Here is a 53,271-nt window from a genome sequence, read left to right as displayed (position 1 = left end):
TGTTCGGCGCCATCGCGCTGCAGCTGCCGATCGGCTGGATCGGCGACAAGATGAACCGCGAGGTGCTGATCGTCTCGCTGGCCGGCTTCGCGGCGCTTGGCGCGCTGGTCTGGCCCTGGGCGCTGATGAATCCATGGACAACCTATGCGCTGCTCTTCGTCTGGGGCGGTGCCTTCGTCGGCATCTACACCATGATGCTGACCATCATCGGCAGCCGCTTCGGCGGCGGGGACCTGGTGGGCATCTATGCCGCCATGGGGCTGATGTGGGGGGCGGGCGCCCTGGCCGGGCCGGTTCTGGCCGGCGCGGCCATGCAGGCCACCACCCATGGCCTGCCGATCTTCGTGGCCCTCGCCTGCGCGGGCTTCATGGCGGTGGCGCTCGGCGTCTCCCGGAAGCCGGGCCGCGCCATCTCCTGAAGGTGGCGGCGGGGGCCATCGAAGCGGCGCCCGTCTTCGCCTATCTTCTCCCGATGCCACCCCGTCGCCCCGCCGCTGCCCAGGACCTGTTCGGCGCCGCCGAGCCGCCGCCCGAAGCGCCCGCCGCCTCGTCCGGCCATGCCGGCCCCCGGCCGCTCGCCGACCGGCTGCGGCCGCGCAGCCTCGCGGAGGTGGTGGGGCAGGATCACCTGCTGGGGCCGGAGGGCTCGCTGCGGCGGATGCTGGACCGGGGAGCGCTCGCCTCCCTGATCCTCTGGGGCCCGCCGGGAGTGGGGAAGACGACCATCGCCCGCCTGCTGGCGGAGGAGGCGGGGCTGCGCTTCACCGCCCTCTCGGCCGTGTTCAGCGGCGTGGCGGATCTCAAGCGCGCCTTCGACGAGTCGCGGATGCGGCGGGCGAACGGCCAGTCCACCCTTTTGTTCGTCGATGAGATCCATCGCTTCAACCGCGCGCAGCAGGACGGCTTCCTGCCGGTGGTGGAGGACGGCACGGTGGTGCTGGTGGGCGCGACCACGGAGAATCCCTCCTTCGCCCTGAACGGCGCGCTGCTGTCGCGCTGCCAGGTGATGGTGCTCAAGCGGCTGGACGATGCGGCGCTGGAACTGCTGCTGGCGCGTGCCGAGGAGGAGGGCGGAAAGCCGCTGCCGCTTGACGATGCCGCCCGCGCGACGCTGCGGGCCATGGCGGATGGCGATGGGCGCTACCTGCTGAACATGGCGGAGCAGTTGCAGGCGCTGCCGGCCAATACGAAGCGGCTGGATGTCGCCGGCCTGTCCTCGCTGCTCGCCAAGCGCGCGGCGCTCTACGACAAGGACCGGGAGGAGCATTACAACCTCATCAGCGCCTTGCATAAGTCGCTGCGCGGTTCGGACCCGGATGCGGCGCTGTATTGGTTCGCGCGCATGGTGAAGGGCGGCGAGGACCCGCGCTACATCGCGCGCCGCCTGGTGCGCTTCGCATCCGAGGATGTGGGCGCGGCCGATCCGGGATCGCTCACCCTCGCCCTCGCCGCCTGGGAAACCTATGAGCGGCTCGGCAGTCCCGAAGGCGAGCTAGCCCTGGCGCAGTTGGTGCTGCACCTGGCGGCGGCGCCGAAGTCGAACGCCGCCTACGCCGCCTGGAAGGCCGCGCAGGCCGCCGCCACCGAAACGGGAAGCCTGATGCCGCCGCCCAACATCCTCAACGCGCCGACGAAGCTGATGAAGAGCCTCGGCTATGGCCGCGACTATGCCTATGACCATGACAGGGAGGATGCCTTCTCCGGCGCCAACTACTTCCCCGAGGGAATGGAGCGCCTGCGCCTCTACCGCCCCACAGAACGTGGCGCGGAAGCGCGGGTGGCGCGGCACTTGGAGCGGCTGGAAGCGCTGCGCGAGGACATCCGCCGGGGCGAGCGGTGAACCCGCTTTCGGCGGTGCCTATCCTCTGCGTGGCGGCGGGCGGAGCGCTCGGCTCGGTCGCGCGGCACTGGATCGGGGTGATGGCGCTGCGCCACCTGGGGACGAATTTTCCCTGGGGTACGCTGACGGTGAATGTCATCGGCAGCGCGGTGATCGGGGTGATCGGTGGCGTGATCGCGGCCGGCACGGTGCTGGCGCCGGAGCTGCGGCTCTTCCTCGTCACCGGCGTTCTCGGCGGCTTGACCACTTTCTCCTCCTTCTCCCTCGACACAGGCGCGCTGTTCGAGCGCTCCCCGGCCCTGGCGGCGGCCTATCTGGCGGCCAGCATCACCGGCGGGCTCGCGGCCTTCGCCCTGGGCTGGTGGCTGGGCCATCGGGCCTGAGGACGCCCACTGGCCGGGCCGATCACTTTGGTCTGTCTGCCGGCGATGCGCGGCTGCTAGGCTTCTCTGCCGGCCGAACGCCGGCAGGGAGAAGAAGAATGCTGGGCCAAGGGGTCTTCGGAAGCCGCCAGGCGGCCTTCCCGGTGGAGGTCGCCGTCCACATCACGCAAGACGACGACGGAAGGCTGATTGGTGTCGTCGTGCCGCCGGGCGGCCATGGCGCGCTCTCCTCCGACGGTGAGCTGCCCGCCGGTCCGGGCCTGGTCCCGCGCCCGGCAGCCCTCGCGATCAATGACGGCATCCGAAAATCCCAGGCGCTACAAGCTCCGCTGATCATCGTGGATCCCTACGGGGTCTGGGACAGCAGCTGGGGAGAGTTGCGCGAGCACTAGCCCAGCCGGGCGGCCGCGCCTCAGCTCCGCGCCGGCTTCTTCCCGTGCGAGACCTCCGGCGTGCCGGGGAACAGCGGCATATGCCTGTGCGTCGCCACCCAGGTATCGCCCAAAGCTTTCCGCGCGAAGGTGACGGTGGCACTGCCCAGCCGCTCGAAACAGCCCCAGTCGATCAGCGCCGCGAGCCGGACCAACTCAGGCCGTCCGTCGATCATGTCGATCAGGCGTGGGCTTAGCAGGTCGTCCTGCTCAGCCGAGCGAGAACGGTGCTACATGGCTGGCAGAAGCGCAGGCTTTGCCGCCTATTTCGACCGAACCTTGCAATTCCAGCATCCCAGATCACGAGCTTTTCAGCCTGGAGTCAACGGGTAGCTGGTTGTTCAAGGCCAACTGCGAAACCCACAACCCGCACCGGACCAAGGAGCCCTCATCTAGAAGCGGACCAGCAACTTGCGGGCCGTGCAGATCCTGCTTGGCCATACAGAAATCGAGAGCACGGTGCGGTACCTGGGCGTTGATGCCGAGGATGCCCTGACACTGTCCGAGGCGACCGAGCTCTGACCGCTGGAGTATGGGCGAGCTCCCAGCAACTCGGGGCAGCCCCGACGTCCCAAGCCCCCTCACCCGGACCGCGGACCGGAAGCACCCCGCCTCGGACATGACGAGCAATCTCGCTAGATCCTGGAAGCGGACACCCTTGCTGCAAGGATTTTGCTCGGCAGATTTCTGCGATGGACGGAAGCCGGACCTCCAGATCGTGTCAGCCGCCTTTGATGAGACCCTTGATCCGGCTGGCTAGCGTGTCCATGGCGAATGGCTTTGTCAGCATGTGCATGCCGGGCTCCAGATGGCCGTGGCTGATGACGGCGTTCTCTGCGTAGCCCGTGATGAACAGCACCTTCAGACCAGGCCGCACCGCCCTTCCCGCCTCGGCCAACTGACGGCCGTTCATGCCGCCGGGCAGGCCAACATCGGTAACCATGAGGTCGATCCGTGCATTGGACTGCAATATTTTCAGCCCGGTCGGACCGGCCGCGGCCTCAATAGCTGTGTAGCCGAGTTCCTCCAGCACCTCGGTGACCAGCATCCGCACGGTTGGCTCGTCATCGACCACCAGCACAGTCTCGCCCCGCCCGGCCCGTGGCGCCTCGATCCCCTTGGCGATTTCCGTGGCTTCCGCGGCTTCCGCCTCGCCGAGGTGCCGGGGCAGGTACAGACACATGGTCGTGCCCTGGCCCAGTTCGGAATAGATGCGAACCTGGCCGCCCGACTGGCGAACAAACCCGTAAATCATCGAGAGGCCCAGACCTGTGCCCTGGCCGAGGGGCTTGGTAGTGAAGAAAGGGTCGAAGGCGCGTTCAATCACGTCGGGCGGCATGCCGGTGCCGGTATCGCTGACGCAGAGCGAGGCGTACTGGCCCGGAGGCAGGTCACGGACCCGCGCAGCCCGCTCATCGAGCCAGCGGTTGCCGGTTTCGATCGTCAGCTTTCCGCCATGGGGCATGGCGTCTCGGGCATTGATGCACAAGTTCAGCAACGCGTTCTCAAACTGGTTTGTGTCGACCAGAGTGGTCCAGAGCCCGCCTGCTGCCACCACCTCCACCACCACGGCCGGTCCCATGGTACGCCGGATCAGGTCCTCCAGGCCTGCGACCAGCCGGTTGATGTCGGTGGGCTTGGGATCGAGCGCTTGCAGACGCGAGAAGGCGAGGAGCCGGTGCGTCAGCGTTGCGGCCCGCTTCGACGCGCCCAGGGCCGCGACGATGTAGCGCTCCAGCTCGCCGGTCCTCCCCTGCGCCACCCGGGTCCGCAACAGTTCGAGACTACCGGTGATTCCGGCCAGCAGGTTGTTGAAATCATGCGCGATGCCGCCCGTGAGTTGGCCCACGGCCTCCATCTTCTGGGCTTGGCGCAGTGCCTCCTCGGCCTTCATCCGCTCCTGGACGGCCTCTTCGATCCGCGCCTCCAGCGTGAGGTTAAGCTCGCGTAGATCAGCGTTGGCCTTTTCGGCCGCCCTGCGCGCCTCCAGGAGCTCCTGCTCGTACCGCCTGCGGTCGGAGGCGTTGAACACCGTCACTCGGATGAACCGCACGCTCCCGGCGCCGTCGCGACGCTCGACCGCATTGACCAGCACGGGCAGGCGTGAGCCGTTGGCGCAGACGAGATCGAGTGCGACCTCGTTGAAGAAGCCCTGCATCCGCAGCAGGGGCGCGAAGTGGGTCTCGTAGTAGATCTTCCCCGCGATGTTCAGGAAGTCCTGGAAGCGACGCCCGACGAGTTGGTCGCGTCTATATCCCGTCCATGCAATGAAGGTCTGATTGGCCTTGATAATCCGGCCCGCAGGCTCAGCAGAGAGGTAGCCACAGGGGGCGTTATCGAAGAGGTCCTCGAGGTCCTCAACGTCCTGCGGCCTGGAATTGGAGATGTCTTCGTCCAAGGTGCGGATCTTAGAGGAAGGCTCTCATGGCGGCGATCGTCTCCTCGGGGGCGCTCAGGTTCGGGCAGTGCCCGGTGGCGCCGAGGAGCACGAACTCGCTGCCGGGAATGGCGCGGTGCACGTACTCTCCAACACAGGGCGGCGCGATCACGTCCTCCGAGCACTGGAGGATGAGTGAGCGGGCCTTCACCTCGGCCAGATCCGCGCGGTTGTCGGAGAGGAAGGTGGTCCGGGCGAAGCGCTTGGCGATCTCTGGATCCGTGCGGCAGAAGCTGTTCGTCAGCTCCTCGCCCAGCTCGGGGCGGTCCGGATTGCCCATGATGACCGGCGCCATGGCTTGGGACCAACCCATATGGTTGCTGTCCAGGAACTCCAGGAGTTCGTGGATCTGCCCCTCGCTGAAGCCGCCGACATAGTCTTCGTCGTCGATGTATCGGGGAGAGGGGCCAACCAGGACGAGCCTGTCGAAGAGTTCCGGCGCCCTCCTGGCCGCCAGCAACCCAATCATGGCACTCACGGAGTGGCCCACGAAGACGCCGTCCTGGATCTCTAGTTCCCGGCAGAGCTCGATTACATCCTCGGCGTACCCATCCAACGAGGAATACTTTTCCGGATCATAGGCCGAGAGATCGGACCCGCCTGCGCCCACATGGTCGAACAGCACGATCCGGTAGTGGTCGGCGAATGCTGGCGCGACGAAACGCCACATGTTCTGGTCACAGCCGAAGCCGTGGGCGAAGACCATCGCCTTTGGGCCGGAGCCGCTCACGTTGACGTTATGCCGTCGCGAAACCGACAACGCTGATCCTCCTGCCGCATACCTGCTCGCTGCCTCCCTACAGCAAGACGAATTGGCGCAACAGGCGCCCAGATGGAGGACCACATTGGCACCGAAAGGCCGGATTCGGGTCGGCTGCGGTGATGACCTCAAGAGCCACTCAGCGCCCATGTTGGACGACTGGCTGCGCTACCCAGCTTCCCTGGAGCGGATATCGCCTCGTTCGGCTCTGCTGACCGAGATGGGTGGACCACCGTCATTCCAGAGCTGCGCCATGAACGAATGACTGCTCAGGAGGAGCAAATACGCACACGCTCATGATTGGCAGTGCGGAGCAGGGTGGCAGGGGTTACGCTCGGCCTCTGATCGAGAGGTCGCCGAGAACACCCCATGGCCGAAGATTCCTGGCAGCTTACCGGGAGCGGGCCCGAGAGCTACGAACGCTATCAGGTGCCGAGCGTCTTCGGGCCGCTGGCGCGACTCCTCCTCCGGCATGTTCCGCCGCGCTCTGGACAGCGCATGCTGGACGTGGCCTGCGGCACGGGAATCGTCGCGCGGCTGGCCGCGTCGATCCTCGGACCGGAAGGTTCGGTGCTCGGCGTGGACTTGAACGCCGGGATGCTTGAGATCGCACGGCGGGAATCGCCCTCCGGCGGTGCTTTCCTGGAGTGGAGGCAGGCCGATGCGACTGCCCTGCCTTGCCAGGACGCCGAATTCGACATGGTGCTCTGCCAGCAGGGCCTCCAGTTCTTTTCGGACAAGGGGGCCACGTTGCGGGAGATGCACCGCGTGCTCCGGCCGAGCGGGCGCGTCGCGCTCTGCGTCTGGCGGGGCATCGAGCACAGTCCCTGCCACGTCGCGATTGCGGAGGCGCTACGCCGCCATGCCGGTCCCGATGCCGCACGGCGCTTCGGGGCGCCCTTCGCGTTCGGCGACGGGGATGCGCTCCATTGCGCCCTGGTCGAAGCAGGGTTCCAGGACGTGGAGGTCCGGGTGGAGGTGCTGGAGCGGCACCTCCTGCCGCCTGAGGAGTCCGTCCCTGGCCTGCTGGCGAGCACGCCGGTCGGGCCCGAGGTGGCCGCGCTCGGGGAGGCGGTGCGCCACGCTATCGTGGAGGAGGTCACGGAGGCGCTGGCATCCTATCGCGACGAGGGCGGGTTCACGGTCCCGCAACCCACTCACATCGTGCTGGCAACGCGGTAGTCGGGAGGCGCAGCTTCGCCCGGCGACGCCCGAGCGTGGTCCAGGTGTGCTGGAAATCCGCGGCAAAGGTGCCAGACGCGGAGAGCCTCTGCCTAAGCGGTTGAGAAAGCCCGAACGAAAACAATGACGCAGTTGGTGGACCCTGCTGCCCCATGCCGAAGAAGTCGGCGGGCGGGGACGAAATCCACGGCGCGGACATTGTCCGCCAGCTCGCGGAACCAGTCCCGCACCAGGGCGATGTCTCCGGCTGCACCGGCGCGGTGGCCCTCACGGGAACGGCGATTGTCTCTCTCGATCCGCGTCGCTTGAGGCTGCCTTGGTGCCCGGGCCCAAGCCCCGCCGGTCTGGCGGCGGTGCCCGGCGGATCTCGTGGAACACCGTCCGCTCGTGCCGTCCCCGCGCGGGGACATAGGTGAAGCGCGCGCCCACCGGAGCCATGCCCAGGGCTCGCATGACGGCGAAGGAGGCCTGGTTGTCCGGCTGCGCCCCGGCCTCCACCACCGCGACGCCGAGCCGCTCGAAGGCGACAGGCAGCAGGGCCGCCGCCGCCTCGCGGATATAGCCATGGCCCTGATGCGCCTCGGCGCACCACCAGCCCATGCTGGCCCGAGCGGCATCCTCAGGCGCCCGCAAGGCATGGACCCAGCCGACCAGGGCGCCATCCGCGGCCCGTTCCACAACGCAGATCAGGCCGACGGGGCGCCATTCGACAATGCGGGCGGCCATGCGCTCCTCCGTCCAGGGCATGGGCCAGGAGGCCAGCCGGGCGGAGATGGCGTCGCTCATCAGCGCAGCCAGCGGGGCGGCGTCCGGGGCCTCCGCGCGCCGGAGGACGAGACGCTGGGTGCGGATGGGCGGGAAGGAATCGTCGCTCATCGGGGGAGCTTGCGGGAAGCGGGCTGCCCCGCGAAGCCATGGGGTGCATGGCGCCCCCGGGCTGGTGCTACACCCTGCCCACCATGAGCATCGCACTTGAGACCGTGACACCCGACGAGGCTGATCTCCGCCTCGACCGTTGGTTCCGCCGCCGCCACCCGAACCTCACCCAGGGGGCGCTGCAGAAGATGCTGCGCACCGGTCAGGTACGGGTGGACGGCAAGCGGGCCGAGACGGGCACGCGCCTGACCCCCGGCCAGCAGATCCGCGTGCCCCCGATGCCGGAGGCCCGGCCCCCCGAGCCCGTGCGCCCCGCCGTCTCCGAGCAGGATGCCGCGATGCTGGAGCGGATGGTGATCTACCGGGATGATTCGGTGATCGCCCTGAACAAGCCGCATGGGCTGCCCGTGCAGGGCGGGCCGAACATCGCGCGCCACCTGGACGGCATGCTGGATGCCCTGCGCTTCGGGGCCGAGGACCGCCCTCGCCTGGTCCACCGGCTCGACAAGGACACCTCCGGCGTCCTGCTGCTGGCGCGCAGCGGCGCGGCCGCGGCGAAGCTGGCGGCGGCCTTCCGGGGGCGGGATGCGCACAAGACCTATTGGGCGCTGGTGGTCGGCCGGCCGCATCCGCTCGCCGGGCGGATCAACATGCCGCTCTCCAAGCAGGGCGGCCCGCGCGGCGAACGCACGGCCCCGGCCGAGGAGGGCGATGACGGCGCCCATGCCATCACCGACTTCCGCGTGGTGGACAATGCCCGCAAGCATGTCTCCTGGCTGGAGATGAACCCGCTGACCGGCCGCACCCACCAGCTTCGCGTCCATGCCGCCTCGGCGCTGAATTGCCCGATCCTGGGCGACGGGAAATACGGCGGGGCGACCGCGCATCTGGAGGGAATGTCGAACCTGCTCCACCTCCATGCGCGGGCGATCGAGCTGCCGCATCCCGAGGGCGGCACGCTTTCGGTCTCGGCTCCGCTGCCGACCCATATGAACGAGAGCTTCGCATTCCTCGGCTTCGACCGCCCGCGCACGCCGCCGGCGAAGCGGACCCGCTGACGCCTGTCTGCCTTCCCTGACCAGCCTTTCCCCGACGCGCTGACCGGAGTGACGCCATGACCCAGCCCCCGCATCCCGGACGCCTCCGCCGGTTGCGGCCCTGGCTGATCGGCCTGGGCGTGCTGGCGATCGGCCTGCCGCTGCTCGGCTATGCGGCGCTCTGGGTCGCGCTGCGGTCGGACGCCATCCGGCCGCGCATGGAAGCGGCGGTGCAGGCGGCGACGGGGCGGGCCTTCACCCTGTCCGGCCCGGTCGGCCTGCGCCCCTCCCTCGTCCCGACCATCACCCTGGAAGGGCCGGTCCTGGCCAATGCGCCGGGCGGCTCGCGGCCCGAGATGCTGCGCGCACGGCGGATCGAGGCGCAGGTGGCGCTGCTGCCGCTCCTCTCGCGCCAGGTGCAGCTGAAGCAGCTGACGCTTATCGAGCCCGACCTGCTGTTGGAGATGGACGCGCAGGGGCGCGGAAACTGGCAGCTTGGCCCGGCCGCGCGGCCGGCGGCGGTGGCGCCGGAGCCCTCCGCTTCCCCTACCGAGCCGTCGAAGCCGGTGGCGCTGGACGTGGAGATGGTCACGGTCCAGGGCGGCCGCGTCACTTGGCGCGCCCCGGGGCAGGAGGAGGTGGTGGAGCTTCCGCGCCTGACGCTCCGCGCTTCGGACAAGGGCATTCTGGCTGAAGGGCAGGCGGTGGCGCGTGGCCTCACCGCCACGGTGAACGGCGGCACCGGGCCTCTGGCGGCGCTACTGGAGGATCGTCCTGGCGAATGGCCATTCCGTGCGGGGCTTTCCGCCCCAGGGCTGAATGCCGAGGCCAGCGGCGCGCTCACCCTGCCCTTCCAGGGCAGCGACTGGCGGGCCCGGCTGGCTGCCACGGCGGATACGGCCGCCCGGCTGGCGCCGGTCCTGCCCGGCACCGCTCTGCCGGAGGCCGAGGGCCTTTCCCTGGTTGCGGAGCTGGATGGCACCACCGGCCTCCGCTCCCTCCACGCCTCCGTCAACGAGGCGACCGTCCCGGTGGCGGGCCGGCCCCTGAAGATCGGCGCGGCGCAGCTCACCGCCACCGCGCCGGATGCGCCGGTGACGCTGACCGGCACGCTGCGGATGGGCGACCTGCCCCTCACCCTCGCCGCCCAGGGCCCCACCCTGGCGGCGGCGCGCGGTGCGGGCGCCCTGCCCCTGGCCGTGACGCTGGAGGGCGAGGGGCTTGCCGCCTCCGCGCGCGGCACTCTTCCGCCGGGGCGGCAATTGGCGGGAACCGAATGGCAGGTCGCGCTACGGGCAGCCGATCTCCGGGGCCTCGGCGCAAAGGCGGGAACGGCAGGGCTGCCGGCCCTGCATGACACTGTGGCGGAGGGCATGCTCCGCGTGCTGCCAGAAGGGATCAACCTGCAAGACCTCCGGCTAACCTCCCGGGAAGCAGTTGGCCGGGCGACCATGGCTTGGCGCATCGGGGTCCCGCCGCGCGCCATCCTGCGAGCCGAAATGGAACACGTGGATGCGGATGCGCTGATGGTGGCGCCTGCCGCCGCGCCTGGGGTGCCTGCCCCGGCCCCCGCGCCGGCGGCACCGCCTGCCCAGGCGCCGGCGGCGCGGCCCGACGGGCGGGTGATCCCCGATACACCGATTGACCTGTCCGCCATCCGCGACGCCCCGCTTGCAGTCGACTTGGAGACGAGCATCGCCACGCTGCGGGCCCGCGGCGCGGATTGGAAAGGTGTGTCGCTGCGCGCCCTGCTGGACGGGAAGAAGCTGACGGTGGAGCGCTTCGCCGCCACCACCCCCGGCGGCCCCGTCTCAGGCGCCCTGGCCGCGGCCGCGGATGCAGCGGTGCCGCGCCTTTCCCTCACCCTTCGCAGCGGCGAGGGTGGGGTGGACCCGGCGCCGATTCTCGCGGCCTTCGGCGTGCAATCCCCGGTCTCCGGCCGCGGCGCGGTGGACCTGTCGCTTCGCGGCGAGGGAGCCGGGATGCGCGCCGTGGCGGCGAGCCTCGGCGGCCATCTGGGCCTGGCCATGACGGGCGGACAGATCGATCAGCGCCTGATCGCCGGGGCCACCAACGCGCTGCGCGGCGTGGTGCCCGAGAACGCAGTGGGCGGGGCGGCCGATATTCGCTGCCTGGCCCTGCGCTTCGATCTGGAGCGTGGGGTCGCGCAATCCCGCGCGCTGCTGGTGCAGACGGGCGTCGCGACCGTGCCGGGCGGCGGCGCGGCCAATCTCGGGGACGAGACCCTGGCCTTCCGCCTGCGCCCGGTGATCCGGGTGGGCGATGTTTCCCTGTCCACCCCACTCGGCATCACCGGCCGCTTCGGCAATCCGCGCGTCACCGTCGATCCCAATGCGGCGGGCGCAGCGGCAGCGGGGGTGCTGGGCGGGCTGGCCCAGCGTTCGGAGGACAAGGACACGGCCGCGATCGGCGCGCTGGTGGAGGGGCTGCTGGGCGGGCGCGGCGCAACGCCGACTGTGGATTGCGCGGGGCAGTTGGCCATCGCACGGGGCGCGGCGCCGGCGGTCGGCACGCCGCCGGCCGCGCCGGCCCCGCAGGCGGAACGCCCGCGGCAGCCGGCGGTGCAGGATCTGCTTCGCGGGCTGCTGGGGCGGTAGGCGGATCGTCATGGCGGCGGGGATGGGCCGGGCAGGAATCGAACCCGCAACCAAGCCGTTATGAGCGGCCAGCTCTAACCGTTGAGCTACCGGCCCGTCCCTGGGCTCTCTAGAGCGGATCGCGCCCGGGCGAAATCACCTAGGCGCGGGAATCCGCCCGAAGGCGGCACGGGCTCACCGCGCCATGAAGTCGCGGATCGCCGCCTCCGCCTTCGTCATGCTGGCCACCCCTTCCAGATGGCCGAGGCCGCCTTCCAGCTCCGCCACCGCCACTGGGCGGCCGGCTTTGCGGAGGGCCTCGGCGAGATCCTGGTTATAGACAATGGGGAAGACCCGGTCGCCGGGCGCGGGCACCACCAACCAGCGCGCCTGGCTGCGGGACAGCGCTGTCGCGGTATCCGGATATTCGTTCAGGAACAGCTGGTTGGCGCGGGTGAGATAGAGGAAGGCATTGGCGTCCGAACTGCGGGCGCGGGCAGTGGCGGCCTCGTCCAGGAAGCGTTCCACCGCAAAGGAATCGCTGATGCGGCGGGCGGGGTCCTGGCCGTCCACGGGGCGGCGCTTGAACTGGGCGAAGGCGCCGCGGTCCCGCGACTGGAGGGTGACGATCTTCAGCGCCTCGGCCAGCCCGCGCAGCGGCGGCTCCCGGCCCTGGCCGTAATAATCGCCGTTGCGCCAGTTGGGATCCATGCGGATCGGCGCCTCCCATATTTCCATCCAGCCGAGGAGGAAGGCATCGAACTCGCCGGTGCCGACGGCGGGCATCACCCGCTCCACCATCTCCGGATAGGCGCAGGCCCATTCGATAGCCTGGAGCGCGCCGCCGGATGGGCCGGCCACCAGGGCCAGCCGCTTCACGCCAAGGCTGTCGAGCAGGCGCTTCTGCACCTCGACGAAGTCGCGCATCGAGACGACCGGATAGGTCATGCCGAAGGGTCGGCCGGTGGATGGATCGAGGGTGGCCGGACCGGTGCTGGTGGTGAAGGCGTCGTTGAGGTTGAGGTTCACCAGCGTATCGGAGGACACGACAAAGTAGCGGTCGGTATCGATCGCCTTGCCCGGCCCGATGATGTTGTCCCAGTAGCCAGGGGGCCCATCGGCCGCGAACCGGCCGAAGGCGTGGCTGTTGCCCGAGAAGAAATGGGTGATCAGCACGGCATTGTCGCCGGCCTCGTTGAGCGTGCCTGCCGTTTGGTAGCCGATCCGCGCATTGGGGACGGTACCGCCCGTCCGGGTCTGGTAGGAGCCGGCCTCGAAGATCTGCTTGCGCACGATCAAGGGCCGTGGGGCCGGGGCGGCGGGCGCCGTTCCGCCCTGGGTTGCTCCCTGGACCGTTCCCGGGGCGGCGCCGGGTGCCGGCTGGGCCAGGATGGCGCGCGGGCTGAGAAGGGCCGATGCGGCAAGCGGCGCGGCCAACAGCGCGCGGCGGCGGAAACGGGGAGCGGTCACAGGCGGGTTGCCTCGCTTCGGGATTGTTTGCGTCCATGCTGAGGGGGCGCGGCACGGGCCGCAAGCGGGTGATTTGCGGGGGGCGGCCGGCGCTGCTAGAGGCGCTTGCAACCCTTCGTCGCATTCCGCGCCGACCTCAATTGAGATTCAGGACCGCCGCCGCATGACCCCGACCCTGATCCCGACCGGCAAGGCTCCACCCTACGACATCAATGTCGTGGTCGAGATCCCCCAGGGCAGCCAGGTGAAGTATGAGTTGGACAAGGAGAGCGGAGCGGTGGTGGTTGACCGCTTCCTCTTCACGCCAATGGCTTATCCGGCTGCCTATGGCTTCATCCCCGGCACCATCGCCGACGATGGCGATCCGACGGACGCGCTGGTGCTCACCCCCGCCCCTGTGGTGCCCGGCTGCGTGATCCGCTGCCGCCCGATCGGCGTGCTGCTGATGGAGGACGAGGCGGGGCAGGACGAGAAGCTCGTCTGCGTGCCCCACGACAAGATCCACCCCTTCTTCTCCGACATCCAGTCCTGCGACGACCTGCCGGCGATCACCCGCCTGTCGATCGAGCACTTCTTCGCCCGCTACAAGGACCTGGAGCCCGGCAAGTGGGTGAAGGTGACGGGCTGGGGCACGAAGGAGCAGGCGGCCGAACTGATCACCCAGGGTATCGCCGCGGCCGCCAAATAGGCGACGCCGGCGGAGGGGAGGCCCCATGGCCAAGGCTATCCACAGCATGATCCGCGTGCTGGACGAGGCGCGGTCGGTCGATTTCTACGGCCGCGCCTTCGGGCTTTCGGTTGCGAACCGCTTTCCCTTCGATGGCTTCACCCTCGTCTATCTCCGCAATGCGGAGGCGGATTTTGAGGTTGAGCTGACAATCAACCACGACCGCGCCGAGCCCTATGCCCTCGGCGATGGCTACGGTCATCTGGCGGTGGCCGTGGGTGACTTGGACGCCGAGCACGCCCGCTTCACGCGGGAGGGACTCTCGCCCCTGCCGATCAAGGATATGCGGCGGGATGGCGCGCTGCTGGCCCGCTTCTTCTTCGTGCAGGATCCGGACGGCTACCGGATCGAGGTGCTGCAGCGGCACGGCCGCTACCGCTGAGGCGCCTTCAGGCGCCCGCCGGCAGCTTCAGCCCCAGATTATCCGGCACCGGCCATTCCTCGCGCACCCGCCGCACCACCCTGAAGCCAGCCGCCATGTAGTTGGGCAGGGCGCGGGGGTGGTCCGCCGTGCAGGTATTCACCGTCAGCAGTGAACAGCGGTCGTTCCACGCCGTGTCGATGGCGTGGCGCAGGAAGGCGCGGCCCATGCCCTTCCCCACCGTATGAGGCATCAGCCCGAAATAGGAGAGGTTGGTGGTTCCGTCCCAGCGGCGCTCCAGCTCATGGAAGCCGGCCGGCTCGCCATCCAGGTACAGCACGTGGATGGAGACCGCCGGGTCCTCCAGGATCAGGGCGATCCGGTCGTCCGGCAGGGTTCGGCGCAGCCACCAGCAATAGTCGCGGCCCACCGTGTCATAGAGATAGCGGTAGAAGCTGACGGTACAGCGGGGCACCGGCACCACGGTGGCGCCGGGCGGCAACGCCGCCGGCGGATCGGCCGGCGGATCGTCCATGCGAAGGAAGGTAACCTCGACCTGCACCGGCGTTGTCGGCATCCCCAGGAGGCTGCGCGCTAGTTGTCGAGGAAGGACCGCAGCTTGCGGCTGCGCGTCGGGTGCTTGAGCTTGCGTAGCGCCTTCGCCTCGATCTGGCGGATGCGCTCGCGGGTCACGTTGAACTGCTGCCCGACCTCTTCCAGCGTGTGGTCCGTGTTCATGCCGATGCCGAAGCGCATGCGCAGCACGCGCTCCTCGCGCGGCGTGAGGGAGGACAGGACGCGGGTGGTTGCCTCGCGCAGATTGGACTGGATGGCGGCATCCAGCGGGATGATGGCCGCCTTGTCCTCGATGAAGTCGCCCAGATGGCTGTCCTCCTCGTCACCGATCGGCGTCTCGAGGGAGATCGGCTCCTTGGCGATCTTCAGGACCTTGCGGACCTTCTCCAGCGGCATGCCGAGCTTTTCCGCGAGCTCCTCCGGCTGCGGCTCGCGGCCGATCTCGTGCAGCATCTGCCGCGAGGTGCGGACGAGCTTGTTGATCGTCTCGATCATGTGCACGGGGATACGGATCGTGCGGGCCTGGTCCGCGATGGACCGTGTGATCGCCTGGCGGATCCACCAGGTGGCATAGGTGCTGAACTTGTAGCCACGGCGGTACTCGAACTTATCCACCGCCTTCATCAGGCCAATATTGCCCTCCTGGATCAGGTCCAGGAACTGCAGGCCGCGATTCGTGTATTTCTTGGCAATGGAGATCACGAGGCGGAGATTTGCCTCGATCATTTCTTTCTTCGCCTGAGTCATGTCCCGCTCGCCGCGGGACACGGTGGCATAGACGCGCTTGTACTCGCCAACGGGCAGGCCGGTCAGGGCCGCGACCTTGCCGATCTCGGCGCGGATATTCTCGGCATCCTCGCGGCTGTTCGCCACGAAGGCCTGCCAGCCCTTGCCCTTCAGCTTGCTGATGCGATCGAACCAGGCGGGGTCCATCTCGGCGCCCTGCCACTGCTCCAGGAAATCGGCGCGCTTGACCTTATGCGCCTCGGCCAGGCGCAGCACCTGCCCCTCGAGGCCCACCAGGCGCCGGTAGAGGCCCTTGATCTGGTCGACCAGCTCCTCGATCCGGTTGTTGTGCAGATGAACCTTCTGCACCAGCGCCACGATCTCCAGGCGCTGCTTTTCGTAGGACTTCTCGGACTTGCCGGCCAACTCGCCGCCGGAGGTGTAGGCCTCCATGCGCTTGTTCGACATCTTCTCGAGCCTGGCATAGCCAGCCTCGATCGCCTCGAAGGCGGCCAGGGCCTCAGGCTTCAGCTTCTCCTCAAGCGCGGAGAGGGACAGGCCGACGCCCTCGCCCTCCTCGCCTTCCTCGAACTCCTCGGCCTCCGGCGGCGGGCCGTCGGGCATGTCGGCGTTGTTGGTGGCTTCCAGGTCGATGACATCGCGCAGGAGGAGCTTGCCCTCGCGGACGGCCTCGTGCCAGCCGATGATGGCGCGGAAGGTGAGCGGGCTCTCGCAGAGCCCGCCGATCATCATGTCGCGGCCAGCCTCGATGCGCTTGGCGATCGCGATCTCGCCCTCACGCGAGAGCAGCTCCACGCTGCCCATCTCGCGGAGATACATGCGGACGGGATCATCGGTGCGGCCGAGGCTCTCCTCGTCGACATTGCCGCCGCCTTCCTCGTCCTCGGCCTTCTCGGCACCTTCCTCGGCATCGGCCTCGCCCTTAGCGGGGGCCTTCTTCTCGGCGTCCTCGTCGGCGCTTTCCTCGGCCTCGACGAGGTTGATGCCCATCTCGGAGAGAAGGGCCATGGTGTCCTCGATCTGTTCGGAGGACACCTGTTCCTGGGGAAGGGCGGCGTTCAGCTCATCATAGGTGATGTAGCCACGCTCCTTGCCCTTCGCGAGCATCTTCTTGACGGAGGCCAGCAGGCTGTCGAGCAGCGCCCCCTCCACCGCGTCGTCGCGGTGTTCCGCCGTCTCCGTGCCGTTCGCCACCTTCGCCGCCATGCTCTTCTCCCGCCACGGATGGACCTTGGAGGCCCGCGGGACCAAGGGTCCGCGACCGCCGCCGAAAGTCAATGAAGCCTCTACCCTATGGGTTGGCACCTTCGGCGCCGTCTTCCAGCCCCGTCTCGCCGCGGCGCAACGCGGAAAGGGCCTGGCTAAGCCGGATCACGCGCGCCTGGGCGCCGGCGTCGTTCGCCGCCACCAGATCGCGTCCCGCTGCCACCAGGTCCTCGACCAGCGCGCCCTCGCCCCGCAAGAAGCCGAAGAAATGCCACCAGCCGTCGAGGGTCTCGCCGGGCTGGGCATCGGAACTGGCTTCCCGCGGGAGGCCGGTCGCGCGCATGACCCAATCCCGGGCCTCGTCCAGACCGGTCGAGTGCAGGTGGGTCATGAGTTCGGCCGAATCAAGCAAGGCCGTTTCGCCTTCTGACACTTCCGTGAGGACCTGATCGGCATGCCAGGCGAGCAGCGCCGCCTGCAGGGCGGAGGGGTGGCCATGGGGAAGTTCCAGCAGGGCAAAGGCCTCCTCCACCTCATTCAGCAGCCAGGGATGGGCGAGCATGATGGCCAGGAGGCAGCGCGCCTGTTCCAGCCGGGTATTCCCGGCCTCCGGCGGAGCGCGAGGGGGCAGGCGCGGCGGGGGCTTGAAGCCTGGACGATTGCCGTTGCGGGGTCCGAAGCCACCTCCGGCCTGGCGCTGAGGGCGCGGCGGGCGCGTGGTCTCAAAGAAGCGGTTCAGCAGGGCGCTGCGGTATTCGGCGGCGAGAGACTTGTCCGGGATGCGGCCGGCGGCGGCGGCCAGATCGTTGCGGAAGGCCGCGCGCCCCTCGGGCGTGCCAAGGGGGCGGCCATCCGCCATCAGGTCATACAGGGCGACGGACAGGGGCTTCGCCGCGCCCAGCACGGCCTGAAAGGCGGTCGGGCCCTTTTTGCCGATCAGGTCGTCCGGGTCCTGGCCGGTAGGAAGGGTGGCGAAATGCAGGCTCCGTTCGGTGCCGACCAGGGGCAGCACCATCTCGGCCGTGCGGGCGGCGGCGCGGAGGCCGGCGGCATCGCCATCCAGGCAAAGGACTGGCTCTGGCGTCACGCGCCAGATCTCCTCCATCTGCTCCGGCGTCAGGGCGGTGCCGAGCGGGGCCACCGCGCCGTCGAACCCCGCCTGGTGCAGGGCGATGACGTCCATATAGCCCTCGGCCACGATCAGCCGGGACTTGCCGCGGAACACCGCCTCCCGCGCCATGTCCAGGCCATAGAGGGTGCGGCGCTTGGAGAAGACGTCGGTTTCCGGGCCGTTCAGGTATTTCGGCTGGCCGTCGCCTAGGATGCGGCCGCCGAAGGAGACGATGCGGCCGCGCCGGTCCCGGATCGGGAACATGACCCGGTTGTAGAAGAAGTCGTTGAAGCCTTCCCGCCCCTCGGCCGGCTTCACCAACCCGGCTTCGGCCAGCTGGCGGGGCTCGATACCCAGAGGATTCAGCTCGGCGGCCAGCGCCCCGCGGCCGGCACCGGACCAGCCGAGGCCGAAGCGGGCGATCGTCTCGTCGGTCAGGCCGCGGTTCTTCAGGTAGTCCAGCGCCTGCCGGCCCTCAGGGGATTGCAGGCGGCGCTGCATCGCCTCGGCGGCGGCCTGGAGCACGTCGTGCAGGTCCCGGGCCCGGGCCTCCCGCGCGACCTGGCGGGGGCTCTCCTTCGGCACCTCCAGTCCGGCCTCGCCCGCCAGGCGCTCCACGGCCTCGCGGAAGGGCAACCCCTCGGTCTGCATGGTGAAGCCGATGGCATCGCCATGCTGGCCACAACCGAAGCAGTGGTAGTGGTCGTCATAGACGTAGAAGGAGGGGGTCTTCTCGTTATGGAAGGGGCAGCAGCCCTTCCACTGGCGCCCGTTGCGCGTGAGCTTCACCTTCCGGCCGATCAGCGGCGGCAGGGGTGTGCGGGCACGCAGCTCGTCGAGGAAGTTGGGCGGGAGGGCCATGGACGCGCCAGTGTAGCGCGCCCGAGCCGTGTCGCGGAGAGCTTCCGCGCCCTCGCGTCAGTCCTGGTCGGCGAGGCAGGCCTCGATCTGCGCGGCTTCCATCCCGAGTTGCGCCTCGATCGCCGCCACGGTCATGCCGCCCGCGGCGAGGCGGCGGATCAGGGCACCATGGGTTTCGGAGATGTCGATGATGTGCCCGTCCGGGTCGCGTACGCGGAAGCCACGCTGTCCCCACGGCAATTCACGCAGTGGATGCGCGAAGCGGGCGCCGGCGGCGAGGAGGCGGACATGGATCGCCGCAAAGTCGGGCGTCTCGAAGGTGTTCTCCCAATTGTCGTGGCTGAGCCTGGCCGGCGGTGCCGCCGCCTCGCCGGAGATCGACCAGTAGGCGTCCGAGACGAGCCAGATCGAGATCCCTTCCTTGTAGGCGATAGCGATATCCGCCTCGTTCCGCCGCATCACGCGGCTGACCGAGAGGCCTAGCCCCTCCTCATAGAAGGCGCGGGAGCGCGACAGGTCCGAGACATAGGCAGCCGGGCCTTTGAAGCGTGGCGGCCTCATGAGATGTCTGTTGCCTGAGCTATTATTGCCTAGGCAATCATATGGACGATGCGATGACGGATCAAGCTTCTTTCCGCCTGCCGAGCGGCCTTCACGCGCATACCGGCTATTGGCTCGACCGCCTCCGAGGCCTCGTCCATGGCAGGTTCGAGGCGGCGCTGGCAGGGCATGACGTTTCCGTCGCCCAATGGTCGGTGCTGGTCTCGATCTTTCGGGAGGGCGCCACCACGCCGCGCGAGGTGGCGCAGCACATGGACACGGACCCGGGCGCGGTGACCCGGTTGCTGGACCGGTTGGAGGCCAAGGGGCTGCTCCGGCGCAGCCCCGCCCCTGGTGACCGCCGCAGCCTGCGCCTGGAGCTGACAGGGCGCGCCACTGCGCTGGTGCCGCAACTGACCGCACTGGCGGATGCCAATGACGCGGCCTTCTTCGGTGTTCTCGGCGAGGCGGACCAGGTCAGCTTCCGCCGACTGCTCGCGGCGCTGCTCCGTGCCCATGGGGTGGAGCCCTCGCCCAGTTGGGAAGCGGGAGGCCCGGGCTAGGGTGAGTGCCGGACGGATCAGCCCCCCAGCGCCGCCTTCACCATCGGCCCGGCCTTGGCCATGTCCAGCACCGCCGCGTGCTTCGCCTTCAGCACGGCCATGACCTTGCCCATCTCCTTGATGGACGTGGCCCCGGTCTCGGCCACGGCCTCCTTCACGGCGGCTTCCATGGCGGCATCACTCATCTGCTGGGGCAGGAAGGATTCGATCACGGCGATCTCGGCCTCCTCCTTGGCGGCCAACTCCTCGCGCTTGCCCTGGCGGTACATCTCCACGGATTCACGGCGGGACTTCACCATGCCGCGCAGCATGGAGGTGATCGCCTCCTCCGGAATCTGCTCCACACCGCTGGGACGGGAGGCGATGTCGGCATCCTTCAGCTTGGCCGCGATCATGCGAATGGTGGAGGTGCGGGCGGCGTCGCCGGCGCGCATGGAAGCCTTGAGTTCTTCGGTGAAGCGAGCGCGCAGGCTCATGACAGGTCTCCATGGATTCGGGGGCGGGGTTTAGAGCGGATCGGGGCACCATGCCATGCGGGCACCTGGGCCATGCGGGCACCTGGGAAGTAATTTCCCAAGAGGGATATTTGGTTCCCTCTTCCAATGGGAAATAATTTCCCACATATAGCGGACATGCGGACCGTCGAGCAGATTTTGACCCTGATGGGTGGCGCCAGCGCTGCGGCAGCGCATTGCGGCGTGGGCACCGAAGCCATTCGCAAGTGGCGCCAAGCCCGCGCCATCCCGCCCCGGCACTGGCCGGCGGTGCTGACCGCAACTGGCCTGTCCCTCGAAGACCTGCCCCGCGCCGATGCCGATCCGCTGACCCATTCCTCCCCGGAGCCCGACATGTCCCCTGCCCAGAATGCCGCCCCGGATGCCGATACCGTGCCCGAGGGGGCGACCGCCTGCCTCGTGCTGAGCAACGGGCAGGTGATCTGGGGCCGCGGCTTCGGCGCCGTGGGCAGGAAGGTGGGTGAGGTCTGCTTCAACACGGGCATGACCGGCTACCAGGAGACGCTGACCGATCCCTCCTATGCCGGGCAGATCATCACCTTTACATTCCCGCATATCGGCAATGTTGGTGCGAATGCCGAGGATATCGAGGCCACCACCGCCGCCGCGCGCGGGTTGGTGGTCAAGGCCGACCTGACAGAACCCTCTAACTACCGCGCCACCCGGCACCTGGACGACTGGCTCAAGAGCCATGGCATCCCCGGCATTTCCGGCGTGGACACCCGCGCCCTGACGGTCCTGATCCGTGATGCAGGCGCCCCCAACGGGGTGGTCTGCCACGCGCCGGACGGCCAGTTCGACCTTCCGGCCCTGCGCGCCGAAGCGGCCGGCTGGCCGGGGCTCGAAGGCATGGACCTCGCCAAGGAGGTCTCCTGCCGACAATCCTATAACTGGGACGAGGCGCTTTGGGCCTGGGGCCAGGGCTTCGTGAAGCAGACGGCGCCCAAGTACAAGGTCGTCGCCGTGGATTACGGCGCCAAGCGCAACATCCTGCGCTGCCTGGCCGATGCCGGTTGCGCAGTGACTGTCGTTCCCGCCACCGCCACCGCCGAGGAGATCCTGCGGCATGGGCCGGATGGCGTGTTCCTCTCCAACGGCCCGGGCGACCCGGCGGCGACCGGCGAATATGCGGTTCCGGCCATCCGGGGCGTGCTGGATGCGGGCAAGCCGGTCTTCGGCATCTGCCTCGGCCACCAGCTCCTGGCCCTGGCGCTCGGCGCCAGGACCTACAAGCTCGATCGCGGCCATCGCGGCGCCAACCAGCCGGTGAAGGACCTCGCCACCGGGCGGGTGGAGATCACCTCGCAGAACCATGGCTTCGCGGTGGACGACAAGTCGCTGCCCGAGGGCGTGACGGTGACCCATGTGAGCCTGTTCGATGGCTCCAACGAGGGCATCGCCTGCGAGGCAAGGAACGCTTTCTCGGTGCAGTACCACCCCGAGGCATCGCCGGGCCCGAGCGACAGCCACCACCTGTTCCATCGCTTCACCGGGATGATGGCGAAGGCCGGGTAACGTGCCGTCGCTCGCTTCCCTCCTTGCCTTTGCGGCGCTGTCGATTGGGCTCGCGCTCACACCAGGGCCGAACCTGTTCTATCTCGTCTCGCGCACCCTCACCCAGGGGACGCGGGCGGGGATGGTGTCGCTGGTGGGGTGCCAGGCAGGCAGCGCCGTCATCATGTTCGGCGCGGCGGCGGGGATCACGGCGGCGCTGCTGGCGGTACCCTTCGCCTATGATGCGATGCGGCTGGGTGGGGCGGCCTATCTGGGCTGGCTCGCCTGGCAGAGCATCCGGCCGGGCGGCAGCGCCCTGTTCTCGCCGCGGCCCATTCCGCCGGAAAGCGGCGTGCGCCTCTTCTCTCTCGGCTTCGCCACGGCGGCGCTGAACCCGAAGGTGGCGCTGTTCTATGTCGCCGTGCTGCCGGCCTTCATGGATCCGGAGCGCGGCAGCCTGTTCCTCCAGGGACTGACGCTGGGCGCGATCCAGATCGTGATCTGCACGGGTTTCGACGCGCTGATGGTGTTGGGTGCGGGCGGCGTCGCGCGCTTCCTCGCCACGCGGCCGGCCTGGCTTGCGGTGCAGCGCTGGGTGTTGGGGGGTGCGCTCGCCTTGCTGGCGGCAAAGCTGGCAACGGACTCCCGCGCGTGATCCGCCTGCTGATCCTGGCACTGCCGCTGTCGCTCCTTGCCTGGTGGGCGCTGCGCCGCGTTGGACAGCCGCGCGACAGGGCCTGGAAGATTGGCGTGGCCATCTCCTTCGTGGCGCTGGGCGGCGTCGTGTTCTTCTCGGGCGAGGACCACGAGACCGGGCGCGCGCTGGCCGCCGCACTCTGGGCCGGCGTCCATGCCGTGCTGTTCCTGGTGCTGTGGCCGTTCCTGGGGCGTGCGCGATGAACAGTATCGCCTTCAACGCCGCTGCCATTCCCCATGGCGCGGTCATCCCGCTTCTCGTGCCGGTTCCCGCGACGCCGCTGGCCTGCGCCGGCTCCGCGGGGCTCGTCGCCCTACCCTTCTCCTTCGCCGAGCTTCGGCTCCGAGGAACGGCGCTGACCGTCCTGATCTTCTCCTCCGCGCTCCAGGGCGCGGCCACCATCATTCTCACCCTGCTGCCCCGGAGGGCCTGAGCCATGCCGAAGCGCACTGACATCAAATCCATCATGATCATCGGCGCCGGCCCGATCATCATCGGCCAGGCCAGCGAGTTCGACTATTCCGGCGCCCAGGCCTGCAAGGCGCTGCGCGCCGAGGGCTACCGGGTGGTCCTAGTGAACTCCAACCCCGCCACGATCATGACCGATCCGGATCTCGCGGACGCCACCTATATCGAGCCGATCACGCCCGAGATTGTCGAGAAGATCATCGCCAAGGAGCGGCCGGACGCGCTGCTGCCGACCATGGGCGGGCAGACCGCGCTGAACACGGCACTGAAGCTCGATGCCGCCGGGGTGCTGACGAAGTATGGCTGCGAGCTGATCGGCGCGAAGGCCGATGTCATCGACAAGGCCGAGGATCGGCTGAAGTTCCGCGATGCCATGACCAAGATCGGCATCGAGAGCCCGCGCAGCCATATCGCGCACACCATGCAGGAAGCCTGGGAAGGGCTGGACCAGGTGAAGCTGCCCTGCGTCATCCGCCCCTCCTTCACCCTGGGCGGCACGGGCGGCGGCATTGCTTATAACCGCGAGGAATTCGAGCAGATCGTCGCCTCCGGCCTCGACGCCTCCATGACGACCGAGGTGCTGATCGAGGAGAGCGTGCTGGGCTGGAAGGAGTATGAGATGGAAGTGGTCCGCGACTCCGCGGACAACTGCATCATCGTCTGCTCCATCGAGAACCTGGACGCGATGGGCGTGCACACCGGCGATTCCGTCACCATCGCCCCGGCGCTGACGCTGACGGACAAGGAATACCAGCGTATGCGCGATGCCAGCATCGCCTGCCTGCGCGAGATCGGCGTCGATACCGGCGGTTCCAACGTCCAGTTCGGCATCAACCCCGCCGATGGCCGCATGGTGGTCATCGAGATGAATCCGCGCGTCTCGCGGTCCTCGGCGCTGGCCTCCAAGGCCACCGGCTTCCCGATCGCCAAGATCGCGGCGAAGCTGGCGGTGGGCTACACGCTGGACGAGCTGGCAAACGACATCACCAAGACCACGCCAGCGGCCTTCGAGCCGACCATCGACTATGTCGTCGTGAAGATCCCGCGCTTCACCTTCGAGAAGTTCCCGGGCACGCCGAACACGCTGACCACCAGCATGAAGTCGGTCGGCGAGACGATGGCGATCGGCCGCTCCTTCAACGAGGCGCTGCAGAAGGGCCTGCGCGGGCTGGAGACGGGGCTTTCCGGCCTGGATGACGTGGCGGTGCCGGGCGACGGCTCGCCGGAGGCCTATTTCGCGGCCCTCGCGACGCCCACGCCCGATCGCGTGCTGATGGTGGCCCAGGCCTTTCGCGCCGGGCTGGACGTGGATGCCATTCATGCCGCCAGCAAGTTCGATCCCTGGTTCCTGCGCGAGGTGGAGAAGCTCGTGCAGGCCGAGGCCGGCGTCATCAAGAACGGCCTGCCCACCGATGCCACGGGCATGCGCCGCCTGAAGGCCATGGGCTTCTCCGACAAGCGCCTGGCGAAGCTCGCCGGCCTGCATGAGCCGGAGGTGGAGGCGCGGCGCGCGCGGCTGGGCGTGGTGCCCGTCTACAAGCGCATCGACACCTGCGCCGCCGAGTTCGCCTCGGGCACGCCCTATATGTACTCGACCTATGAGGGCGGCTTCGGCGCGCCGGTCTGCGAGAGCGACCCGAGCGACCGTCAGAAGGTGGTAATCCTGGGCGGCGGGCCGAACCGCATCGGCCAGGGTATCGAATTCGACTATTGCTGCGTCCACGCCGCCTATGCGCTGCGCGAGGCCGGGTTCGAGACCATCATGGTCAACTGCAACCCGGAGACGGTCAGCACCGACTACGACACCTCCGACCGCCTGTATTTCGAGCCGCTGACGGAGGAGGACGTGGTCGCCCTCATCCGCAAGGAGCAGTCGAAGGGCACGCTGCTGGGCTGCATCGTGCAGTATGGCGGGCAGACGCCGCTGAAGCTCTCCCAGGCGCTGGACAAGGCGGGCATTCCCATCCTGGGCACCTCCGCCGAGGCGATCGACATCGCCGAGGATCGCGAGCGCTTCCAGCAGATGCTCAAGGGCCTCGGCCTGAAGCAGCCGCAGAACGGGATCGCCCGCAACCTTGAGGAGGCGGCGAAGGAAGCCGAGCGGATCGGCTATCCGGTGGTGGTGCGCCCCTCCTATGTGCTCGGCGGCCGGGCGATGGAAATCGCCTACAACCACGAGCAGCTCCTGCGCTTCGGCAAGGAGGCGGTGAAGGTCTCGGGCGAGAACCCGATCCTCATCGACCAGTACCTGCAGGACGCGATCGAGGTGGATGTGGACTGCATCGCGGATGCCGCGGGCGAGGTCTATGTCGCCGGCGTGATGGAGCATATCGAGGAAGCCGGCATCCATTCCGGTGACAGCGCCTGCTCGCTGCCCCCTTACTCCCTGCCCCCGGCCATCATCACCGAGTTGAAGGCTGAGACCGAGGCGATGGCACGAGCCCTGAAGGTTAGGGGCCTGATGAACGTGCAGTATGCCGTGAAGGACGGGGAGATCTTCGTCCTCGAGGTGAACCCCCGCGCCTCCCGCACCGTGCCCTTCGTGGCCAAGGCGACCGGCGTGCCGGTGGCCAAGATTGGTGCGCGGGTCATGGCCGGGGCGAAGCTGGCGGAATTCCATCTCGATGACAGCCTCATCAACCGGCATGTCGCGGTGAAGGAGGCGGTCTTCCCCTTCAACCGCTTCCCCGGCGTGGACGTGCTGCTCGGGCCGGAGATGAAGTCCACCGGCGAGGTAATGGGGCTGGACCTGTCCTTCGAGCGGGCCTTCCTCAAGTCCCAGATGGGGGCCGGGGTGAAGCTGCCGGAGAGCGGCACCGCCTTCATCTCGGTGAAGGATTCCGACAAGGTGGCGGCCGTCTCCCTGGCCCGGCGCCTGGCCGAAATGGGCTTCGACATCCTGGCGACCCGCGGCACGGCGGTGCGGCTGCGGGAGGCCGGGCTGGCGGTCCGGGTGGTGAACAAGGTGCTGGAAGGGCGGCCGCATTGCGTGGACGCCATCAAGTCGGGCGAGATCCAGCTGGTGATCAACACCACGGGCGGCGGGCGGTCGGTCAGCGACAGCTTCGACATCCGCCGAAGCGCCCTCACCCAGGGGGTTCCGCACTACACAACGGTGGCCGGCGCCCGGGCGGCCGTGCATGCCATTGCGGCGCTTCGGGCGGGAACCCTTGATGTGGCGCCCCTCCAGGCGTATTTTCAGCCTTCGTTCTCGTAGCGGGCTCCCTTTCGCCAGATTGGGTCGGCTCGCATCGGATTGGGGCGGGACCGGCTTGGCCGGCGCCCGCCCCAAGCGTTTTCAACCCGCCGCGCCCTCTTCCCAGAGGGCGCGGCGGTGGCATCTTCAAGCCATCTGGCACGCCCCCATCCCGGGGGTGTGGGGTGGCCCTTGAGTTGTCAGTCGTTTTGAGGGATCGCCGCCTGTGCAGAAGTTCCCGATGACCGCCGAAGGCCTCGCGCGCCTGGAGGACGAACTGCGCATCCTCCGCTCCGAGGAGCGCCCCGCCGTGATCCGCGCCATTGCCGAGGCGCGCGAGCATGGCGACCTCTCGGAGAATGCCGAGTACCACGCGGCGCGCGAGAAGCAGTCCTTCATCGAAGGTCGCATTGCCGACCTGGAATCCGTGATTCCCTCGGTCGAGGTGATCGATGTCTCCCGGCTGTCCGGCGATCAGGTGCGCTTCGGTGCCACCGTCACGATCGTCGACGAGGAGACGGAGGAGGAGAAGACCTACCGGATCATTGGCGCCTATGAGGCGAACATGAAGACCGGGTCGATCTCCATCTCCTCTCCCCTCGCCAAGGCCCTGATCGGCCGTAAGGTGGGGGACAGCGTCGAGGTTCCGGCCCCGGGCGGCGCCCGCTCGGTCGAGATCACCGCCGTCACCTACGGCTGAGCGGTACAGTGGCTGTGTCGCTGGCGCGGGTGATTCCCTCCGCGGCCGTTCCGGTCCCGCCCGTCGCCCTGGCGCCCATCACCCTCGCCGATGTGCGGGCGGCGGCGGAGCGCATCCGGGGCGCCGTGCTGCGCACGCCCTTGGTGGAGCCGCAGGCGGTGGCGCGCATCGCCGGCGCTCAGGTGCTGCTGAAGCTCGACAGCCTGCAGGCCACCGGCGCCTTCAAGGAACGCGGCGCCGCCAACCGGCTCGCCCTGCTCTCGGCGCGGGAGCGGGCGGCGGGGGTGATCGCCATGTCGGCCGGCAATCATGCCCAGGCGGTGGCGCGCCATGCCGCGCTGCTGGGCGTGAAGGCGACCATCGTCATGCCGCGCTTCACCCCGGCCACCAAGGTCGTCCGGACCGAGGGCTGGGGCGCGAATGTCGTGCTGCATGGCGACACGTTGGCCGAGGCCGCCGCCCATGCGCATGAGTTGGCGCTGCGGGACGGGCTGGTCTTCATCCATCCCTATGACGACCCCGCCGTGATCGCCGGCCAGGGCACCATGGCGCTGGAGATCCTCGAGGACGCGCCGGAGCTGGACGCCGTTATCCTGCCCGTGGGCGGTGGCGGGCTGCTGGCCGGATGTGCTGTCGCCATTGCCGAGGCCCGCCCGGGGCTGAAGGTCTATGGCGTGGAGGTCGAGGGCTATCCCGCCATGGCGCAGCGTCTGGCCGGCAAGCCCGTGCTGGTCGGCGGCCCCACGGTCGCTGAAGGCATCGCCGTGCGCGACGTGGGCGAGCTGCCCTATGCCATGCTGCGCGACATGGGCATCGAGGTGCTGGTGGTGCCCGAGGCGGCAGTGGAGCAGGCCATCGCCGTGCTGGCCGAGAATGCCAAGGTGACCTCCGAGGGCGCCGGGGCGGCCGGGCTCGCCGCCGTGCTGGCGCATCCCGCCCTCTTCGCCGGCAAGCGCGTGGCGACCACGGTCTGCGGCGGCAATATCGATCCCCGCATCCTGGCCAATGTGCTGCTGCGCAACCTGCTGCGGGACGGCCGCATCCTGCGCCTGCATCTCGACATCCCCGATCGGCCCGGCGTGCTGGCTGACATCTCCACCCGCGTGGCCGCCGCAGGCGGCAATGTGATCGAGGTGAGCCACCAGCGCCTTTTTGCCGCCCCCTCCGTCCAGACCGCCGAGCTGGAGTTGATGGTGGAGGTGCGGGATGCCGCCCAGGGCGCCGCCATCGTCGCGGCGCTCGAGGCGGGCGACTACGTGGTGCGGCGGGGCTGAGGCTCCGCGCCGGGAACTGCGCGCTGTCGGATCGCGTCGGCCCCGGGGCAACTGAGGCGGGGGCCATGGTGAAGCAAAGCATCGAACTGGGCGGCAGGATGGGCGTGTTTTGATGGCGCCCACCACAACCAGCGCGCCGGTGCCTCCCCGTTCCCGGCCATTCCGCCTCCTGCGCGCCCTGTTTCGGCCGGCGAGGATCCTGCTGGGGCTTTCCCTCGTCGCCCTGGCGGTACTGGCCTTCCTTGGCTGGTGCCTGCTGCGCATTCCCGTTGGCGGCGGCATGGCGCCAGAGGCATCGCCGGCCTCCCTCATCCTGGAGTCACGGGACGGCGCAGCCTTCGCGACGCGCGGCAGCCTGCATGGCGATCCGGTGGAGCCCGGCAGCATCCCGAAGCCCCTGATCGACGCGGTGGTGGCCATCGAGGACCGGCGGTTCTTCGACCATCATGGCGTGGACCTGCGCGGCATCGCCCGGGCTGGTTGGCGCAACGTGACCGGTGAGCGGCGGGAGGGGGCGAGCACCATCACCCAGCAGCTCGCGCGGCTTCTCTTCCTCTCCCAGGAGCAGAGCCTCATCCGCAAGACGCAGGAGGCGATGCTCGCACTGTGGCTGGAGACGCGGCTGTCCAAGGAGGAGATTCTCGCCCGCTACCTCAACGCCGCCTATTTCGGCGCGGGCGCCACCGGGGTGGATGCGGCGGCTCGGCGCTACTTCGGCAAGCCGGCCTCGGCGGTGAACCTGGCCGAGGCGGCAATGCTGGCGGGGCTGGTGCGCGCCCCCTCCGCCCTGGCCCCCACGCGGAACCTGGAGGGGGCCCGGCGCCGGGCTGATCTGGTGCTCTCCGTCATCGGGGAGACGGGGCGCGCCACGCCAGAGGAACTGGCGGCGGCCCGCGCCGCGCCCCCTGCCTTGCGCACCCCGCCGGAGATGCAGCCCGGGCGCGGCTACATTGCTGATTGGGTGGAGGGGGAGGCGCGCCGACTGGTCGGGCCGATCCCGATCGATCTGGCGGTGCGCAGCACCCTCGATCCCGCCTTGCAGGATCTGGCTGAAAAGGTCGTGGGGCGTTGGTTGGACCGCGAGGGTGAGCGGCAGAAGGCCGGTCAGGCGGCGCTGCTGGCGATTTCGCATGACGGCGCGGTGCTGGCCGCCGTGGGCGGGCGCGACTACGCGACTAGCCAGTTCAACCGCATCACCCAGGCGCGGCGGCAGCCGGGATCGCTGTTCAAGCTCTTCACCTATGCGGCGGCGCTGGAAGCCGGGATGCGGCCGGACAGCATGGTGGTGGACCGGCCCGTGCAGATCGGGAACTGGGCGCCCGGCAATTCCTCGGGCGGCTTCCGCGGCGCGATGACGCTGCGGCAGGCCTTCTCCGGCTCGGTGAATACGGTGGCGGTGCAGCTGTTCCAATCGGTCGGCCGGGAGCGAGTGCTCGAGATGGCCCGGCGCATGGGGCTGCGCTCCGAAATGCCGGCCGTGCCGAGCATCGCGCTCGGCAGCGGCGAGGCGACGCTGCTGGAGATGGTGACGGCCTTCGCCTCCATCCCCGGCAACCGGACGGTGGAGCCCTATGTGGTGCGCGGCGTGCGGGCGCGGGACCGGACCCTTTATGCGCGGCCCGAGGGCCCCATGGGCGGGGCACAGGTGATGTCCCCGGCAGCGCAGCAAGACATGCTCGACCTGCTGCTCGCCGTGGTGCGGGACGGCACGGGGCGGGCTGCCCGGCTGGACCGGCCGGTGGCGGGCAAGACCGGCACCACCCAGGACAACCGCGACGCCTGGTTCATTGGCATGACGGCCGATGCGGTGGTCGGCGTCTGGGTTGGAAATGACGACAACTCCCCCATGCAGGGGGTAAGCGGCGGCGGGCTGCCGGCGCGGATCTGGCACGACTTCGTGGACGAGGCCGACCGGGTGAAGACCGCCGAGGCCCCGCTGCCGGCGGAGGCCCCCGCCACCACCGCCGAGGCCCCGCGCCAGGTGGCACCGCTGAGAGGGCCCGCCCGTGTCGTGGATACCGCCACCTTGCGGATTGGCGACCGCGCGGTGCAGCTGGCGGGAGTGATTGGCCAGGGCGGCGAATACGCCCGCGACATGGAATCCTTCATCGGCGGGCGCGAGGTGACCTGCGAGCCGGTGGCCGACGGGGCGCATCGCTGCAGCGTTGCGGGGCGCGACCTCGCGGAGGTGGTGCTCTCCAACGGCGGCGGGCAGGCAGCGCCCGAGGCCTCGCCTGGCCTGCGGCGGCGCGAGGCCGCGGCACGGGCGGCCGGGCTGGGGATCTGGGGGCGGCGCTGAGGGCGCCTCGCTGAGGGTGGAGGGCGTCAGCCCTCCACGGGGACCCCGGCTTCGTCCTTGGAGGTGCGGATGGTCTGCAGGGTCCGGACCAGCATCACCGTCGGGGCGCCGGTCAGGCGGTTGGTCAGCTCGTTCTCATGCGCCGGGTTGCGGGCAACCAGCCGCAGTAGGAAGTCGCCGCCGCCGCGAATCATGTGGCACTCCCGCACCTCCGGCCAGTCCCGCACCATAGCCTCGAAGGCCTCCAGCACCGGCAGCTTCTGGCTCTCGAGTCCCACCACGGCGAAGAAGGTGATCTCCCAGCCGAGGGAGGAAGGCTCGACATCGGCATGGTAGCCGCGGATCACCCCGGTTTCCTCCAGTCGCCGGACGCGTCGGAGGCAGGGAGGCGCGGAGAGGCCGACCTTGGCGGCCAGGGCCACGTTGGTCATCCGGCCGTCGGCCTGCAATTCGCGCAGGATGTCGCGATCAGTCGCGTCGAGGGCGGCGGGGCCGAGGTCTTTCAAGGGCGGGTCTTCTCTCGGGCCGAATGGGGCCGGACGCTTCTGATGGGGAGACTATCCTCCGTCCAGGGGGCGGGCTTCAAGACCCCGCCAGAAGCAGGTGCAGGAGTGGGGTGGTGCAAGGCGGGGCGCGCACCGATATGGTACCCCCACGAGTCTGCACTGCATCTGGAACATGGACGTGGCCGAGACCCACCGCACAAGACTGCTCATCCTCGGGGCCGGCCCGGCCGGGTATACCGCTGCCATCTATGCGGCCCGCGCGGGGCTGGAGCCGATCCTGGTCGCCGGGCTCCAGCCCGGCGGGCAGCTGACCATCACCACCGATGTCGAGAACTACCCGGGCTTCGCAGCCGCGGTACAGGGCCCCTGGCTGATGGACCAGATGCGGGCCCAGGCCGAGCATGTGGGCACGCGCATCATTCAGGACGTCGTTACCCAGGTGGATCTGGGCGCGCGCCCAATCCGTGCCCTGGGCGATTCGGGGGATACCTACGAGGCCTCCGCCCTGGTGATCGCCACCGGCGCCCAGGCGCGCTGGCTGGGCATTCCCGGGGAGAAGGAGCTGTCCGGCTTCGGCGTCTCCGCCTGCGCGACCTGCGACGGTTTCTTCTTCCGCGGCAAGGAGGTGGCGGTGATCGGCGGCGGCAATTCGGCGGTGGAGGAGGCGCTGTACCTCGCCGGCCTCGCCAGCAAGGTCACGCTGATCCATCGCCGCGACAGCCTGCGGGCCGAGCGGATCATGCAGGAGCGCCTGTTCAAGCACCCGAAGATTTCCATCCTCTGGAATACGGTGGTCGAGGAGGCCCTGGCGACCGAGGACAAGTTCCCGGCGCTCCGCGCCCTTAAGCTGCGGGATACGTTGGGCGGCGGGCATTACGAGCTGCCGGTGCACGGCATGTTCGTCGCCATCGGCCACGACCCCGCCACCGCCCTGTTCCGAGGCCAACTCCAGACAGATGAGGACGGCTACATCGTGACCCACCCCGGTTCGGCCCGCACCAGCCTACCGGGGGTCTTCGCCGCCGGCGACGTGCAGGACCGCATCTACCGCCAGGCCGTCACGGCGGCGGGCAGTGGCTGCATGGCGGCGCTCGATGCCGAGAAGTGGCTGGCCCACATCCCGGACGACGCCCCCTCCCCGGCTGCCTATGACGCGGTGGACGCGTGATGCCGCTGGATTGGGACAAGCTGCGGGTCTTCCACGCAGTCGCCGAGGCGGGATCCTTCACCCATGCGGGGGATACGCTGAATCTCAGCCAATCCGCCGTCTCCCGCCAGATCCAGGCGCTGGAGGAGAGCCTGGCGGTGCCGCTCTTCCACCGCCACGCACGCGGGCTGATCCTGACGGAGCAGGGCGAGACGCTGAACCGCACGGTGCGCGAGGTCTTCGCCAAGCTGGCCATGACCGAGGCGCTGCTGACCGAGAGCCGCGAGCGCGCCGCGGGCCGGCTGAAGGTGACGACCACCACCGGCTTCGGCTCCACCTGGCTGGCGCCGCGGTTGGAGCGCTTCCTGAAGCTGCACCCCGAGGTGACGGTCACGCTTCTGCTGGACGACACCGAGCTGGACCTAGCGATGCGGGAGGCGGACCTCGCCATCCGCATGCACCCGCCCCGCCAGCCGGACCTGATCCAGCGCCATATCGCGACCTTCGGCTGGAAGGTGGTGGGTTCGCCCGAATACCTCCGTACCGCGGGAATTCCGCAGCGGGCGGAGGATCTCGATGCCCACCGGCTGATCATCTATGGCGACTACCGGCCGCCGGTGGACGACATCAACTGGCTCGCCGAGGCGGGGCGCCGCCCCGGATCGCCTCGCCGTGCGGCGGTGGAGGTGAACTCCCTGCCCGCCATGCTTCGGGCCGTGCGCTCGGGGCTCGGGCTGGCCGCGCTGCCGGACTACATGGGCGACGACCTCGCGGAGCTCGTTCCGGTGCTGACCGAACTGAAGACGCCGAAGATCGAAGCCTACTTCGTCTATCCCGAGGAAATGCGGAACTCCAAGCGCGTGGCGGTCTTCCGGGACTTCCTCGTCGCCGAGTTGGCGGCCATGGGGTGATTGCTGCACCGCGTCATGCGATCCTCGCATGGCCGGTCGCCGTTATTGGCGCCCCCACCTTGGCGAGTCCGCGCATAATCTCGTTTTCGTTCGGTGATTGATCCGGACGGGGTCCATGGATCCCGCGTCTCCCAGACGTGAAGCCTCCCTGTATGTCACTCGCCCGGAAGGCTTTGGCTTCAGGCCTTGCTTTCCGGGCTTTCTTTTTCGCGCGCGCGATGCCACCTGACGGCCATCCCGCGACGCGGCCCGCCCGGAGAGCATAACCGGCACCGGACCCCAGCAGAGAGCAAAGATGCGAACCCTCAAGGGCACTGACTTCAACGACCGCAGCAAGAACTCCAACGAGGCCAAGAAGGCTCTGCTTGAGCGCTTCAAGGCCCGGCCGGCGCCTGACGATCCGACCGTACTGGCCCGGCAGGAGGAGCGCCGTCGGATCATTGAGGCCCGTGAGATTCGCGAGGCCGAGCGCCGCCGCCTCAAGGAGGAGGAGAAGGCCCGCCAGGAGGCTGAGCGCCTGCGGCTGATCGCCGAGGAGGAAGCCCGCCAGGCCGAGCTTGCTCGCGAAGCCGCCGAGGCCGCCGAACGCGCGAGGCAGGCGCTGATCGAGGCGAAGCTCGAGCGCGATCGCCGCTATGCGGCGCGCAAGGCACGCACGAAGGGGCGCTGATCGCTCCTTCCCCTTTCCGGGTCCGATGGGCGCCGCCGGTTCCGCAAGGAGCCGGCGGCGCCTTCATGTCTGGGCCCTGGCAATCCGATCGGCATGGGCGCGAATGATCGGCTCCAACCCCGGATCGGTAAGGCCGGCGGAGAAGTCGGGGTGGATCGTGCCGAGACGCGCGGGCCAGCCGGCTACGAGTTGCTCCACCGCAGGATCCGGCGCGCAGGTGATGTCCGGCGCGGGCAAGCCGCAGCCGGCCAGGGCGGCGCGGACCGAATCGGCCGATCCCGCCAGGGATGGGACATGGAGCACCCGTGCCGGCACCGGCTCCAGCGCCGCGCGCAGGGCGAGGCCGAGCGAAGCCTCCACCGAGGCCACCGGGATCGCGTGGTCAGAGGCCAGCGGCACGGTGAAAGGCCCGCCGCGCAGGGCGGCATCGATCAGATCCGAGACGAAGCCGGCGCCGGGCGGCGCGGTGCGGGGGGCGGTGCAGATGATGGATACCGGCAGGCGCAGGATGACGCCATCGGCCTCCCCGCGGCGCGTAGCGTCGAGCAGAAGGCGCTCGGCGATGAGTTTGGTGGTGCCGTAGCTGGAGCGTGGATTGGGCGGAGTGTCCTCCACCGCCACCGCATCGCCCTGGCCAAAGACGGCGATGCTGGAGAGTAGCAGGACACGTGGCGGCGAAGGCTGCGCGCGCGCCCAGCGGAGGACGGCGCGCATGCCTTCGACATTGATGGCAAAGGCGGCCTCTGGGTCGGCCTCACTCGCCTGGCTGGTGATGGCGGCGGCGTGGACGACCACCTCCGCCATGGGCGCCACCTCAGGAAAGCGGGCGATGTCCGCCTGGATGGGCCTGAGGGGTCCATTGGCGGGCGGGGCGGTGCGGTCCAGGCTTGTCACCGCCGACAGCCGCGGATTCGCCGCGAGCATCGCCGCCAGCCTTCCGCCGAGAAAGCCGGCGGCGCCGGTGACGATGGCGCGCATCAACTAAGCCGGCTTCACATTGGCCGTGCGAATGACCTCGGCCCAGCGAGCGATGTCCTCCTTCAGGAAGAAGCCCATGGCTTCGGCGTTGCGCACGTTCACCGTCATCCCGACCTCGGTGGTGCGGGCGCGGACTGGCTCGCGCGCGATGGCGGCGAGGGTCAGCTCCCGCAGCCGCGTCAGGGCGGGCGCGGGGACGCCGGAGGGGGCGAAGAGGCCGAACCAGGCATCGGCCTCGACGCCCGGCACCCCAGCCTGCGCCAAGGTCGGCAGCTCCGGCAGATGCGGGGAGCGATTGGGCGAGGCCACCGCCAGGGCACGCAGCTTGCCGGACTGCACCTGCGTCAGGATGGTCGGCGTGGTAGCGAAGCTCACCTGCACATGCCCACCCAGGAGATCGTTCAGCATGGGCGAGGAGCCGCGGTAGGGCACATGCACCATGTCCACCCCCGTCCTGGCGCGGAACAACTCCAGCGTCAGGTGGGAGGCCGAGCCCTGGCCGGTGGACGCGCAGGTGATCTTCCCCGGCTGGGCGCGGGCGAGGGCCAGGAGTTCCGCCACGCTGTTCGCCGGCACATCAGGGCGCACCACCAGGATGTGCTGCAGGTCCGCCAGGCCGGCGATCGGGGCAAAGTCCTTCACCGGGTCATAGCCGCCGCCATCGGGCAGGAGGGAGATGTTGGTGGCATGGGTCTGGTTGGAGGCCAGCATGATGGAGGTGCCATCCGCCGGCCCCGTGGCGACGCGGCGCGCGCCAATCGACCCGCCGCCGCCCGCGATGTTCTCCACCACCACCGGGGAGCCGAAATCCTTCGCCATCTCCCCGGCGACCAGGCGGGCGAGCACGTCCGTGGGGCCGCCGGCCGGATAGGGGACAACAAGCACGATGGGGCGGCCCGGCGCCCAGCCTACCTGCCCGCGCGCAAGGCTGGGCATGGCGATGGTGGCGGACAAGGCGCAGAGGAGCCTGGATGCGTCGCGCCGTGTGATGGTCCTGGTCATGGGGGCTCCCTTCCCTTTGTTGCGTTCCCGCCGCGCGGGATTTCGCGACGGATGGCATGGATCGTCGCACGGGGGAACGGCGCCGATTCGGCGGGGCCGCGCGGCGTGCGGAGCCCGCCCCCCAAGGGCTGACGGGCGGGGCTGCCCGAGGCAGGATGCGCGGTCGACGCGATCCGGGAGAGGCGACATGTTCTTCGATGGCTTCACACTCGAAACGCGCAAGGTGAACGGGGCGTCGCTGCGCCTGCGCCGAGGTGGCGAGGGCCCTCCCCTGCTGCTGCTCCACGGCAATCCGCAGACCCATGCCATGTGGCACAAAGTGGCGCCGGTGCTGGCGCGGCGCTTCACCGTGATCTGCCCCGACATCCGCGGCTATGGCTTCAGCACCAAGCCCGCAGTTTCGCCAGACAGCGCGGCCATGTCCAAGCGTGAGATGGCCGCGGACCTTGCTGCGCTGATGACCTCGCTGGGCTTCGAGCGCTTCGGCGTGGTGAGCCATGACCGCGGCGCCCGCGTGGCGCACCGGCTGGCGCTGGACCATGCGGCGCGGGTGGAGCGGCTCTGCACGATGGATATCGTGCCCACCCTCGCGCATTTCGAGCGCACCGACATGGCCTTCGCCATGGGCTATTATCACTGGTTCTTCCTGGCCCAGAAGCACCCGCTGCCGGAGCGGATGATCAAGCGGGACGTGGAGGACTGGTTCCGCCTCCAGACCAGCCGCGAGCCGAAGGATGACGGCTTCTTCCATCCCGAGGCCCGCGCCGACTACATCGCCGCGCTGAAGCTGGACGGCACGGTGGAATCGATTTGCGAGGACTACCGCGCCGCCACGGGCCTCGACCTGGAACACGACCGCACATCCCGCATGGTGGGCGAGAGGATTCGCTGCCCGATGCTGGTGCTCTGGGGCTCGAAGGGGAAGATCGGCCAGTGGTACCAGCCGCTCCAACTCTGGCGCGACTTCGCGGACGGACCGATCACCGGTGGGCCGGTGAACAGCGGGCATTACCTGGCCGAGGAGGCGCCGGAGGAGGTGATGGCGGCGCTGGACGGCTTCCTTGGCCTCTGAGCCTCAGACCGTGAACTGCTCCGCAAGAATACGCTCCGGCAGGCCCTGATCCGGCTCGAAAAGCATGGTCAGGCGCAGGCGGTGGTCCTCGCAAATCTCCACGCGGCGGATGTCGCGCACTTCGGTGTAGTCGGCGACGGCAGCGACGGGGCGCTTCTCGGCCTCCAGGATCTCGAAGACCACCGAGGCCGTGCCAGGCAGCAGCGCGCCACGCCAGCGGCGCGGGCGGAAGGCGGAGATGGGAGTCATCGCCAGCAGGTTGGTCCCGAGCGGGATAATCGGCCCATGGGCGGAGAGGTTGTAGGCCGTGCTGCCCGCTGGCGTGGAGACGAGGATACCGTCGCAGATCAGCTCTGGCAGCCGCACCTTGCCATCGACCAGGATGCGGATCTTGGCTGCCTGGCGGGTCTCGCGCAGCAGCGAGACCTCGTTGATGGCCAGAGCCTCCTCCACCTCGCCGGCGGCATTCGTGGCGCGCATCCGGAGCGGCTGGAGGGAGGCGGCCTGAGCGGATTTCAGGCGCTCGGGCAGCCCCTCCTCCCGATAGGGATTCATCAGGAAGCCGACGCTGCCGCGATTCATGCCATAGACGGGCAGGCCCTTGCCGAGAAAGCGGTGCTGCGTCTCCAGCATGGCGCCGTCACCGCCGAGCGCCACCACTACCGAGGCCTCCTCCACCGGTGCGTCGCCATAGAGAGCCACGAGGCGCTCGCGGGCGGCGGCGGCTTCCTCGGTCGCGGCGGCATGGAAGGCGATGCGCCCGGTCAGGTCGTCCGGAAGCTCGCGCACGGCATCCGGATCGGGCGTGCCGCCGAGGAGCGCGGCTGTCATGCGAGTCGCCGGTGCTCCAGCACCGGCATGTCACGCCGCACCCGCTCCGTCACCGCCCGGCCGACGCGGGCGGTGGCCCAGCCTGTGCCGTCCGAGCACTTCGCGACGACATGGCCCCAGGGATCGCAGACCAGGGAATGGCCATAGGTGTGGCGCGGCCCCTTGGGCTCCATGTGCTGTCCCCAGCAGGCAGGGGCGGCGAACCAGCACTGGGTCTCGATCGCGCGGGCGCGGATCAGCACCTCCCAATGGTCCTTGCCAGTCTGCAGGGTGAAGGCGGCGGGCAGGAATATCAGCTCGGCGCCGGCCTTGCGGAGAGAGAGGAACAGCTCGGGGAAGCGAACGTCATAGCAGATCGCGAGGCCGCATTGCGTGTCGCCGACCTTGGCTGTGACCACGGCGCTGCCGCCGTCATAGGTCGAGCTCTCGCGGTATCCAGTGCCGTCGGGCGCCGTGATGTCGAAGAGGTGGATCTTGCTGTAGCGGGCGATCTCCCGCCCGTCCGGGCCGAAGACGAGGCTGGTGTTGCGCAGGCGGTCGCCGACGCGCTCGCCGATGCTGCCGCCATGGACATGGATGCGGTTGGCCACCGCCATCTCGCGCAGCGCCTCATAGGCCTCGCCGCCGCGCGCGTTCGAGCCTGGCTCCGGCAGCATCTCGGCCGCGGCCAGCTTGGTCGCGCGATCACCGCCGAGGCAGGTCCAGATCTCGGGAAAGGCAATGATGTCCGGGCGGTCGGACTCGATCGCGCCGCCCGCCAGCCGCGCGGCCTGGGCGATGTTGGCGGCCTTGTCGGCGCCGGGGTTCATCTGCACGACGGTGACGCGCATTCGGGGCTCCGTGACGAGGACGTATCCAGGGTGGCGCATGAAGCGCGCTGGGCTTGGCCGCGGCAAGGGGCGGCGCGCGCTTCGGGCTTGACCTCGGCCGGGCTGATAGCCTCCATCCCGGCAACCAAGCCTGAGGATTCCGTCCCATGTTCCATCGCCGCGCCCTCCTGGGCGTTTCCGCCGCCGCCCTGGCCGCGCCGCGTGCGCTGCGAGCTCAGGGCAACTGGCCCAACCGGCCGATCCGCCTCATCGTGGCCTTCGCCGCGGGCGGCGCCGCGGACAGCGTCGCCCGCGTGCTGGCGCCGCGCATGGCGGAGAAGCTGGGGCAGAACGTCGTGGTGGAGAATCGCACCGGCGGCAGCGGGTCCAATGGCGGTGCCGCCGTCGCGCAGGCGGCACCGGATGGTCACACCCTGCTCTGGGACGCGTCCTCGCATATCGTGAACCCAAGCCTGCTGCGCGGTCTGTCCTTCGACTACACGACGGCCTTCCTGCCGATCACGCTCGCGGCCACCTTCCCCCAGGTCCTGGCGGTGAAGGCGGATAGCCCGGCGCGCAGCGTCAGCGACTTCGTCGCCCTGGCGAAGCAACGGCCGGGCACGCTGAACATCGGGACGCAGGGCAATGCCACGGCGGGCCACCTGGCCCTGGCGCAGCTGCAGCGCCTGGCTGGAATCGAGGTCACGCATGCGGCCTATCGCGGCGGGGCGGATGCGGCGCGGGACCTGGCGGCCGGCGTGCTGGACGGCACCTTCATTACCGCCCTCTCGGCCGGGCCAATCGCAGATTCGGGCCGGGCTCGGATCCTGGCGGTCGCGACTGATGCGCGGCTGCCCTCCCGCGCGGATGTGCCGACCTTCGCCGAGGCTGGCGTGCCGGGGCTGCTCATCGCCGAGTGGTGCGCGCTCTTTGCTCCCGCCGGAACGCCCACCGCGATAGCGGAGCGGCTGCATGCCACGATGACGGCGGCGCTGTCGGAGCCGGAGGCGAGGGCGCGGCTGGATCAGCTGGTGGCGGTGCCCGTCGGCTCCTCCCCGGCGGAGTTCGCGCGCTTCGTGCAGGAGGGCCGCGCGACCATGGCCACGCTCGTCCGCGAGGCCAATATCCGCCTCGAGTAGCTCAGGGAACGCGGTTGGGCGGGCCACTTCGCGCGCCCAACCGGGACGCCAAGCCCGCAACGAGGGCCACCACCAACGCAATCCCCGCTACCACCAGCAGCGCGAGCGAGAAGCCGAACTGCAGGACCCGCGCCACCAGGGCCAGCAGGGTGAAGAGCACGGCGAGTCCGAGAGTCCAGCGCATCATCGAGGCGATCCTTTCCAGATCCGGTTCTGGAACGGGGCCAGCGGCGCTCCGTTGCGCGGCAGGGACGGGTGTCCGCTACTCCGAGCGGAAGGAGCGAAGATCCGGCTTCACCTCCAGGACGGCCTCGGCCAGAGGCGCGGGCCACGGCGCACCGCGCGTCGGGACGGTGAGGCTCGCATAGCCTTCGTCCAGGAGCAGGAGGTACATGCGCTCCGTCTGGCTGTCATAGCCGAGGAAGAGCCCTTCCCGCGCGCAATCGCCGCCGTCGCAAGTCCACCCGAAGACATAGCGGTGCGCCTCGTCCACCTCCAGCTTACCGGGACCGGCGGCGCGCAGATGGCGCAGGATATAGGTCTGCCGCCCTCGCGTGACGGAGCGGAAGACGATCGATAGGTCGGGATGAGCGGCAAGCTTGGCGATGGGCTGCCCCTCCAGCATCACCGGAGAGGGTTCCGGTACAGGCTGGGCAGAAGCAGGCGCTGCGAGCAGGGCGGCCAAAAGCAGAAGGGCGAGTGGTTGCCCACCCGCCCTTTGCCAAAGCTTCCGGTGAGGCGTGTTCACGCCTCGGCCGTCTCTTCCTCCGCCACCTCGGGCTTCGGACCACTGTCCAGCCCCTTGGCGGCCACATCGCGCTCGACTAGCTCAATCACCGCCATTTGCGCGGCATCGCCGTAGCGGATGCCGGCGCGGAGTACGCGCGTGTAGCCGCCGCTACGCGCCGCGTAGCGCGGGGCAAGCGTGTCGAACAGCTTGCGGACCACCGCGGCGTCGCGGATCTGTGCACTCGCCTGACGGCGGGCATGCAGGTCGCCGCGCTTACCCAGGGTGATGATGCGCTCCACATAGGGGCGCAGCTCCTTGGCCTTCGGCAGCGTGGTGGTGATCTGCTCATGCTTGAGCAGGCTGGTCGCCATGTTGCGAAACATGGAGATCCGGTGGGCGGAGGTAACGCCGAGCTTCCGGCCCGAGACCCCGTGACGCATCTGACTACTCGTCCTTCCTTACGCAGCCGCTTAGAACGGCTCGTCGACCTTGCGGGCCAGGTCCTCGATGTTCTCCGGCGGCCAGCCGGACACGTTCATGCCGAGCTGCAGACCCATGGAGGTGAGGACCTCCTTGATCTCGTTCAGCGACTTGCGCCCGAAGTTCGGCGTGCGCAGCATCTCCTGCTCGGACTTCTGAACGAGATCGCCGATATAGACGATGTTGTCGTTCTTCAGGCAGTTCGCCGAGCGGACAGAGAGCTCGAGCTCGTCCACCTTACGGAGCAGGTTACGGTTGAACGGCAGGTCGTCCTCGACCTCGGCGGCTCGCGCCTCGCGCGGCTCGTCGAAGTTGATGAAGAGCTGAAGCTGATCCTGCAGGATACGGGCGGCGAGGGCCACCGCGTCATCCGGCGTAACCGTGCCGTCGGTCTCCACGTTGAGCACGAGCTTGTCGTAGTCCGTGCGCTGGCCAACGCGGGTCGGCTCCACGCGGTAGGCGACGCGTCGCACCGGAGAATAGATGGCGTCCACGGGGATCAGGCCGATCGGCGCGTCCTCGGGGCGGTTCTCAGAAGCCGGGACATAGCCCTTGCCCGTGGCCACGGTCAGCTCGGCATTGAGCTTCGCGCCGTCATCCAGCGTACAGATGACCAGTTCCGGATTGGCGATCTCGATGTCGCCGGTCACCTGGATCTGGCCAGCCGTCACCTCGCCCGGGCCGGTCGCCGTCAGAGAGAGGCGCTTGCTGCCCTCGCCCTGCATGCGGATTGCCAGGCGCTTGATGTTCAGGACAATGTCCGTCACGTCCTCGCGCACACCCGGCAGGCTGCTGAATTCATGCAGCGCGCCATCGATCTGCACCGCGGTCACCGCCGCCCCCTGGAGGGAGGACAACAGCACGCGGCGCAGGGCGTTGCCGAGCGTCATGCCGAAGCCGCGCTCCAGCGGCTCCGCGATGATGGTCGCGTTGCGGGAGGGGTCGTTGCCCCCCTCCACGTCCAGACGCTCGGGCTTGATCAGGGAACGCCAGTTGCGATCCATCACGCCACTCATGGTGGTGATACCCCTGTCAGACGCGGCGCCGCTTGCGAGGGCGGCAGCCATTGTGCGGGATCGGCGTCACGTCCTTGATCGCCGTGACGTAGAAGCCGACGGCCTGCAGGGCACGAAGCGCGCTCTCGCGGCCCGAACCGGGACCGGAGACCATGATCTCCAGCGTCTCCATACCGTGCTCGCGCGCCTTCTTGCCCGCATCCTCAGCCGCGACCTGCGCGGCGTAGGGGGTGGACTTGCGGCTGCCCTTGAAGCCCTGCGACCCCGAAGACGACCAAGCGATGGCGTTGCCCTGGCTGTCCGTGATCGTGACGATCGTGTTGTTGAAGGAGGCGAGGACGTGGGCCACGCCGGAAGAGATGTTCTTCCGTTCCTTCTTGCGGGGGCGGGAGCCCGCGTTCGGCTGACGCGCCATCTTACTTCGTCACCTTCTTCTTGCCGGCGATCGCGACCGCCTTGCCCTTGCGGGTGCGCGCGTTCGTGTGGGTGCGCTGGCCGCGCACCGGCAGACCCCGGCGATGACGCAGGCCACGGTAGCAGGCCATGTCCATCAGCCGCTTGATGTTCATCGCCACCTCGCGGCGGAGGTCACCCTCCACGCGGTAGTCGCGATCGAGCGTCTCGCGAAGGCGAAGCAGCTCGTCCTCGGAGAGCTGGTTCACGCGGCGCTCCTCGGGGATGCCGAGCTTCGCGCAGATGTCGGCCGCATTCTTGGGGCCAATACCAAAGATATAGCGCAGCGAAATGTGCACGCGCTTGTTGTCGGGGATGTTCACGCCGGCGATGCGCGCCACGTTGCTCTCCTGGAGCCTAACGCTCCGTTCGGGCCGGTCGGTGGAGCCGTCCGGCGAGGTGATCCTGGCCCCACCGCAGCGGCGGCCGGGCCAATCTTGGGTGGACCGATCCTGGGTAGCCCAGGATCAAATCCGTGCAAGCGAAATTGCGGCCGGGTTGGGCCCCGCCGCGAAGAGGGGCGATTTACGGGCTGGACCCTGGAGAGTCAAGCCCCATCGAGGATCGCTTCCAGCTGGCGGGAGACGGTGGCCATATCGGCCATCCCGTCCACGTGCCGGAGCTTCCCCTGCGCCGCATAGTAGGGCAGCAGCGGCGCGGTCTGGCGGTGGTAGGCCTCGAGCCGTGCCGCAACCGTCTCGGCCTTGTCATCGGCCCGCCGAGTGAACTCATGGCTGCCGCACACATCACAGACGCCGGCAACCTGGGTCGGCTTGAAGCGGTCATGGTAGCCGGCGCCGCAGGCCGAGCAGGTGAAGCGACCGGCGATGCGCTCAACCAGCGCCCCGTCATCCACCTTCAGCTCGATCACGTGGTTCAGCGCCAGGCCCATCTCAGCCAGCATCACGTCCAGCGCTTCAGCCTGGGGCACGGTGCGGGGAAAGCCGTCCAGGATAAAACCGCTGGCGCAATCGGGCTTCTGCACCCGCATGGCGAGCATGGCCGTGATTATGGCGTCTGGGACGAGCTCGCCACGCTCCATGATCGCCTTGGCCTCGTTGCCAATCGTGGAGCCCGACTTCACCTCCGCCCGAAGCATGTCGCCGGTCGAGATCTGGGCGATCCCGTGCCGGTCCTGCAGTGCCTTCGCCTGCGTCCCCTTCCCCGCTCCCGGCGGGCCCAGAAGGATCAGGTTCATCGGCGGGGGCTCCCTCCGCGCGGGGTGACGGGGCTGGGTCCGGGGCCGCGGCCGCCGAGACGGGACTTCTTGATGAGCCCCTCATACTGATGCGCAAAGAGATGCGACTGCACCTGCGCCACGGTGTCCATGGTGACGGACACGATGATGAGGAGGCTGGTGCCGCCGAAGTAGAAGGGCACGCCGTACTGGCTGATCAGGAATTCCGGGATCAGGCAGACGATGCAGAGATAGATGGCGCCGACCAGGGTCAGCCGGGTCAGCACGCGGTCGAAATACTCGGCCGTGGCCGCGCCCGGGCGGATGCCGGGAACGAAGCCGCCATACTTCTTCAGATTGTCCGCCGTCTCCTGCGGGTTGAAGACGACCGCCGTGTAGAAGAACGCGAAGAAGATGATGAGGGCCACATAAAGGCCCATATAGAGCGGCTGCCCATGCGCCAGCAGCGCGGCGGCACGAGTGATCCAGGTGTCCTCCCCCTGGGTCGCGGCAAAGCCGGAGAAGGTGGCTGGCAGCAGGAGCAGCGATGAGGCGAAGATCGGCGGGATGACCCCGGCAGTGTTCAGCTTCAGCGGCAGGTGCGTGGAGTCGCCGCCGAACATGCGGTTGCCTACCTGGCGCTTCGGGTACTGCACGGGGATCTTCCGCTGCGCCCGCTCGATGAAGACCACGAAGGCGATCACGGCCAGGGCCATCAGCAGGAAGAAGATGATGAAGAAGGGCGACAGGGCGCCGGTCCGGCCCAGTTCCAGCGTGGAGATCAGCGCATGGGGCAGGTTCGCGACGATGCCCGCGAAGATGATCAACGAGATGCCGTTACCGACGCCGCGCGCCGTGATCTGCTCGCCAAGCCACATCAGGAACATCGTGCCACCAACCAGGGTGGTGATGCACGAGACGCGGAAGAACAGGCCAGGATCCAGCACGGCGGCACCGAAATTCCCGCGCATGCCCTCAAGCCCGACGGCAATGCCATAGGCCTGGAAGAAGGCAATCAGGACGGTCAGGTAGCGCGTGTACTGGTTCAGCTTCTTCCGGCCCGATTCACCCTCCTTCTTGAGGGCTTCCCAGGACGGAATGGCGGCCGACATCAGCTGCACGATGATCGAAGCCGATATGTAGGGCATGATGTTCAGGGCGAAGACGGTCATCCGCCCAAGCGCACCGCCCGTGAACATGTCGAACATGCCGAGGATGCCGCCGCCATGCTGCGACAGGATCTCGGCCATCACCGCCGCATCCACCCCCGGCACCGGGATGTAGGTGCCCAGGCGGTAGACGATCAACGCACCCAGGGTGAACCAGAGCCGCTTCTTCAGCTCGGTCGCGCGGGAGAGCACGCCGAGGTTGAGATTGGCCGCGAGCTGCTCGGCGGCGGACGCCATGGGGATGACCCTCTCTCACGACTACGGCGCCGGGGGAGAGCCCGCGGCGCCGCAGAACAGTCTAACAGTCAGGTAGTGGTCAGAGCCACCGCGATCAAGCGGAGGGCGCTTCCTCGGCCGCAACCTCGCGGACCGTGACGCTGCCGCCGGCGGCCTCAACCGCCGCGATGGCAGCGGCCGAAGCCCCGGCCACGGAGACGGTCACCGCGCGCTTGATCTCGCCCTTGGCCAGGAGGCGGACGCCCGCCTTCTTGCCGATGCGGACCAGGCCAGCCTTGACCAGCGCCGCTTCGTCAACCACCTCACCAGCCGGGAGGACGCCGCTCTCGATCGCCTTGTCCAGCGAGCCGAGATTGATGACGGCGTATTCCTTGCGGAACAGGTTATGGAAGCCGCGCTTCGGCAGACGGCGGTACAGCGGTAGCTGGCCACCCTCGAAGCCGTTCAGCGACACGCCGGTCCGGGCCTTCTGACCCTTGACGCCGCGCCCACCGGTCTTGCCCTTGCCGGAGCCGATGCCCCGGCCAATGCGCTTGAACTTCGGGCGGGCGCCCTCGTTGTCGCGCAGTTCATTGAGCTTCATGGTTCAGCCCACCTTCACCAGGTGCGCGACCTTGCGAATCATGCCCTGCACGGCAGGGGTATCCTCAAGCTCGCGCGACCGGTGCATCTTGTTCAGGCCCAGGCCGATCAGCGTCTCGCGCTGGCCGGGCTTGCGGCCGATCGGCGACCCGGTCTGGGTCACCTTCACGGTCTTCTTGACGGACTCAGACATTGGCCGCCTCCGTGGCCGAAGCCGTGCCGGACGCGTTGGCAGCGTCGCCACCACGCGGGCTCGGCAGGAGGTCAGCCACCTTCTTGCCACGACGCGCGGCCACGGCCCGGGGGCTCGAGCAACGGGCCAGGCCGGCGAAGGTCGCCTTGACCATGTTGTGCGGGTTCGTCGTGCCGGTGCACTTGGCAACGACATCGCCCATGCCCAGCACCTCGAACACGGCGCGCATCGGGCCGCCCGCAATGATGCCCGTACCGGCCGGAGCCGCACGGAGAATCACACGGCCGGCGCCGAATTCGCCGATCACGTCGTGATGCAGGGTACGACCCTCGCGCATCGGCACGCGGATCAGGCCGCGCTTGGCCCGCTCCGTCGCCTTGCGGATCGCCTCCGGGACCTCGCGCGCCTTGCCGGCGCCCCAGCCCACCCGACCCTTCTCATCGCCCACGACGACCAGTGCGGCGAAGGAGAAGCGACGGCCACCCTTCACCACCTTGGCGACGCGGTTGATGGTGACGAGCTTGTCCTTGAACTCGTCGTTCTCGCGATCACCGCCACGGTTATCGCGGTTGTCGTCACGCCGGCCGCGGCCGCGGCGGCGGTCGGCGTCGCCGCCACCCTCACCACCCGGACGCGGCGCGTTGGAACGCGGTGCGTATGCCATTCCTCAGCTCCTCAGAACGACAGCCCGCCCTCGCGGGCGCCGTCCGCCAGGGCCTTGACCCGGCCATGGTAGAGATAGGGACCGCGGTCGAAGACCACCTCGGTCACGCCGGCCGCGAGCGCACGCTCGGCCACCAGCTTGCCGATGGTCGTCGCCGCATCGAGGTCGGCGCCGGTCTTGCCGGCCTCGCGCACGGCCTTCTCCAGGGTCGACGCCGCGGCGAGCGTGCGGCCCGCCTTGTCGTCGATGATCTGGGCGTAGATGTGCCGGCCCGAGCGATGGACGGACAGGCGCACGCGCCCGCCGCCCTTCAGCTTGATCTGGTAGCGCGTGCGCGAACGGCGGCGCTGCGTCAGTGCGAGCTTGCTGGCCATTACTTCTTCTTACCCTCCTTCCGGAGGATGGTCTCGTTGTCGTACTTGATGCCCTTGCCCTTATAGGGCTCAGGACCACGATACGCCCGGATCTCCGCCGCGACCTGGCCGACGCGCTGCTTGTCAGCACCCTCGACCTTGATGGCCGTGGGACGCTCGGTCGTGATCTTGATGCCCTCCGGGATCGCGTAACGGATCTCGTGGCTGTAGCCGAGGTTGAGCACCAGCTCCTTCCCCTGCACCGCCGCGCGGTAACCGGTACCGGTGATCTCCATGGACTTCGAGAAGCCCGTGGAGACGCCCACCACCATCCCGTTGATCAGGGAACGCGTGGTTCCCCACATCGTGCGGGCGGCGCGGTCGTCACCACGCGGAGCCACGGCAACCTCGCCGTCGCCGATCGTGACATCAACCTTGTCCGTCAGCGGAAGGCGCAGCTCACCGAGCTTGCCCTTCGCCACGACGGCGTTGTCCTGGATGGTGAGGGTGACGCCGGACGGCACCTTCACCGGATATTTGCCTACGCGAGACATTCCCCTGCCCTCCGTCAGAACACGCGGCAGAGGACCTCGCCGCCGACATTGGCGGCGCGGGCCTCGAGGTCGCTCATCACGCCGCGAGGCGTGGAGAGGATGGAGATGCCGAGCCCGTTATAGAACTTCGGCAGCTCCTTGATCTTGGAGTAGACCCGCCGGCCCGGCTTGGACACGCGGGTGATCTCCTTAATGGCGGGCTCGCCCTCGGCATATTTGAGCTCGATGTCGAGCACCTTGATGCCGGGCCGGAGCTCCTCCGCGCGCCAGGCACGGATGTAGCCCTCGCGCTTCAGAACGTCGAGGACGTCCGAGCGGAGCCGGGATGCGGGGGAAACGACACGCGCCTGACGAGCGCGTTGGCCGTTGCGGATGCGGGTGAGCATGTCACCCAGCGGATCGGAGAGCTGCATTGGCCCCTTACCTTACCAGGAGGCCTTGACGAGACCCGGGATCTGGCCATTCGAGGCCAGCTCCCGGAGCATGTTCCGGCTCAACTTGAACTTACGGTAATTACCGCGGGGACGACCGGTCAGCTCACAGCGCAGGCGAATGCGGTTCTTCGCACCGTTGCGCGGCAGCTGCGCCAGCTTGATCGTCGCCTCGAAGCGGTCCTCAACCGGCAGTTCGCGATCCATCACCACCTTCTTCAGGGCAGCGCGCTTCGCGGCGTGCGCCTTGGAGAGATGAATGCGGTGCTTATTCTTCTCGACTGACGAAGTCTTAGCCATTCGATCAGTATCCTCCGGAACCTGCCCGCCCCCAGCTCAGTGGCTGGGCCGGGCGGTTTTCCAAGATCAGTTGACGAAGGGAAGCTGGAAGCCCTTGAGCAGGGCCTTCGCTTCCTTGTCCGTCTTCGCCGTCGTGACGAAGACGATGTCCATACCGCGGATCGCGTCCACCTTGTCGTAGGCGATCTCGGGGAAGATGATCTGCTCCTTCAGTCCCATGGCGTAGTTGCCACGGCCGTCGAAGCCCTTACCCGAAACACCACGGAAGTCGCGAACGCGCGGCAGCGCGATCGTGACAAGGCGGTCCAGGAACTCGTACATCCGGGCGCGCCGCAGCGTCACCTTCGTGCCGATGGCCTGGCCCTCGCGGATCTTGAAGCCCGCGATCGCCTTCTTCGCCTTGGTCTTCACCGGCTTCTGGCCGGCGATGACGGTCAGCTCAGCGACGGCGGCGTCCAGCTTCTTCTGGTCGCCCGCGGCCTCACCCACGCCCATGTTGATGACGATCTTCTCCAGCTTCGGAACCTCCATGGGGTTCTTATAGCCGAACTCGTCCATCAGGGCCTTGCGGATGCTCGCGAAGTACTCCTGCTGCAGCCGGGGCTGCTCAGCAGCAACGTTCGCGCCCGCGACCTTCTCCTGCGTGTCGCTCATGCGATCACCTCGCCGGAGGCCTTCGCCACCCGGACCTTCTTGTCGCCGTCCATGCGGAAGCCCACGCGGGTCGGCTTGTCGCTCTTCGGATCGATCAGCGCCAGGTTGGAGAGGTCGATCGACGCCTCCTTCTCCTGGATGCCACCCGGCTGGTTCATGCCCTGCGGCTTCGCATGGCGCTTGACCATGTTGATGCCCTGAACGACAGCGCGACCGGTCTCGGTCACGATCTTCAGAACCTCGCCGCGCTTGCCCTTGTCCTTGCCGGTCAGGACCTGAACGCGATCGCCCTTACGGATCTTCGCAGCCATCACAGCACCTCCGGAGCCAGGGAGATGATCTTCATGTAGCGCCGGGCGCGCAGCTCACGCACAACCGGACCGAAGATACGGGTTCCGATCGGCTCGTTCTGCTTGTTGATCAGCACGGCCGCGTTGTTGTCGAAGCGGATGGCAGTGCCGTCCACCCGGCGAACCGGGTAAGCGGTGCGCACGATCACGGCGCGGTGCACTTCACCCTTCTTCACCTTGGCGCGGGGGATGGCGTCCTTGATGGAGACGACGATGATGTCGCCCACCGAGGCGGTTTTCCGCTTCGAGCCGCCCAGCACCTTGATGCACTGGACCCGGCGCGCGCCGGAATTATCGGCCACGTCGAGGTTGGATTCGACCTGGATCATGCCGTCACCTCGGCCGACTTGTCCTCGGGCAACTCGATATTCTCGAGCAACTCATAGGCGGCCGGACGCGCCACGGCATCGCCGTTGCGCTGAACCACCAACCAGGACTTGCGCTTGGAGATCGGCCGGCACTCCTCGATCGCCACCGTGTCGCCTTCGCGGCACAGGTTCGTCTCGTCATGCGCAGCGTACTTCTTCGAACGCCGGATGAACTTCTTGTAGAGCGGGTGCATCACGCGACGCTCGACCAAGACCGTGACGGTCTTGTCCTGCTTGTCGCTCGTAACCCGCCCGGTGAGGACTCGCTTCGGCATCTGCCGCGGTCTCCTCTCTCAGGACTTCTGGGAAGCGCGGGCCTGCTGGCCCAGCACCGTCTTAACACGGGCGATGTCCCGGCGCACAGCCCGGATACGCCCAACCGCCTCAAGCTGACCGGTAGCCCGCTGAAAGCGCAGGTTGAACTGCTCCTTCCGCAGGTCGAGCAGCATGGTCTTCAGCTCGTCCGGGGTCTTGCCGCGGACATCCGCGATCTTCGTCATCGCCTTCAGGCCTCCGCCGCGCCCAAACGGGCCACGACCTTCGTCTTGATCGGCAGCTTGGCGGCACCGAGGGCCAGCGCCTCACGCGCCGTCTCCTGGCTCACGCCGTCGATCTCGAACATGATGCGACCCGGCTTGATCCGAGCCACCCAGTACTCGGGCGCGCCCTTGCCCGAACCCATGCGGACTTCCGCGGGCTTCGTGGACACGGGCAGGTCCGGAAAGATCCGGATCCACACGCGCCCCTGGCGCTTCATGGCGCGGGTGATCGCGCGGCGAGCCGCCTCGATCTGCCGGGCGGTCACCCGCTCCGGCTCCAGCGCCTTCAGGCCGTAGCCGCCGAAGGACAGGGTGAAACCGCCCTTGGCCAGCCCCTTGATGCGGCCCTTGTGGGCCTTACGATACGTCGTGCGCTTCGGCGACAACATGTTACGTGTTCCTCAGCCCGTCGCTCAGCGCTGCGGCGCCTGCTCGGCGGCGCGCTTGTCCTGCGCCATCGGGTCGTGCGCCATAACCTCGCCCTTGAAGATCCATACCTTCACACCACAGGTGCCATAGGTGGTCTTCGCGGTCGCCACACCGAAGTCGATATCGGCACGGAGCGTGTGCAGGGGCACGCGGCCCTCGCGGTACCACTCCATGCGCGCAATCTCCGCGCCGCCCAGGCGACCACCGCAGTTGATACGGATGCCGCCGGCGCCGAGCCGCATCGCGGACTGCACGGCGCGCTTCATGGCGCGACGGAAAGCCACGCGGCGCTCCAGCTGCTGCGCGATGCTCTCAGCCACCAGCGTGGCATCCAGCTCCGGCTTGCGGATCTCGACGATGTTCAGCGCCACCTCGGCACCGGCCATCTTGGCCAGGTCCTTGCGCAGCACCTCGATGTCGGCGCCCTTCTTGCCGATCACGACGCCCGGGCGGGCGGCATGGATCGTCACGCGGGGCTTCTTGGCCGGACGCTCGATCACGACCTTGGCCACGCCGGCGCCCTTGAGGCGATCGCGCAGCGTCTTGCGCAGCTTCAGGTCGTCATGGAGCAGGCCGGCATAGTCGGCGTCGCCGGCATACCAGCGGCTGTCCCAAGTGCGATTGATGCCGAGCCGGAGCCCGATCGGATTGACTTTATGACCCATCTTACGCGGCCTCCTCGGCCACCGGCGCCGGCTGCTGCTCGGCGACGACGATCTTCAGGTGGCTGAACCACTTCTCGACGCGGGCGGCCTTGCCGCGGCCGCGCGCCTGGAAGCGCTTCATGACAATCGAACGGCCCACTTCCACGCGCGCAACCACTAGCTTGTCGACATCGAGGCTGTGATTGTTCTCGGCGTTGGCGATGGCGCTCTCGAGCGTCTTCTTCACCGTGTCGGAAATACGACGCTTGCTGAAGGTCAGCACGGCAACGGCATCCGAGGCGGCGCGCCCACGGATGAGGCCGGCGGCCAGGTTCAGCTTGCGCGGCGAGACGCGGATATTCCGCGTCACGGCCTGCGCCTCGGTCTCGGCGAGGCTCCGCTCGTGCTTCGGCTTGCTCATCGGATCAGCCCCGCTTCGCCTTCTTGTCCGACGAGTGGCCGGTGAAGGTACGCGTCGGCGAGAACTCGCCGAACTTGTGACCCACCATGTTCTCGGACACTTGGACGGGGATGAACTTCTTGCCGTTGTAGACACCGAAGACCAGCCCGACGAACTGCGGCAGGATCGTGCTGCGGCGGGACCAGATCTTGATGACCTCGTTCCGGCCGGAGTTCCGCGCCGTCTCCGCCTTGTTCAGCAGGTAGCCGTCGACGAACGGCCCCTTCCATACGCTGCGCGACATCGCGGTCAGCCCTTCTTCGCGGTGCGCCGACGGACGATGAGACGATCCGTGCGCTTGTTGGTGCGGGTCTTGTAACCCTTGGTCGGCTTGCCCCACGGCGTGACCGGATGGCGACCGCCCGAGGTCCGGCCCTCACCACCACCATGCGGGTGATCGACCGGGTTCATGACGACACCGCGGTTATGCGGACGGAAGCCCATCCAGCGCCTGCGCCCAGCCTTGCCGAGCTGCTGATTGGAGTTGTCCGGGTTGGACACCGCGCCGATGGATGCCAGGCACTCGGCACGGAGAAGCCGCACCTCGCCAGACATCAGCTTGACCTGGGCGTAGCCCGCGTCCTTGCCGACCAGCTGGCAGTAGGTGCCAGCCGAACGGGCAATCTTCGCACCGGCGCCCGGCTTCATCTCCAGCGCGTGCACGATTGTGCCCACGGGGATGGAGGCCAATGGCATCGCGTTGCCCGGCTTGATGTCTACGCGGTCGCCCGCAATCACCGTGTCGCCCGCCTTCAAGCGCTGCGGCGCGATAATGTAGGACAGCTCACCATCTTCGTACTTCAGGAGCGCGATCCAGGCGGTACGGTTCGGGTCGTATTCCAGCCGCTCGACCGTCGCGGGCACGTTGAACTTCGTGCGGCGCTTGAAGTCGACATAGCGGTAGGACTGCTTGTGTCCACCGCCCCGGAACCGGACCGTCGTGCGGCCATGATTGTTGCGGCCGCCGGAGTGGCTCTTGCCCTCCGTCAGCTGCTTGACCGGCTTGCCCTTCCACAGCTCGGACTTGTCAACGAGGACAGTCCCGCGGAGGCTAGGGGTGACCGGATTAAAATGCTTCAGCGCCATGGCTTACGCGAGCCCCGTCGTCAGATCGATGCTCTGGCCCTCGGCCAGGCTGACGATCGCCTTCTTCCAATCGGACCGCTGGCCAGGACGGCCGCGGAACCGCTTGGACTTGCCCTTCACCACCACCGTGTTCACGGCGGTGACGTTCACGCCGAAGAGACCCTCGACGGCGGCCTTGATCTCAGGCTTCGTCGCGTCCAACGTCACCTTGAACGTGACCTGACCGGTCTCGTTCAGGATGGTCGCCTTCTCGGTGATAACCGGGGCCACGACGATCTGGTACATCCGCTCCTGCGAGATGACCGGCTTCTTGGTCTGCGCCTCGCTCACGACAGACGCTCCTTCAGGGCCTCGACACCCGCCCGGGTAACCACGAGCACGTCGTGGCGGACGATGTCGTACACATTGGCGCCGACCGTCGGCATCACCTGGATCTTCGGCAGGTTCCGCGCAGCGCGGACCAGCCCCTCATCCGGGGTGGCATCGAACACCAGCGCGCTGGTCCATCCGAGGGCCTTGACCTGGGCGGCGAGGGTCTTCGTCTTGGCGGCCTCACCCGGCGCCGCGGCGTCGAGCACCACCAGCTTGCCGGTCGCGGCCTTCTCGCTCAGCGCGCTGATCAGGCCCAGCTTCCGGACCTTCTTCGGCAGGCTGTATTCGTGGCTGCGCACGACCGGGCCGTGGACCGCACCACCGCCGCGGAACTGCGGCGCGCGGAGCGAACCCTGGCGGGCGTTACCCGTGCCCTTCTGGCGGTAGGGCTTCTTGGTGGTCCCGGAGACCTCGCCTAGACCCTTCACCTTATGCGTCCCGGCGCGGCGCTTCGCGAGCTGCCAGTGCACGACCCGCGCCATGATGTCGGCGCGCGGCTCGGCGCCAAACACCTCGGAGGGGAGCTCGATCTCGCCGGCCTCGGCGTTGTCGAGCGTGATGACCTTCACCTGCATCACCCGATCCTCAAGCCGACGCCGTCGGATACGGCGCGTCGG

At 68.6% G+C, this 53,271-nt stretch carries 66 protein-coding genes and 1 tRNA gene (2 of these 67 only partly in view); 23 read left to right on the top strand and 44 right to left on the bottom strand.

Annotation, left to right across the window (positions count from 1 at the left end; genetic code table 11):
* From GSE44_RS06860 to GSE44_RS06845, 4 genes are all read left to right on the top strand, one after another.
* Positions 1-419: the 3' end of an MFS transporter gene (locus GSE44_RS06860; RefSeq protein ID WP_235924599.1), read on the top strand. It extends 748 nt beyond the left edge of the window; 419 of the gene's 1,167 nt are visible here — the last part of the coding sequence; its start codon lies beyond the left edge, outside the window; the stop codon is at positions 417-419.
* Between the two features lie 53 nt (positions 420-472).
* Complete coding sequence (locus tag GSE44_RS06855) at positions 473-1,840, top strand: replication-associated recombination protein A (RefSeq protein ID WP_159348103.1); 1,368 nt, start codon at positions 473-475, stop codon at positions 1,838-1,840.
* Positions 1,837-2,223, top strand: a complete 387-nt coding sequence (crcB, locus tag GSE44_RS06850; protein ID WP_201305959.1) for a fluoride efflux transporter CrcB — start codon at positions 1,837-1,839, stop codon at positions 2,221-2,223. Before GSE44_RS06855 ends, crcB begins: the two co-directional genes overlap by 4 nt.
* 98 nt (positions 2,224-2,321) lie before the next feature.
* On the top strand, positions 2,322-2,615 hold the full coding sequence (locus GSE44_RS06845; RefSeq protein ID WP_159348050.1) for a hypothetical protein: 294 nt from the start codon (positions 2,322-2,324) through the stop codon (positions 2,613-2,615).
* A gap of 20 nt (positions 2,616-2,635) precedes the next feature.
* On the opposite strand, the gene GSE44_RS25265 is transcribed toward GSE44_RS06845, so the two are convergent.
* From GSE44_RS25265 to GSE44_RS06830, 3 genes are all read right to left on the bottom strand, one after another.
* Entirely contained in the window at positions 2,636-2,830 is a 195-nt protein-coding gene (locus GSE44_RS25265; protein ID WP_201305963.1) for a hypothetical protein, read from the bottom strand.
* A 545-nt stretch (positions 2,831-3,375) separates the two neighbouring features.
* Entirely contained in the window at positions 3,376-5,052 is a 1,677-nt protein-coding gene (locus GSE44_RS06835; RefSeq protein WP_201305958.1) for a PAS domain-containing hybrid sensor histidine kinase/response regulator, read from the bottom strand.
* A 10-nt stretch (positions 5,053-5,062) separates the two neighbouring features.
* Positions 5,063-5,851 (bottom strand): alpha/beta fold hydrolase, encoded by a 789-nt coding sequence (locus tag GSE44_RS06830; protein WP_235924598.1) that lies wholly within the window; start codon positions 5,849-5,851, stop codon positions 5,063-5,065.
* Positions 5,852-6,220: 369 nt separating this feature from the next.
* Here GSE44_RS06830 and GSE44_RS06825 point away from each other — a divergent pair, with 369 nt between their 5' ends.
* A complete protein-coding gene (locus GSE44_RS06825) occupies positions 6,221-7,033 on the top strand; it encodes a class I SAM-dependent methyltransferase (protein WP_159348048.1) in 813 nt (270 codons plus the stop codon).
* 267 nt (positions 7,034-7,300) lie between these two features.
* On the opposite strand, the gene GSE44_RS06820 is transcribed toward GSE44_RS06825, so the two are convergent.
* The gene (locus GSE44_RS06820; protein ID WP_159348047.1) at positions 7,301-7,909 is read right to left on the bottom strand and encodes a GNAT family N-acetyltransferase; all 609 of its coding nucleotides are present in this window, start codon (positions 7,907-7,909) and stop codon (positions 7,301-7,303) included.
* Positions 7,910-7,992: 83 nt separating this feature from the next.
* Here GSE44_RS06820 and GSE44_RS06815 point away from each other — a divergent pair, with 83 nt between their 5' ends.
* A complete protein-coding gene (locus GSE44_RS06815) occupies positions 7,993-8,967 on the top strand; it encodes an RluA family pseudouridine synthase (RefSeq protein ID WP_159348099.1) in 975 nt (324 codons plus the stop codon).
* Positions 8,968-9,023: 56 nt separating this feature from the next.
* Positions 9,024-11,564, top strand: a complete 2,541-nt coding sequence (locus GSE44_RS06810; RefSeq protein WP_159348046.1) for an AsmA family protein — start codon at positions 9,024-9,026, stop codon at positions 11,562-11,564.
* Positions 11,565-11,587: 23 nt separating this feature from the next.
* Here GSE44_RS06810 and GSE44_RS06805 read toward each other — a convergent pair.
* Both GSE44_RS06805 and GSE44_RS06800 read right to left on the bottom strand, forming a co-directional pair.
* A tRNA-Ile gene (locus GSE44_RS06805) sits at positions 11,588-11,660 on the bottom strand.
* Between the two features lie 78 nt (positions 11,661-11,738).
* Positions 11,739-13,013 carry an E22 family MetX-like putative esterase gene (locus GSE44_RS06800; RefSeq protein WP_235924597.1) on the bottom strand — a complete coding sequence of 425 codons (1,275 nt, stop codon included), beginning with the start codon at positions 13,011-13,013 and terminating at the stop codon, positions 11,739-11,741.
* A 163-nt stretch (positions 13,014-13,176) separates the two neighbouring features.
* Here GSE44_RS06800 and ppa point away from each other — a divergent pair, with 163 nt between their 5' ends.
* Both ppa and GSE44_RS06790 read left to right on the top strand, forming a co-directional pair.
* Entirely contained in the window at positions 13,177-13,701 is a 525-nt protein-coding gene (gene ppa / locus GSE44_RS06795) for an inorganic diphosphatase (RefSeq protein WP_159348045.1), read from the top strand.
* Between the two features lie 25 nt (positions 13,702-13,726).
* The gene (locus GSE44_RS06790) at positions 13,727-14,122 is read left to right on the top strand and encodes a VOC family protein (RefSeq protein WP_159348044.1); all 396 of its coding nucleotides are present in this window, start codon (positions 13,727-13,729) and stop codon (positions 14,120-14,122) included.
* A gap of 7 nt (positions 14,123-14,129) precedes the next feature.
* Here the strand turns inward: GSE44_RS06790 and GSE44_RS06785 are convergent, their stop codons facing one another.
* From GSE44_RS06785 to GSE44_RS06770, 4 genes are all read right to left on the bottom strand, one after another.
* Positions 14,130-14,678, bottom strand: a complete 549-nt coding sequence (locus GSE44_RS06785; RefSeq protein WP_159348043.1) for a GNAT family N-acetyltransferase — start codon at positions 14,676-14,678, stop codon at positions 14,130-14,132.
* A gap of 17 nt (positions 14,679-14,695) precedes the next feature.
* Positions 14,696-16,630, bottom strand: coding sequence for an RNA polymerase sigma factor RpoD (gene rpoD / locus GSE44_RS06780; RefSeq protein WP_159348042.1), 1,935 nt, complete (start codon positions 16,628-16,630; stop codon positions 14,696-14,698).
* Between the two features lie 85 nt (positions 16,631-16,715).
* On the bottom strand, positions 16,716-18,602 hold the full coding sequence (dnaG, locus tag GSE44_RS06775) for a DNA primase (protein WP_159348041.1): 1,887 nt from the start codon (positions 18,600-18,602) through the stop codon (positions 16,716-16,718).
* Between the two features lie 57 nt (positions 18,603-18,659).
* On the bottom strand, positions 18,660-19,163 hold the full coding sequence (locus tag GSE44_RS06770; protein WP_159348040.1) for a VOC family protein: 504 nt from the start codon (positions 19,161-19,163) through the stop codon (positions 18,660-18,662).
* 53 nt (positions 19,164-19,216) lie between these two features.
* Here GSE44_RS06770 and GSE44_RS06765 point away from each other — a divergent pair, with 53 nt between their 5' ends.
* Positions 19,217-19,705, top strand: a complete 489-nt coding sequence (locus GSE44_RS06765) for a MarR family winged helix-turn-helix transcriptional regulator (protein ID WP_159348039.1) — start codon at positions 19,217-19,219, stop codon at positions 19,703-19,705.
* Between the two features lie 17 nt (positions 19,706-19,722).
* Here GSE44_RS06765 and GSE44_RS06760 read toward each other — a convergent pair whose 3' ends face one another.
* Positions 19,723-20,181: a GatB/YqeY domain-containing protein gene (locus tag GSE44_RS06760; protein ID WP_159348038.1), complete on the bottom strand. Its 459-nt coding sequence runs from the start codon at positions 20,179-20,181 to the stop codon at positions 19,723-19,725.
* A gap of 156 nt (positions 20,182-20,337) precedes the next feature.
* On the opposite strand from GSE44_RS06760, the gene carA reads away from it, so the two are divergent.
* The 8 genes from carA (at position 20,338) to GSE44_RS06720 (ending at position 30,348) form a co-directional block, all read left to right on the top strand.
* Positions 20,338-21,735: a glutamine-hydrolyzing carbamoyl-phosphate synthase small subunit gene (gene carA, locus GSE44_RS06755; protein WP_159348037.1), complete on the top strand. Its 1,398-nt coding sequence runs from the start codon at positions 20,338-20,340 to the stop codon at positions 21,733-21,735.
* A gap of 1 nt (position 21,736) precedes the next feature.
* A complete protein-coding gene (locus GSE44_RS06750; protein WP_159348036.1) occupies positions 21,737-22,369 on the top strand; it encodes a LysE family translocator in 633 nt (210 codons plus the stop codon).
* Positions 22,366-22,614: a hypothetical protein gene (locus GSE44_RS06745; protein ID WP_159348035.1), complete on the top strand. Its 249-nt coding sequence runs from the start codon at positions 22,366-22,368 to the stop codon at positions 22,612-22,614. The genes GSE44_RS06750 and GSE44_RS06745 overlap by 4 nt, the downstream gene beginning before the upstream one ends.
* Entirely contained in the window at positions 22,611-22,844 is a 234-nt protein-coding gene (locus GSE44_RS06740) for a hypothetical protein (protein ID WP_159348034.1), read from the top strand. The genes GSE44_RS06745 and GSE44_RS06740 overlap by 4 nt, the downstream gene beginning before the upstream one ends.
* 3 nt (positions 22,845-22,847) lie before the next feature.
* Complete coding sequence (carB, locus tag GSE44_RS06735) at positions 22,848-26,096, top strand: carbamoyl-phosphate synthase large subunit (RefSeq protein WP_159348033.1); 3,249 nt, start codon at positions 22,848-22,850, stop codon at positions 26,094-26,096.
* Positions 26,097-26,301: 205 nt separating this feature from the next.
* Positions 26,302-26,775, top strand: coding sequence for a transcription elongation factor GreA (gene greA, locus GSE44_RS06730; protein ID WP_159348032.1), 474 nt, complete (start codon positions 26,302-26,304; stop codon positions 26,773-26,775).
* Positions 26,776-26,843: 68 nt separating this feature from the next.
* On the top strand, positions 26,844-28,049 hold the full coding sequence (locus GSE44_RS06725; protein WP_201305962.1) for a threonine ammonia-lyase: 1,206 nt from the start codon (positions 26,844-26,846) through the stop codon (positions 28,047-28,049).
* A gap of 112 nt (positions 28,050-28,161) precedes the next feature.
* Positions 28,162-30,348 carry a transglycosylase domain-containing protein gene (locus GSE44_RS06720; RefSeq protein ID WP_159348031.1) on the top strand — a complete coding sequence of 729 codons (2,187 nt, stop codon included), beginning with the start codon at positions 28,162-28,164 and terminating at the stop codon, positions 30,346-30,348.
* A 26-nt stretch (positions 30,349-30,374) separates the two neighbouring features.
* Here the strand turns inward: GSE44_RS06720 and GSE44_RS06715 are convergent, their stop codons facing one another.
* On the bottom strand, positions 30,375-30,854 hold the full coding sequence (locus GSE44_RS06715; protein ID WP_235924596.1) for an Lrp/AsnC family transcriptional regulator: 480 nt from the start codon (positions 30,852-30,854) through the stop codon (positions 30,375-30,377).
* 178 nt (positions 30,855-31,032) lie between these two features.
* Here GSE44_RS06715 and trxB point away from each other — a divergent pair, with 178 nt between their 5' ends.
* From trxB to GSE44_RS06700, 3 genes are all read left to right on the top strand, one after another.
* Positions 31,033-32,022, top strand: a complete 990-nt coding sequence (trxB, locus tag GSE44_RS06710; RefSeq protein WP_235924595.1) for a thioredoxin-disulfide reductase — start codon at positions 31,033-31,035, stop codon at positions 32,020-32,022.
* Complete coding sequence (locus tag GSE44_RS06705) at positions 32,022-32,912, top strand: LysR family transcriptional regulator (RefSeq protein ID WP_201305957.1); 891 nt, start codon at positions 32,022-32,024, stop codon at positions 32,910-32,912. The genes trxB and GSE44_RS06705 overlap by 1 nt, the downstream gene beginning before the upstream one ends.
* Before the next feature lie 295 nt (positions 32,913-33,207).
* Positions 33,208-33,582 carry a DUF6481 family protein gene (locus GSE44_RS06700; protein ID WP_159348029.1) on the top strand — a complete coding sequence of 125 codons (375 nt, stop codon included), beginning with the start codon at positions 33,208-33,210 and terminating at the stop codon, positions 33,580-33,582.
* Between the two features lie 63 nt (positions 33,583-33,645).
* On the opposite strand, the gene GSE44_RS06695 is transcribed toward GSE44_RS06700, so the two are convergent.
* The gene (locus tag GSE44_RS06695; RefSeq protein ID WP_159348028.1) at positions 33,646-34,560 is read right to left on the bottom strand and encodes an NAD-dependent epimerase/dehydratase family protein; all 915 of its coding nucleotides are present in this window, start codon (positions 34,558-34,560) and stop codon (positions 33,646-33,648) included.
* Positions 34,561-34,563: 3 nt separating this feature from the next.
* Positions 34,564-35,562 carry a Bug family tripartite tricarboxylate transporter substrate binding protein gene (locus GSE44_RS06690; RefSeq protein WP_159348027.1) on the bottom strand — a complete coding sequence of 333 codons (999 nt, stop codon included), beginning with the start codon at positions 35,560-35,562 and terminating at the stop codon, positions 34,564-34,566.
* Positions 35,563-35,749: 187 nt separating this feature from the next.
* On the opposite strand from GSE44_RS06690, the gene GSE44_RS06685 reads away from it, so the two are divergent.
* Positions 35,750-36,634, top strand: coding sequence for an alpha/beta fold hydrolase (locus GSE44_RS06685; RefSeq protein ID WP_159348026.1), 885 nt, complete (start codon positions 35,750-35,752; stop codon positions 36,632-36,634).
* A gap of 3 nt (positions 36,635-36,637) precedes the next feature.
* On the opposite strand, the gene GSE44_RS06680 is transcribed toward GSE44_RS06685, so the two are convergent.
* Both GSE44_RS06680 and GSE44_RS06675 read right to left on the bottom strand, forming a co-directional pair.
* The gene (locus GSE44_RS06680) at positions 36,638-37,465 is read right to left on the bottom strand and encodes an NAD kinase (RefSeq protein WP_159348025.1); all 828 of its coding nucleotides are present in this window, start codon (positions 37,463-37,465) and stop codon (positions 36,638-36,640) included.
* Positions 37,462-38,295 carry a carbon-nitrogen hydrolase family protein gene (locus GSE44_RS06675; RefSeq protein ID WP_159348024.1) on the bottom strand — a complete coding sequence of 278 codons (834 nt, stop codon included), beginning with the start codon at positions 38,293-38,295 and terminating at the stop codon, positions 37,462-37,464. Before GSE44_RS06675 ends, GSE44_RS06680 begins: the two co-directional genes overlap by 4 nt.
* A gap of 146 nt (positions 38,296-38,441) precedes the next feature.
* Between GSE44_RS06675 and GSE44_RS06670 the strand changes: the two genes are divergently transcribed.
* Positions 38,442-39,413 (top strand): Bug family tripartite tricarboxylate transporter substrate binding protein, encoded by a 972-nt coding sequence (locus GSE44_RS06670; RefSeq protein ID WP_159348023.1) that lies wholly within the window; start codon positions 38,442-38,444, stop codon positions 39,411-39,413.
* A 1-nt stretch (position 39,414) separates the two neighbouring features.
* On the opposite strand, the gene GSE44_RS06665 is transcribed toward GSE44_RS06670, so the two are convergent.
* The 28 genes from GSE44_RS06665 to rplC all read right to left on the bottom strand — a co-directional run.
* Entirely contained in the window at positions 39,415-39,600 is a 186-nt protein-coding gene (locus GSE44_RS06665) for a hypothetical protein (protein WP_159348022.1), read from the bottom strand.
* Between the two features lie 75 nt (positions 39,601-39,675).
* Positions 39,676-40,041 carry a hypothetical protein gene (locus GSE44_RS06660; RefSeq protein ID WP_159348021.1) on the bottom strand — a complete coding sequence of 122 codons (366 nt, stop codon included), beginning with the start codon at positions 40,039-40,041 and terminating at the stop codon, positions 39,676-39,678.
* A gap of 116 nt (positions 40,042-40,157) precedes the next feature.
* On the bottom strand, positions 40,158-40,583 hold the full coding sequence (rplQ, locus tag GSE44_RS06655) for a 50S ribosomal protein L17 (RefSeq protein ID WP_159348020.1): 426 nt from the start codon (positions 40,581-40,583) through the stop codon (positions 40,158-40,160).
* 30 nt (positions 40,584-40,613) lie between these two features.
* Positions 40,614-41,639 carry a DNA-directed RNA polymerase subunit alpha gene (locus GSE44_RS06650; RefSeq protein ID WP_159348019.1) on the bottom strand — a complete coding sequence of 342 codons (1,026 nt, stop codon included), beginning with the start codon at positions 41,637-41,639 and terminating at the stop codon, positions 40,614-40,616.
* Positions 41,640-41,655: 16 nt separating this feature from the next.
* Positions 41,656-42,054: a 30S ribosomal protein S11 gene (rpsK, locus tag GSE44_RS06645; RefSeq protein WP_043835425.1), complete on the bottom strand. Its 399-nt coding sequence runs from the start codon at positions 42,052-42,054 to the stop codon at positions 41,656-41,658.
* A gap of 1 nt (position 42,055) precedes the next feature.
* Positions 42,056-42,433 (bottom strand): 30S ribosomal protein S13, encoded by a 378-nt coding sequence (rpsM, locus tag GSE44_RS06640; RefSeq protein ID WP_159348018.1) that lies wholly within the window; start codon positions 42,431-42,433, stop codon positions 42,056-42,058.
* Positions 42,434-42,639: 206 nt separating this feature from the next.
* On the bottom strand, positions 42,640-43,290 hold the full coding sequence (locus GSE44_RS06635; protein ID WP_159348017.1) for an adenylate kinase: 651 nt from the start codon (positions 43,288-43,290) through the stop codon (positions 42,640-42,642).
* A complete protein-coding gene (gene secY, locus GSE44_RS06630; protein WP_159348016.1) occupies positions 43,287-44,675 on the bottom strand; it encodes a preprotein translocase subunit SecY in 1,389 nt (462 codons plus the stop codon). Before secY ends, GSE44_RS06635 begins: the two co-directional genes overlap by 4 nt.
* A 94-nt stretch (positions 44,676-44,769) precedes the next feature.
* Positions 44,770-45,258, bottom strand: coding sequence for a 50S ribosomal protein L15 (gene rplO, locus GSE44_RS06625; protein ID WP_159348015.1), 489 nt, complete (start codon positions 45,256-45,258; stop codon positions 44,770-44,772).
* Positions 45,259-45,261: 3 nt separating this feature from the next.
* Entirely contained in the window at positions 45,262-45,450 is a 189-nt protein-coding gene (gene rpmD / locus GSE44_RS06620) for a 50S ribosomal protein L30 (protein WP_159348014.1), read from the bottom strand.
* Complete coding sequence (rpsE, locus tag GSE44_RS06615; protein WP_159348013.1) at positions 45,443-46,114, bottom strand: 30S ribosomal protein S5; 672 nt, start codon at positions 46,112-46,114, stop codon at positions 45,443-45,445. Before rpsE ends, rpmD begins: the two co-directional genes overlap by 8 nt.
* 11 nt (positions 46,115-46,125) lie before the next feature.
* On the bottom strand, positions 46,126-46,488 hold the full coding sequence (gene rplR / locus GSE44_RS06610; protein WP_159348012.1) for a 50S ribosomal protein L18: 363 nt from the start codon (positions 46,486-46,488) through the stop codon (positions 46,126-46,128).
* Positions 46,488-47,021: a 50S ribosomal protein L6 gene (gene rplF / locus GSE44_RS06605; RefSeq protein WP_159348011.1), complete on the bottom strand. Its 534-nt coding sequence runs from the start codon at positions 47,019-47,021 to the stop codon at positions 46,488-46,490. Before rplF ends, rplR begins: the two co-directional genes overlap by 1 nt.
* Before the next feature lie 14 nt (positions 47,022-47,035).
* Complete coding sequence (gene rpsH / locus GSE44_RS06600; RefSeq protein ID WP_159348010.1) at positions 47,036-47,434, bottom strand: 30S ribosomal protein S8; 399 nt, start codon at positions 47,432-47,434, stop codon at positions 47,036-47,038.
* A gap of 12 nt (positions 47,435-47,446) precedes the next feature.
* Positions 47,447-47,752: a 30S ribosomal protein S14 gene (gene rpsN / locus GSE44_RS06595; protein ID WP_159348009.1), complete on the bottom strand. Its 306-nt coding sequence runs from the start codon at positions 47,750-47,752 to the stop codon at positions 47,447-47,449.
* 66 nt (positions 47,753-47,818) lie between these two features.
* Complete coding sequence (rplE, locus tag GSE44_RS06590) at positions 47,819-48,406, bottom strand: 50S ribosomal protein L5 (protein ID WP_159348008.1); 588 nt, start codon at positions 48,404-48,406, stop codon at positions 47,819-47,821.
* Positions 48,403-48,717 carry a 50S ribosomal protein L24 gene (gene rplX / locus GSE44_RS06585; protein WP_159348007.1) on the bottom strand — a complete coding sequence of 105 codons (315 nt, stop codon included), beginning with the start codon at positions 48,715-48,717 and terminating at the stop codon, positions 48,403-48,405. Before rplX ends, rplE begins: the two co-directional genes overlap by 4 nt.
* Complete coding sequence (gene rplN / locus GSE44_RS06580) at positions 48,717-49,085, bottom strand: 50S ribosomal protein L14 (RefSeq protein ID WP_159348006.1); 369 nt, start codon at positions 49,083-49,085, stop codon at positions 48,717-48,719. Before rplN ends, rplX begins: the two co-directional genes overlap by 1 nt.
* Entirely contained in the window at positions 49,082-49,399 is a 318-nt protein-coding gene (gene rpsQ / locus GSE44_RS06575) for a 30S ribosomal protein S17 (RefSeq protein WP_159348005.1), read from the bottom strand. The genes rplN and rpsQ overlap by 4 nt, the downstream gene beginning before the upstream one ends.
* An 18-nt stretch (positions 49,400-49,417) precedes the next feature.
* On the bottom strand, positions 49,418-49,624 hold the full coding sequence (gene rpmC / locus GSE44_RS06570; protein WP_159348004.1) for a 50S ribosomal protein L29: 207 nt from the start codon (positions 49,622-49,624) through the stop codon (positions 49,418-49,420).
* Between the two features lie 5 nt (positions 49,625-49,629).
* The gene (rplP, locus tag GSE44_RS06565) at positions 49,630-50,052 is read right to left on the bottom strand and encodes a 50S ribosomal protein L16 (protein WP_159348003.1); all 423 of its coding nucleotides are present in this window, start codon (positions 50,050-50,052) and stop codon (positions 49,630-49,632) included.
* Between the two features lie 24 nt (positions 50,053-50,076).
* Positions 50,077-50,757, bottom strand: coding sequence for a 30S ribosomal protein S3 (gene rpsC / locus GSE44_RS06560; RefSeq protein WP_159348002.1), 681 nt, complete (start codon positions 50,755-50,757; stop codon positions 50,077-50,079).
* A 1-nt stretch (position 50,758) separates the two neighbouring features.
* Positions 50,759-51,157, bottom strand: coding sequence for a 50S ribosomal protein L22 (gene rplV / locus GSE44_RS06555; protein ID WP_073130838.1), 399 nt, complete (start codon positions 51,155-51,157; stop codon positions 50,759-50,761).
* A 4-nt stretch (positions 51,158-51,161) separates the two neighbouring features.
* Positions 51,162-51,440: a 30S ribosomal protein S19 gene (gene rpsS, locus GSE44_RS06550; protein WP_159348001.1), complete on the bottom strand. Its 279-nt coding sequence runs from the start codon at positions 51,438-51,440 to the stop codon at positions 51,162-51,164.
* Between the two features lie 5 nt (positions 51,441-51,445).
* Positions 51,446-52,282, bottom strand: a complete 837-nt coding sequence (rplB, locus tag GSE44_RS06545) for a 50S ribosomal protein L2 (protein WP_159348000.1) — start codon at positions 52,280-52,282, stop codon at positions 51,446-51,448.
* A 3-nt stretch (positions 52,283-52,285) separates the two neighbouring features.
* On the bottom strand, positions 52,286-52,582 hold the full coding sequence (locus GSE44_RS06540) for a 50S ribosomal protein L23 (protein WP_457852160.1): 297 nt from the start codon (positions 52,580-52,582) through the stop codon (positions 52,286-52,288).
* Positions 52,583-52,608: 26 nt separating this feature from the next.
* Positions 52,609-53,229 (bottom strand): 50S ribosomal protein L4, encoded by a 621-nt coding sequence (rplD, locus tag GSE44_RS06535; RefSeq protein WP_159347999.1) that lies wholly within the window; start codon positions 53,227-53,229, stop codon positions 52,609-52,611.
* Between the two features lie 10 nt (positions 53,230-53,239).
* A protein-coding gene (rplC, locus tag GSE44_RS06530; protein ID WP_159347998.1) for a 50S ribosomal protein L3 crosses the window boundary here: on the bottom strand, positions 53,240-53,271 show its 3' portion. 655 nt of this gene lie beyond the right edge of the window; only the last 32 of its 687 coding nucleotides appear in the window; its start codon lies off the right edge, out of view; its stop codon occupies positions 53,240-53,242.

The sequence above is a fragment of the Muricoccus harenae genome (assembly GCF_009848505.1).
Classification (GTDB): Bacteria; Pseudomonadota; Alphaproteobacteria; order Acetobacterales; family Acetobacteraceae; genus Roseomonas; species Roseomonas harenae.
The sequence above is the reverse complement of the archived record's forward strand: the minus strand, read 5'-3'. Positions and strand labels throughout refer to the sequence as shown.

What these genes read in the sequence shown, in the direction of transcription:
- rpsH (WP_159348010.1), bottom strand. Translation starts at nt 47,434, where the DNA reads ATGCAGCTCTCCGATCCGCTGGGTGACATGCTCACCCGCATCCGCAAC.
- rpsE (WP_159348013.1), bottom strand. Translation starts at nt 46,114, where the DNA reads ATGGCATACGCACCGCGTTCCAACGCGCCGCGTCCGGGTGGTGAGGGT.
- GSE44_RS06705 (WP_201305957.1), top strand. Translation starts at nt 32,022, where the DNA reads ATGCCGCTGGATTGGGACAAGCTGCGGGTCTTCCACGCAGTCGCCGAG.
- GSE44_RS06690 (WP_159348027.1), bottom strand. Translation starts at nt 35,562, where the DNA reads ATGACCAGGACCATCACACGGCGCGACGCATCCAGGCTCCTCTGCGCC.
- GSE44_RS06825 (WP_159348048.1), top strand. Translation starts at nt 6,221, where the DNA reads ATGGCCGAAGATTCCTGGCAGCTTACCGGGAGCGGGCCCGAGAGCTAC.
- ppa (WP_159348045.1), top strand. Translation starts at nt 13,177, where the DNA reads ATGACCCCGACCCTGATCCCGACCGGCAAGGCTCCACCCTACGACATC.
- GSE44_RS06670 (WP_159348023.1), top strand. Translation starts at nt 38,442, where the DNA reads ATGTTCCATCGCCGCGCCCTCCTGGGCGTTTCCGCCGCCGCCCTGGCC.
- dnaG (WP_159348041.1), bottom strand. Translation starts at nt 18,602, where the DNA reads ATGGCCCTCCCGCCCAACTTCCTCGACGAGCTGCGTGCCCGCACACCC.
- GSE44_RS06720 (WP_159348031.1), top strand. Translation starts at nt 28,162, where the DNA reads ATGGCGCCCACCACAACCAGCGCGCCGGTGCCTCCCCGTTCCCGGCCA.
- GSE44_RS25265 (WP_201305963.1), bottom strand. Translation starts at nt 2,830, where the DNA reads ATGATCGACGGACGGCCTGAGTTGGTCCGGCTCGCGGCGCTGATCGAC.
- rplF (WP_159348011.1), bottom strand. Translation starts at nt 47,021, where the DNA reads ATGTCTCGCGTAGGCAAATATCCGGTGAAGGTGCCGTCCGGCGTCACC.
- rplN (WP_159348006.1), bottom strand. Translation starts at nt 49,085, where the DNA reads ATGATCCAGGTCGAATCCAACCTCGACGTGGCCGATAATTCCGGCGCG.
- rplD (WP_159347999.1), bottom strand. Translation starts at nt 53,229, where the DNA reads ATGCAGGTGAAGGTCATCACGCTCGACAACGCCGAGGCCGGCGAGATC.
- rpoD (WP_159348042.1), bottom strand. Translation starts at nt 16,630, where the DNA reads ATGGCGGCGAAGGTGGCGAACGGCACGGAGACGGCGGAACACCGCGAC.
- GSE44_RS06855 (WP_159348103.1), top strand. Translation starts at nt 473, where the DNA reads ATGCCACCCCGTCGCCCCGCCGCTGCCCAGGACCTGTTCGGCGCCGCC.
- carB (WP_159348033.1), top strand. Translation starts at nt 22,848, where the DNA reads ATGCCGAAGCGCACTGACATCAAATCCATCATGATCATCGGCGCCGGC.
- rplO (WP_159348015.1), bottom strand. Translation starts at nt 45,258, where the DNA reads ATGAAGCTCAATGAACTGCGCGACAACGAGGGCGCCCGCCCGAAGTTC.
- GSE44_RS06790 (WP_159348044.1), top strand. Translation starts at nt 13,727, where the DNA reads ATGGCCAAGGCTATCCACAGCATGATCCGCGTGCTGGACGAGGCGCGG.
- GSE44_RS06770 (WP_159348040.1), bottom strand. Translation starts at nt 19,163, where the DNA reads ATGAGGCCGCCACGCTTCAAAGGCCCGGCTGCCTATGTCTCGGACCTG.
- GSE44_RS06845 (WP_159348050.1), top strand. Translation starts at nt 2,322, where the DNA reads ATGCTGGGCCAAGGGGTCTTCGGAAGCCGCCAGGCGGCCTTCCCGGTG.
- rplE (WP_159348008.1), bottom strand. Translation starts at nt 48,406, where the DNA reads ATGAGCGACACGCAGGAGAAGGTCGCGGGCGCGAACGTTGCTGCTGAG.
- rplV (WP_073130838.1), bottom strand. Translation starts at nt 51,157, where the DNA reads ATGAGCAAGCCGAAGCACGAGCGGAGCCTCGCCGAGACCGAGGCGCAG.
- GSE44_RS06810 (WP_159348046.1), top strand. Translation starts at nt 9,024, where the DNA reads ATGACCCAGCCCCCGCATCCCGGACGCCTCCGCCGGTTGCGGCCCTGG.
- GSE44_RS06820 (WP_159348047.1), bottom strand. Translation starts at nt 7,909, where the DNA reads ATGAGCGACGATTCCTTCCCGCCCATCCGCACCCAGCGTCTCGTCCTC.
- rpmC (WP_159348004.1), bottom strand. Translation starts at nt 49,624, where the DNA reads ATGACGAAGATCGCGGATGTCCGCGGCAAGACCCCGGACGAGCTGAAG.
- GSE44_RS06695 (WP_159348028.1), bottom strand. Translation starts at nt 34,560, where the DNA reads ATGCGCGCCATCGTCACCGGCGCCGCCGGCTTTCTCGGCGGAAGGCTG.
- carA (WP_159348037.1), top strand. Translation starts at nt 20,338, where the DNA reads ATGCGGACCGTCGAGCAGATTTTGACCCTGATGGGTGGCGCCAGCGCT.
- secY (WP_159348016.1), bottom strand. Translation starts at nt 44,675, where the DNA reads ATGGCGTCCGCCGCCGAGCAGCTCGCGGCCAATCTCAACCTCGGCGTG.
- rplQ (WP_159348020.1), bottom strand. Translation starts at nt 40,583, where the DNA reads ATGCGTCACGGGGTCTCGGGCCGGAAGCTCGGCGTTACCTCCGCCCAC.
- rplP (WP_159348003.1), bottom strand. Translation starts at nt 50,052, where the DNA reads ATGTTGTCGCCGAAGCGCACGACGTATCGTAAGGCCCACAAGGGCCGC.
- GSE44_RS06765 (WP_159348039.1), top strand. Translation starts at nt 19,217, where the DNA reads ATGACGGATCAAGCTTCTTTCCGCCTGCCGAGCGGCCTTCACGCGCAT.
- GSE44_RS06635 (WP_159348017.1), bottom strand. Translation starts at nt 43,290, where the DNA reads ATGAACCTGATCCTTCTGGGCCCGCCGGGAGCGGGGAAGGGGACGCAG.
- GSE44_RS06665 (WP_159348022.1), bottom strand. Translation starts at nt 39,600, where the DNA reads ATGATGCGCTGGACTCTCGGACTCGCCGTGCTCTTCACCCTGCTGGCC.
- rpmD (WP_159348014.1), bottom strand. Translation starts at nt 45,450, where the DNA reads ATGTCTGAGTCCGTCAAGAAGACCGTGAAGGTGACCCAGACCGGGTCG.
- GSE44_RS06760 (WP_159348038.1), bottom strand. Translation starts at nt 20,181, where the DNA reads ATGAGCCTGCGCGCTCGCTTCACCGAAGAACTCAAGGCTTCCATGCGC.
- rplR (WP_159348012.1), bottom strand. Translation starts at nt 46,488, where the DNA reads ATGGCCAGCAAGCTCGCACTGACGCAGCGCCGCCGTTCGCGCACGCGC.
- rplX (WP_159348007.1), bottom strand. Translation starts at nt 48,717, where the DNA reads ATGGCTGCGAAGATCCGTAAGGGCGATCGCGTTCAGGTCCTGACCGGC.
- GSE44_RS06680 (WP_159348025.1), bottom strand. Translation starts at nt 37,465, where the DNA reads ATGACAGCCGCGCTCCTCGGCGGCACGCCCGATCCGGATGCCGTGCGC.
- GSE44_RS06650 (WP_159348019.1), bottom strand. Translation starts at nt 41,639, where the DNA reads ATGAGTGGCGTGATGGATCGCAACTGGCGTTCCCTGATCAAGCCCGAG.
- GSE44_RS06740 (WP_159348034.1), top strand. Translation starts at nt 22,611, where the DNA reads ATGAACAGTATCGCCTTCAACGCCGCTGCCATTCCCCATGGCGCGGTC.
- GSE44_RS06700 (WP_159348029.1), top strand. Translation starts at nt 33,208, where the DNA reads ATGCGAACCCTCAAGGGCACTGACTTCAACGACCGCAGCAAGAACTCC.
- rpsQ (WP_159348005.1), bottom strand. Translation starts at nt 49,399, where the DNA reads ATGCCGAAGCGAGTCCTCACCGGGCGGGTTACGAGCGACAAGCAGGAC.
- GSE44_RS06675 (WP_159348024.1), bottom strand. Translation starts at nt 38,295, where the DNA reads ATGCGCGTCACCGTCGTGCAGATGAACCCCGGCGCCGACAAGGCCGCC.
- rpsK (WP_043835425.1), bottom strand. Translation starts at nt 42,054, where the DNA reads ATGGCGCGTCAGCCGAACGCGGGCTCCCGCCCCCGCAAGAAGGAACGG.
- GSE44_RS06815 (WP_159348099.1), top strand. Translation starts at nt 7,993, where the DNA reads ATGAGCATCGCACTTGAGACCGTGACACCCGACGAGGCTGATCTCCGC.
- GSE44_RS06785 (WP_159348043.1), bottom strand. Translation starts at nt 14,678, where the DNA reads ATGCCGACAACGCCGGTGCAGGTCGAGGTTACCTTCCTTCGCATGGAC.
- rpsN (WP_159348009.1), bottom strand. Translation starts at nt 47,752, where the DNA reads ATGGCTAAGACTTCGTCAGTCGAGAAGAATAAGCACCGCATTCATCTC.
- GSE44_RS06685 (WP_159348026.1), top strand. Translation starts at nt 35,750, where the DNA reads ATGTTCTTCGATGGCTTCACACTCGAAACGCGCAAGGTGAACGGGGCG.
- rpsS (WP_159348001.1), bottom strand. Translation starts at nt 51,440, where the DNA reads ATGTCGCGCAGCGTATGGAAGGGGCCGTTCGTCGACGGCTACCTGCTG.
- rpsC (WP_159348002.1), bottom strand. Translation starts at nt 50,757, where the DNA reads ATGGGTCATAAAGTCAATCCGATCGGGCTCCGGCTCGGCATCAATCGC.
- rplB (WP_159348000.1), bottom strand. Translation starts at nt 52,282, where the DNA reads ATGGCGCTGAAGCATTTTAATCCGGTCACCCCTAGCCTCCGCGGGACT.